The sequence below is a fragment of the Paenibacillus sp. JT22N1 genome, from assembly GCF_059692155.1.
In genome coordinates this window covers 230,687-288,357 of sequence record NZ_JCAUAW010000010.1, presented here as the reverse complement: position 1 = coordinate 288,357, position 57,671 = coordinate 230,687, and the positions used below count along the sequence as shown (strand labels likewise).

Here is a 57,671-nt window from a genome sequence, read left to right as displayed (position 1 = left end):
TTGGCGCAAGACCGTGACATCGTCGAAGAGGCATTCCCAGGCGATATCATTGGCTTGTTTGATCCCGGTATTTTCCGTATCGGCGATTCCCTAAGTGAAGGGGAAGAGGTCGTCTTCGACGAGCTGCCTACTTTCTCTCCTGAGCTGTTCAGCAAAGTTTCGATCAAGAATGCTTTGAAGCAAAAGCAGTTCCTCAAAGGGATTGATCAATTGACCGAAGAAGGTATGATTCAAGTATTCACTACGATTGGTTTCGAGGATATGATTCTTGGCGTGGTCGGTCAACTGCAATTCGAAGTGCTTGAACATCGGATGAAATCCGAATATGGCGTAGATATTTTATTACAGCGCCAGAACTATCAGTTCGCGCGTTGGATTGTAGACGAGAAGCTGGATCCAAGTAAATTCCGCATCAACTCACAGCTGGTAAAAGATAAAAAAGGGAATTATGTAGGCTTGTTCGAGAGCGAGTATGCGGTGCGATCTTCGATCGAGAAAAACCCGAATGCTAAATTTTTAACAAGCGCTCCATAAGTGTTGTAATTGAAGAAGAGGCTGGCTCCGGATCTTAATCTGGGAACAGCCTCTTCTTTCAATTTTGTCGCCAATGGATGGTTTGCTTCATACAATAGGTACGGGTTAAAAAGTAATCATTAAGCTAGCCCTAAGGAAGTGAATTAGAGACGCGCACCTCTTAATCATTGCTCCTGAACAAATTCCAGTACCGCCAATTCTAGGTGGTTCAGTCGAAATATGCATTCATTCCATTGCACGCGAGCTTGCCAAAAAGCATCAAGTTATCCGCCCTATGCATCTATTCGCAGATGCTCGTTGCGCGAAGTATTATGGCAGTGGGAAAGAATGGGCAGAGGGTTTAGCCAAACAGGCACGACGCGATGTCATAAAGCAATTCAGCTGGCAGGCCACAGCACAATCTTTGGCCGACTTCTATAGACTGAAGCTGGAGGCAAAACATGAAAAAGACGTCAAAGAAATTGATTCGTCTTAGTAGAGCTAGGTACGTCACTAGCAAAATTGGCAAAACGAAAGCAATTGAATCTAAGCAAGAGCTGCGTAAATATGTTCCGATCACTAAACGAATGAATCAAGGGACACTAAGGGAAATGCTCAACCATTATAAAATGGTGTATGTTAAACCGAATGTAGGCATGTTTGGAAACGGTGTTATGCGAGTGGAGCAGGCGGAGGCGGGGGCAGAAAAGCCTTATTCGTACCAGTCAGGTGTTCGATTAAGAAAGTTTAAAAAATTTGATGAGATGTATGCATCTATCAGTAAAAAAACGAAAAAACGGAATTATTTAGTACAGAAAGGGATTCATCTGCTCAAATATAAAGGAAACCGGTTCGATCTTCGTGTTATGGTTCAACAAACGCCTCTTCAGAAGTGGGAGACAACAGGTGTCATAGGCAGAGTGGCTCATCCGAAAAAAGTGGTTACTAATTTCCACAATGGGGGAACATTGAAGTCGGTGGACACGCTGCTCCACACGTATTTGCCTGCAAGTAAGCGGAAGAGGTATGTCAAAAAGCTGCATGTTCTGGGGTTACAGGTTGCGAAGGCGATCAATAAGCGTTATAGAGGAGTTAAGGAGATCGGAATCGATGTCGCCTTGGACGATAAGCTGCATCCATGGATTCTCGAGGTAAATACGAGTCCTGATCCTTATATTTTTCGAAGATTGAGCGATAAACGTATTTTTGCCAAAATAAGACGCTATGCAAAAGCTTACAGCCGGTTATGAAATCATAACCGGCCTGTTGTTATTTCTATGAAAGGTTTGCTCAATTTCGATAGCGGATACAGGAGGACTTAATAAATAGCCTTGAATCGTCGTACAAGTTGTTTCTTTCAATATTTCAAGTTGGCTCCATTCTTCTACGCCTTCTGCTACCACTTGTACCTCAAGAGCATGGCCGAGATGGATAATGGCATTCGTAATGGCCCAATCATCTTTATTGCTATGTATATTTTTCACGAAAGAACGGTCTATTTTCAGACAATGGATAGGGAATTGTTTCAAGTAATTAAGTGATGAGTAGCCAATGCCGAAGTCATCGATCGAGATCGAAATCCCTTTTTTACATAGCTTATCCAGCACCGCAATGGTTATATCCATATTTTGCATAATAGAGCTTTCGGTAATTTCAAACTCCAAAAAGGCAGGGTCGATACCGGTTTGCTCAATAATCTGAATGGCCTTATCGGAAAAGGACTCATCTTGAAATTGACAAGGGGAAATATTTACAGCAATTTGATAGTTTAAAATGCCGGCTTCCAGCCATCTTGCTTTTTGGAGACAAGCCTCGCGGAGCACCCATTCACCAAGAGACAAAATCAAACCGCTCTCTTCAGCAAGCGGAATAAACTCGTTAGGAGCAATTAAGCCGAGCTTCGGGTGATTCCAGCGCACCAACGCTTCCAGACAAATAATGTTTCCGGTGGAGAGTTCAAGACGTGGCTGATAGTATAGGATGAGTTGATTCTCAAGTATAGCCTTCCGCAGCTCAGTTTCCATCTGAATTTGATTTGTGAACCGCTGCACGTGTGAAGAATTATAGGTGACAAGCTTGTTCTTACCTGTACGCTTAGCGGCTAGGAGAGCTTGATCAGCTTGATGCAAGGCTTGTTCGATCGTCGCTAGCGAAATGTCGACAGCACTCATACCCATACTCGCAGTAATAAAACATTCTTGATCCCTTACAATGAATGATGTAACTAAGACGTGCTGGATACTTTGAATGGTTTGGGAAAGCTGATCATGGGTATTAGCATATATAAGGAGAACAAATTCATCATCTCCTGATTGAACAATAAGGTCACAGCCATTTATGGTCCGCAGACGATTGGCCACTTCTTCCAAAAGGAGATCGCCAGACATGTATCCGAGCGAGAAATTAACTTGGCGAAACCGGTCAATATCAAGGATGAGAAGGGAACGTAATAGGGCTGTGCGCTTATCATGATGTTGATTTCCAATAGCCTGCTTTAACAAAGATAAAAGCTGCTGTCGATGGTGAATGCGAGTGATTATTTTTTTACTCCTAAGAGTACCTAATTTTTTCGATGCGGCGAAGTGAAAAAGGCGCCAGACTGCTTTCATTGCTATCACTCATTCCCACATCATAGTTGTCCACTGTACCCCCTATCATAAGTCGAAAGGCGAACAGTAGACAAGATTATAAATTAGTTATTTTTACAAATAATAGCAATTTTTTTGTTTTACTTGATGTAAAATTGATGTAAATGTCGAATATTGTTGAATAAAATACTCAATAATTTTGTATTGACATGAATGGCTTTTGAATGAGAAAATGTACGCGTGTACATTGTTAGTTTAATGGATGAATTATTGGAGGCTTATGCATGGTGACGAGAAAAGAGGTTGCTGAACTAGCAGGGGTTTCAGAGGCGACCGTATCCCGTGTATTCAATGGGCTAGGCCCCATGAAGCCTGCTACGAAAGAGCGTGTACTAGAATCTGCTAAACAGCTCAACTATCATCCAAATGCTATTGCGCAAAGCTTCGCTCGGAGACGCAGTGGTAATCTTGGTGTTGTGCTGCCCTATATGCCCAAAGTGCATCTTTTCTCTGCCTTTTATTTCGCAGAAATATTAAGCGGCATAGGGGAACAAGTGAGGGAGCAGGGTTACGATATGCTGCTTTCGCTCTTAACACCGGATGAGAGTTTGGATTACACCCGACTTTATCGCTCTCAGAAGGTGGATGCTTGTGTCATCTTGGGTTCAAGGGATACTCCGCAGCAGCGGGAATCACTTATGCAGCTGCAGGCGCAAGGACTGCCTTTTTGCTTGGTCAATCAAAGCTTCGAGGGGTTATCCTTTCATGAGGTGGATGCGGATCATGTAGAGGGCAGTTATAGAGCTGTTCGGCATTTACAGGAAGAAGGCTATCGGAAGATTGCTTTTCTGAACGGTTCGCCGCAGTACTCGAACTCTGGTGATAGACTGCAGGGCTATATGAAAGCAATGAGCGAAGCAGGTTTAGAAGTTCCGCCTGAGCTGCTGCTTGAGGGCAATTACAGCCGTAAAAGCGGTTATGAAGCGGCATCAGGGCTATGGGAACATCGGGATCAGGTGGAAGCGGTATTTGCGGCCAATGATCGCATGGCGATCGGATTGATGCAAGGGCTCCGTGAGCGAGGTTGGATCGCCGGGCGTGATTTCGCTATTATTGGCTGCGATGATTCGGATGCTGCTAAGCTAAGCGATCCACCGCTAAGCAGCATCAATGTGCCTTTCTATGAAATGGGCAAAGAAGCAGCACGCAGTGTGCTGACGGGTTTGCTGCATGGGGAAGACACGAAGGAAACACGAATCAAACTGCCAACCCGATTGGTTGTGCGACAATCATCGAGAGCAGTCATCATAAGTGATTAATAGGTATATGGATGAAAGAACTCAAATGAATGCTAACAGGCTAGTTTTGCTAAGGCAAAACTCTAGGGAGGCGCACTATTATGAAATCTTTCAATATTGGTATGGTAGGCTATAAGTTTATGGGCAAAGCACATAGTCATGCTTATAAGGATTTGCATATGTTTTTCCCGCAGACAGCGGTACCGAAGATGAAGCTCATCTGCGGTCGAGATGAAAGCGGTGTCAGCAGCGCAGCCGAACAATTCGGCTGGGACGGGTATGTCACTGACTGGCGCGACTTGGTTACGCATCTCGATGTCGACATCGTCGATATCAATGCGCCCAGCGATGCGCACAAGGAAATAGCGCTTGCTGCGGCGAAAGCCGGCAAGCATCTGTTCTGTGAAAAGCCGCTGGCGCTGACCCTTGCCGATTCAAGGGAAATGCTGGAGGCGGCTGAAAAAGCCGGGGTGAAGCACATGGTGGGCTTCAACTACAGGTTTGCACCTGCGGTGCAGCTCGCGAAGAAGCTAGTCGAGAGCGGCCGCCTCGGAGACATCTATCACTTCCGCGCCTGGTTCCTGCAGGACTGGATCGTAGATCCAATGTTCCCGCTGGTCTGGCGCTTGCAGAAGGAGATTGCCGGCTCTGGGTCGCACGGCGACTTAGGCGCGCATCTGATCGATCTGGCGCACTTCTTAGTCGGTGACATGACGGAGGTTATCGGCATGAGTGAGACGTTCATTAAGGAGCGGCCACTGCCGTCTTCGATGACGGGGCTTAGCGCCAAAGGCAGCAAGGATGCACCGCGCGGACCGGTAACGGTCGATGATGCGACGCTGTTCATGGCACGCTTCGCAAATGGGGCGCTCGGCAGCTTCGAGGCCACTCGTTTTGCGCCAGGGCACCGGTGCACGAATTCTTTTGAAATTAACGGCAGTAAGGGCAGTGTGAAGTTCGATTTTGAGCGTTTGAATGAATTACAGGTTTATTTTACAAGCGATGATGAGGATGTACAGGGCTTCAGACGTGTTCTGGCGACAGATTCGTCACATGCTTACATGGATGCTTGGTGGCCTGCAGGACATACAATTGGTTATGAGCACACATTTGTACACGAAGTCGTTGAGCTGATGAACGCAATTTCGGAAGACCGTCAGCCGGTCCCGAATTTCGCAGATGGTGTGAAGTGTCAAGAAGTGCTGGAAGCGGTGGATCAATCCATTGCGCAGCGCCGTTGGGTGAGTATTAGCGAAGTCTAAGGATAGATAAGTATGGAGAGGGGCTTTGGCCGTGAGTAAACAAGCATTGATTGTATGGGGTGGCTGGGACGGTCATCAACCTGAAGAGGTGGCTGGCATTTTCGCAGGGTTATTGCGTGAGGAAGGCTTTGGCGTGGAAGTATCGGATACACTGGACAGCTTCAAAGATGCTGAGCGTTTGGCGGGCGTTGATCTTATCATTCCAGTATGGACCATGGGTAAAATCGAGAGTGAGCAGTTGCAATCGTTAATCGCAGCGGTAAAAGAAGGCGGAACTGGCATCGCAGGTTGTCATGGCGGCATGGGAGATTCCTTCCGCAATGAAGTGGAATATCAATACATGGTTGGCGGTCAATGGGTAGCGCATCCTGGGAATGACGGCGTGACGTATACGGTTCGAATCAAGGATCGGGGGCATCTATTGACCGAGGGCATGGATGATTTTGTCGTTGTCTCAGAAAAGTATTACATGCATGTGGATCCAGCCAATCACGTACATGCGGTTACAGACTTTGGCGATGTGGAGATGCCGGTTGTTTGGACCAAAACCTATGGAGCGGGTAAGGTGTATTATAACTCGCTTGGTCACCAAGCTAACATCGTTCGTATGCCAGAAACACTAGAATTAATGCGCCGCGGCTTGCTGTGGGCAACACGATAATGATTAGGGGGAAGTAAGAGATGAGTAAGAAGAAAGTTGGTATTATCGGTTGCGGGAATATTAGTGCAGCCTATATGAAAAATATTCCTAACTTTGAGCATTTGGAGCTGCTCGCGTGTGCCGATATCGATTTGGATAGAGCAAAGGCTCGTGCGGAGGAATTCAGCATTCCTCATGCGTACACGGTTCAAGAGCTATTGAATGATCCGAATATTGATATTGTGATTAATTTGACGATTCCGGCAGCACATGCCGATGTCTGTATTCAAGTGTTGGAAGCGGGAAAACACGTGTATGTGGAGAAGCCGCTAGCAGTAACCCGTGAAGAAGGTTTGCAGATCCTAGAAGTTGCGCGCCGCAAGGGATTACTGGTTGGTAGTGCACCGGATACGTTCCTTGGAGGAGGTATTCAAACGTGTTTGAAGCTGATAAATGACGGCTGGATTGGCACACCGATCGCGGCAACGGCATTCATGATGGGCAAAGGACATGAGCACTGGCATCCGGATCCTGAATTTTATTATGCAAAGGGCGGCGGCCCTATGTTCGATATGGGTCCATACTACTTAACAGCGCTTGTGGCTTTACTTGGCCCAATTCGCCGAGTAACCGGCTCCGCTGCCGCTAGTTTCCCGGAGCGTACTATTTCTAGTGAGAAGAAACGCGGCCAAAAAATTACAGTAGATACCCCAACTCATATTGCTGGTGTGCTGGATTTCCACAGTGGTGCGATTGCTACGCTTGTAACAAGCTTTGATATTATGGGAGGCACACAGCTGCCGAACATTGAAATCTACGGCAGTCAAGGTTCTTTACGTGTTCCGGATCCGAATACGTTCGGAGGTCAGGTGCTTATTCGTAAAGGCGGTTCAGATTGGGAGCCGATTCCACTGTCACATGGCTACAAAGAAAACCACCGTGGTTTAGGTGTTGCGGCCATGGCTGAGGCCCTGATAAGCGGCCAAAGTGATGCACACCGCGCGAATGGTGAGCTGGCGTACCACGTGCTCGAGGCGATGCATGGCTTCCACGATGCGTCCGACTCAGGGAAGCATTACGTGATGCAAAGCAGCTGTGAGAAACCAGCCCCGCTGTCACCTTACTCTGTGCTATAAAAAGTTTTAGATGCGGGGGCTGTTCCTATGTCATATTTGGAAAATTCAGTTCCTACTTTATAAATTTCGCAGTCTGCTGCTACTTTCATTGGAGTTACTCCAATAGAAGCACGAATTTCGAAGCCTGAAGATCAATTTCATTGGAAAAATCCAATGGAAGTATGAACTTCGTTTGCAACAAACTTAAGCGCCTCATCCGATTATCGGTGAGGCGCTTAAGTTTGTTCGGACACAAAAGCTAGCTTGCTGGTTTACATTTAGAACATCAACCCTTGACTGCACCTGCGGTAACACCTTTGGTAATTTGTTCATTAAAAATAGCGTAGATGATAATAGCTGGTATTGATGTTAATACCATAACGGCAAATTGTGAACCATAATCGGAAGAATATTGACCGGTGAAATTCATCACAGAGAAAGGCAATGTTTTAAGTGAATCTTTACTTAAGAATGTGGATGCCATAATAAATTCATTCCAGCATGTTAGAAACGTTGTTACCGCTATGGTGACTAATGCCGGCATTGTAAGCGGCATGATAATTTGAAAGACAATCCTGTAAATGCTGCAACCGTCCATAACAGCTGATTCTTCAATAGCTCCAGGAATGCTGCGCAAAAATCCGGATAGAATGAAGGTTCCAAGAGGTACCGAAACGGCCGTGTAGGGAAGAATCAAACCTAGGTAGGAATTCGTCAATCCAAGGCTTTTGAAAATAGCAAAGTTGGGAAGCAATGTTGCATGAATCGGAATCATAATGCCCAGCAAAATAATTGTGAAAAAAAAGGAACGCGTCTTCCACTGCATGCGGGTAAACGCATAGGCTAGCGACAAAGAAAGGAAGACAGTCAAGATAATAGTTACAGATGAAATCAGCACACTGTTTAACAAGTACTTTGGGAATTTGCCATCGACCCATGCATTTACATAGTTTTGCCATTGAGGTGGGCTTGGCCATTTCAAAATGCTGGAGGAGAAAAAATCGCTGCTGCTATTAAAAGAAAAGTCGACCAACCAAATTAACGGAAATAATTGCCCGAAGGAAACCAGCAGGAACAAAATCCAAAGCATTATTTTATGTTTTTTCTTCATGACATCACCGCCTAGTATTCTGCTGCATCGCTACGAATTAACTTGTTGCTTACATACGTGGCGATCAAGCAGATGAGAATAAAAAGAATTGAAATTGCGTTTGCATAACCGTATTGGCTCGCTGAGAACGCCTTGTTATATAAGTAAACGGCCAAGAATTGAGTGGAATCGCCAGGTCCGCCATTTGTAGTAAGAAAGACAGTTTCCATCTGCTTTAAAGCTGTAACAATGGCAAGGGTAACTTGAACGGAAATGACAGGTGAAAGCAAGGGAACGGTTATTTTCCAATGCAGCTTAAACCCAGAAGCTCCGTCTAAATGAGCGGCTTCGTACAGCTCTTCTGGAATTCCTTTTATACCGGCGTAATAGAACAGCAAACCCCAGCCGAAGCCCGACCAGATCAGAATAAATAATAAAGTTCCTAAAGCCGTATGCGTGTCGCCTAACCAAGCGTGCTTTAAAAATCCGAGCCCGGACAAGTCCAGAATTTTATTAAACATACCGAACTCAGGATCGAAAATCGTTAACCACATTCTAGATATAACGACAACGGATATGACACAGGGGATGAAAAAGATGGTACGGAATACCTTTTCCGCTTTTCCTCCGATACGGTCTAACATGATGGCAAAAAATATACAAATGGGATGCTGAAGGAAAATACAGCCAGCTGCAAGGAGAAGAGCATTCAGCAGTGATTTCCAAAAGCGCGGATCATCAGTAAGCAATTCTTTATAATTTTGTAGTCCGACCATGTTGAATTCAGTCCCAGGTGCAAGCGTATCGGTGAGTGAATAATAGGCGCTTAGAATAATCGGAGCCAGAAATGTAAGGATGAATAATAGAATACCTGGAAACACGAAAAGAAAAATAGCCAGTTTGTTGCCGAGCACTTTTTGCATGGTCCTTTCGGCTCCTTCCGTTTGGATACAGATAAGGACAGGAAACAAGACCTGCCCGTATCTTTTTCTTTATTTAACTATCTGTTACTTTTTTTGTTTTGTTGCTGCCGTTTGCAAATCATTTACCAGCTGTTCAGGTGTGGAAGCTCCAGCAAAGAATTTGCCGAATGCGTTTTGTACATCATCTTTGAATGCAGGTGTGCCATAGTCAATAAACGATACGCCTGCTGTAGATGAAGCATTGACCAAGATGTCTGTAAGCTGCTTTTGAATTTCGCTCTCTTTGCCGGTCAGTGTGTATTTTTGAGCAGGAACAGCAGCGCCAGTGTCCCAAGCATTTTTCGGCCATTGGTTAGCACTCATTAAATAATCAAAAAACTTTTTAGCTTCTTCCGGATTCTTGGATGCAGTCGTCAGGGCATAGCCACCGCCGTTCCAAGCGAGCAAGTCGTTTTCTTTACCTTTACCGCCTTCAACAATAGGGTATTTAATAACGCCAAGATTTTTACGGAACGATTCAGGAAGTTTTTCATTTGTTGCCATACCTGCTTCCCAAGAGCCCATATACCACATAGCTGCTTTCTCTTGCGCGAATAGGTTTTGCGATGCGCCGTAGTCTGAAGTCATAAATGCATCTTGGAACATTTTTACGTCGAGCATTTGTTTCAAGAGTTTTGCGGTTTGCAGGAAGCTTTCATCCTGAGCAAACGATTTCTTTTGATCCACGGCGTCAAGTATCGCATTCTGGTCACCGTTAATCCGTTGAGCTGTGTTCTGGAACATCTCACCGAAGCTCCATAGATCTTTACCATTCGTGGACATCGGTGTTACACCTTTTGCCCTGAATGCTTTAGCTGCATCGAGCAGCTCATTGTAGGTTGTAGGAACTTTGACTCCGTTATCAGCAAACAATTTCTTGTTGTAGTAAATGACTTCATAGTCGCTGTTTCTCGGCAGTCCATACACTTTGCTGTCAAAGGTGAAAGATCTAAATACGCCAGGGAGGAAGTTGTATTTATCTCCTTCATATGCTTTTGGATCTAATTCTTTTACATATTTGGCTTTTACAAGCGTACTTAATTCGGCTCCGCCATGTACCATTGTGATATCAATCGATTCATTTGAAGCCATATATGCTTTCAGTTTGTTTTTGAAAGGTTCTTCAGCTAGAGCTTCGACTTCAATTTTGACATTCGGATTTTCTTTCATATAACTATCAATGGACATCTGTTCAGCAAGTCCTTGCCCGGATTTGCGATCAGGCAGGTTGGAGAAGAAACGAAGAGTAACAGGCGTCCCCTCTTTTTTAGCGGTTGTCGTTGTAGGGCTAGGCGAGCTGGGGCTCTGGCCGCTGTTTGTTCCGCAAGCAGCCAGTGTACCAACCATGGCGATTGCAGCTGTCAAAATGGTTGCTCGAACGAGTTTATTTTTCTTTGTCATCTTATTTCCCCCTATATGCTAATTTGGAAACATCATTAATTTCGTACACTGATCTTAACAAAATGATCTTGATTAGGTCAGTAGAGAAAAAACGGGGAAAGTTTAAATTTGTCGAATATTTCACCAATTGCATTGTTAAATCAATGTCGTGAGGATACAATACTTACAATAAAAGGGCTCCTTTTAAAAAAAATAAGGATTGTGATCCTTGTGGGAAATTTCTATTTGAATTTAAGTATCAAATATAAAATATTCATTCTGTTTTACCTGCTAATCGTCGTGCTTTCACTAACACTTGGGTATTATTCTTACCAAACTTCAAAGAAGCAAATCGTTAGTAAGGTTAGTTCAACGAATCTTGGAGTCATTAAGGAAGTTGATAATAACCTTACGACACTCCAGAAAAACATTGCGGATTGGGTAACAGTGTTTAGCTTAGCGTCCGTAGTACAAGAAGGTCTCATAAACTATGTAGGCGAAACCAACGAATTGGAAAGTATGTTGTATTCGGGTCCGACAGCTTCGATCATGAATCAGATGCTGGTTACAAGAAATTTTGACTATTTAGCTCTATACGGAAAAGGCCTATTGCCTGTCTTTCAAGAAGCAAGTGATGATAGCAGTGGTCCTAATACTTTGTTAAATATACAAAAAAGTACTGTATATGAGCGAACGATCGCATTGAACGGCGCTTCTTTTTGGTTCCCGTTGAAAGATGAGAACAACGTTTTCTTGCAGAACAATAGGAATGAGAAAATTGGAATGAGCCGCATGATCCGTAGTGTAAAAGATGGTAGTATGCTTGGTTTCATATTCGTCGGAATCAACGTAGATACGATTCGTAATAAGTATCTCAAAAATTTATACGATCAGGACCACGGCATACTCATTCTAGATGAAAACGGCTCCTCGTTATTGAAGGCTGGAAAAACGTTTTTTCAAACCGATGACTCGGCTCCGTCACTCACAGAAATAAGAAAAAACACGAATCCTGGATCGCTGATTGTTCATGATAATGGGGAAGATTTGTTGATCTCATATAGTGGAATCAATGAAAACGGCTGGCAAACGTTCTATGCGGTTCCGCTTGTACTGCTTACAAAAGAGCTGAGTTCAATCAAGGTTTTTGTCCTCGTGCTGATTCTGGCCTGTCTGCTGCTGAGCATTCCCTTTATGATGATTCTGACGTTCCTGCTCACTGCTCCGATTCAGAAATTATTACTATCCATGAAACGTTTTCAGAATGGTCATTTTGATGAGCGGGTTGATATCAAGTACAAAGATGAGATCGGTGAATTAAGTCGCGGATACAATCATATGGTTACCAATATTAAGACCTTGGTTGACGATGTCTACTTGCTGCAACTCAAAGAAAAGGAAGCGGAGTTAAAAGCACTTCAATCGCAGATCAATCCTCACTTTTTGTACAATATGTTGGATACCATTTTTTGGGAGGCTGAAGCGTCCGGTCAAAGCCGAATCAGCGAGATGATCATCAATTTGTCACGATTGTTCCGTTTAAGTCTGAACCGTGGTAAGAGCTTTACCAACGTTAAAAAAGAGAAGGAATTGATTGAATTATATTTATCTTTGCAAAAAATGAGATTTAAAGATCTTTTAAGTTACCAGGTCGATATACCAGATGAAATGGAGAGTTATGTGATGCTTAAGCTGATCCTGCAGCCTTTTATCGAGAATGCATTGGTTCACGGCATTGAGAGGAAGCGCGGCGGTGGATATGTATCCGTTGTAGGCAGCTTAACGGGTGAGACACTACGTTTTACGATCGAAGATGACGGGCCTGGCATGGATGAGGCAATGATTCAAAGTATATTAGAAAGTCAACCTGTGAGTGATGTCTACACGGGTCAAGAAACAGGCGGCTACGCTATTCAGAATGTGAATGCAAGGCTAAAGCACTATTACAAAGATGCCTATCATTTGAACTATATTAGCGAACCGGGCAAAGGGACACGAGTGGAGATTGTGATCCCCGCTATACCTGATACTCAGGAGGCACAGTGAGCATGATCAACCTGATGATTGTCGATGATGAGGAAAGAGCACGTGTCGGTATCCGTACGCTCATTGATTGGGTGAACCATGGCATTACGATTGTTTCAGAAGCACGAGATGGGGCAGAGGCCCTTGAACGGATGAAGGAAAATCACGTCGACATCCTGCTCACTGATATCCGCATGCCGGAGATGGATGGCCTTGCACTCATCGAGAGAGTTACGAGCGAATATCCTCATATGAAATGCGTAATCATGAGCGGACACGACGAATTTGCCTATGCAAAGAAGGCACTTGCGATAGGCGCTAGCGATTATCTTTTGAAACCTAGCAGAAGACAAGAAATTTTGGATACAGTACTCAAGTTGAAAAGTGTTATTGAAGAGGAACGCAAGCAGGAGCGAACCTTAGAGCAGCTTGAAAGTGGATTTCGCGAGAGCTTTCCCTTATTGAAGGAGAAGACGCTTAGTCGACTCGTTATGACAGATAATCCGCCTTACGATCGTCTTCTGGCTAACTTACTTATCCATGGCTTCGAATTCCCGCATTTATTCTTTGGTATTATCGTTTTACAAATTGATAATTTTCATTTGATGCAGCGAAAGTACCGTAACGAGGATATCGAGCTGTTTAAGTTTGGTCTGAAAAATATAGCTGAAGAAACGATGACGGGTGTCTTTCTTTGTGCTGCTTTTGAACACCAAGATGACACGATCCTTATTTTTAATTCGGAGGAATGGACGGGAACGGAGGGATTGATTCCACACGTAGAGAAAGTTCAACACAATATTAAAAAATATCTTAGATTTTCGGTCTCAGTCGGCATCGGCAGCTTTGATAAGGATATCACTCATTTAAGAACCTCTTATCTGGAAGCGGTGAGAGCATTAGATATGAAATATTTTATCGGTACGGAACAAATTGTGGATTACAAAGAAACCGTAGACGACGATCCAGTATATACGTCATATCCCTTATCTCAAGAGAAAGCGATTCTTCAAGCCGTTTTGATTGGGGATTCGGAGACCATTTTGACAACATTAAAAGCATTTAACGAGGCATTAAAACCGGAAAGCACCTCAAAAGAGCATGTTCTGAAATCAACGCTTGCTTTGGTTTTTGCCTTGTATAGATTCTGCATTGAAAAAAACATTAACACAAATGAAGTTTTCGGGCAAAACTTGGCAGAACTAACGCATATCGTCGAGCATTCAAGTATGGATTTCATCATGCAGGCGCTCTCAGATATTTTATTACGAGTTAGTGAGCAGTTAAATATCAAGAAAAACAACAATAAATTGTTTGAATCTGTCCTCGAATACATCCGGCAAAACTATTACAAAGATATTAACCGTGAGACGGTGGCGCGTGAAGTCTTTATCACACCAGGGTATTTAAGCCTTTTGTTTAAACAGGAATTAAAAACAAATTTTTTGGAGTATTTGCATAAAATCCGCATTGATCATGCTTGTGAACGGCTGAATAATCGAAGTCAAAAATTAAGTGATATTGCACATGAGGTCGGTTACAACGACGAGAAGTACTTTTTTCAGGTTTTTAAAAAGTACATGGGCATGACTCCCAGCCAATACCGGAACAATCTTGACGGTTAATGTCATAGAGAAAGCTGCCTAATGATGGGCAGCTTTTTTTGATTGTCGGTACTGCAAGGGGCTCATCCCACTCCACCGTTTAAATTGTCTGCTGAAATGAGACAAATGAGAATAACCCAATAAGGAAGCGATTTTTTTGAGAGGTAGATCGGGCTGCGCAATGAGGACCTTCGCTTCATGCAATTTAAGATCGGACAAATACTGTCGTGGAGACATCCCAAACACTTTGCGGAATACCTCAAGTCCATAACCAGAGCTGATCCCAAGTGAAGAAACAATGTCCTCGATCCGAAATTTCTTTTCGAGCGTTTCTTCGTCCATTGGAGAATATGGATTGAAGGATGCTTTGATGGCTTCAGCAATTGCTTTGGCATACTGAACAGAAGTGGGGGGGATGCTTTCATTCTGATCCTGATCCTGTGCCGGACAGACGATTTGCGACAGAATTCCAAATAACTCAAATAAAGTAGCTTGTAAGCGAAATCGATCTGTTGTCGTATATTCGCGAGGTTGCCCAGCCAATTCAACCCAATAATCGAGTACCTTGCGCAGTTTACCATTTTCCTCGGTCTCAGACGGGAAGAGAGTCTTAGAGTTTTTGATCATTTCTTGGCGAAATAGGGGGTCGTCTACGTTGAAATGGGCAGTGAAATACGTCATGCCTTCCTCTGATATACATCGGTTAGCATGTTTGAAGCCTGGCGGGATGAGGATGATATCTCCTACTTGCAGCAAGTAACGATTCTTTTCCATGATCGTTTCCTGACATCCCTCTAGAATTAAGTTAACTTCAAAGCCAATATGAGATTCTATGGGCATCTCCCAATTGTTTTTCACACGCTGTAGATGAGCTCCGAAAAATTTGACATTCCAATCAAACATAGGGAGCCAACTCGCGTTGTTTTGCCAAATCAAATACTGTTTATCCTTAGCCATATCGTTTCACCTTGGTTTTGGGTAAATTTCACGTTGTTTGGACAATCGCGTACGGAACTACTCTCAATCTATAATAAAGAGAGAAAAGGATCAAGTCGTACGAATAACAGATGGAGGTCATAGATGATGGAAAACGCTAACATACAGTGGATATCAAGCACGAAAGAATCCGTGTGGCAAGAAAAGCTAGTGTCTAATAATGGCAGCGACGCTGCAAACCTTGCTTTCACTGATGAAACATTTCAAATGGTGGAAGGCTTCGGTGGATGTTTCAATGAGTTAGGTTTCGCCGCGCTTGCGCATTTGTCAGAAAAGGAACGCGGGCAGGTTCTACACTCCCTGTTTCATCCGGATGGAGACCATAAGTTCAGTATTTGCCGTCTTCCGATCGGCGCAAGTGATTACGCACTCGAGTGGTATAGTCTAAATGAGACAGATGGCGATTTTGAAATGAAGCATTTCTCCATCGAGAGGGATCTGAAATATTTGATTCCGTATATAAAAGAAGCTTTAAGCTATAATCCGGATTTGAAGTTTTTCGCCTCCCCTTGGAGCCCTCCAACTTGGATGAAGTTCCCAAAAGTCTATAACTATGGCACATTACGTTGGGAAAAAGAGATATTAGCGGCATATGCGCTTTATTTCGTCAAATATGTAGAAGCATACCGCAATGAAGGGATTACGATTCATCAAATTCACGTTCAAAACGAAGTTGTTGCTGATCAAAAATTCCCATCCTGTTTGTGGACAGGGGAACAGCTCCGCGATTTCATTCGAGATTACTTGGGCCCTGCATTCGAGAAGCATGGGATTGATGCTGAAATTTGGCTGGGAACGATTAACGCGCCAGAACCGTGGCAGGAATGGTTGAAAAAATCGTCGTCTGATTTCAATGCCTATGCTTTTACGGTGCTAAGTGATCCTGAAGCTTACAAGTATATTAAAGGTGTTGGCTACCAATGGGCTGGAAAATACGGAATCCAACGAACTGTACAAAGCTATCCGGAACTACGTTACATGCAGACAGAAAATGAATGTGGAGACGGTACGAATACTTGGGATTATGCCAAATACATCTTTAATTTGTATCAGCATTATTTCACGAACGGCGTGAACGCCTACATCTATTGGAACATGGTGCTTGAGCCGAAGGGACGCAGCACATGGGGCTGGGAGCAAAATTCGATGATCACGGTAGATCCAGCGACCAAGGCAGCGACTTTTAACCCAGAATATTATGTGATGAAGCACTTCTCCCACTTTGTTTCTCCAGAATCTGTACGCATAGGTTTAAAAGGCCCATGGACCGGAAATGCGCTTGCTTTTGAAAAGCCGAACGGAGATAAAGTGGTCGTGATCGCCAATTCGTTTGCAGAAACAAAGGCTGTTCGTTTATCAGAGGGAACAAAGGTTCATACATTTGAACTTGAACCAGATTCGTTCAATACGATTGTGTTTAATGGAGGAAATGGGCGATGAAGGAGCTGCTTTATGGTGTAGCGTATTACAGGGAATATATGCCGTATGAACGATTGGATCAAGATATCCAAATGATGAAGGATGCCGGTATTAATCTGGTGCGCATTGCCGAATCGACTTGGAGCACGCATGAACCGCAGAACGGGGTATTCGAGTTCTCACATGTCGATCGGGTGCTGGATGCGATGTATGAAGCCGGGATCAAGGTCATCGTGGGAACTCCTACGTATGCGATTCCCACTTGGATGGTCAAGGAACATCCTGACGTTCTGGCCGTTACTCCGAAGGGGCCTGGACGTTATGGGGCTCGTCAAATTATGGACATTACGAATCCAACGTATTTGTTTTATGCCGAAAGAATCATTCGTAAGCTAATCGGACATGTCCAAGATCACCCTGCGATTATCGGTTACCAGGTAGATAACGAGACCAAGCATTATCAAACTGCGGGTTCCAACGTCCAGTTCATGTTCGTGAAATATATGAAAGACAAGTTCGGGACCCTAGAACGTCTCAATGAGGAATTCGGGTTGGACTACTGGAGTAACCGAATAAACAGCTGGGAGGATTTCCCTTCTGTCGTCGGTACGATCAACGGCAGTCTAGGGGCGGAATTCGCCCGATTCCAAAGGAAGCTCGTCACTGATTTCCTAGCTTGGCAAGCATCTATCGTTAATGAATATAAACGGCAAGGTCAGTTTGTTACGCATAACTTTGATTTCGAGTGGAGAGGTTACTCCTTCGGTGTCCAACCGGATGTAGACCATTTTGCTGCGTCGGCGTCTTTGGATATAGCGGGAGTGGACATTTATCATCCTTCGCAAGATGAACTGACTGGAACCGAAATTTCTTTTGGCGGAGACGTTACCCGTTCTCTAAAAGGAACCAATTATTTCGTATTGGAAACGCAGGCACAAGCTTTTCCTAACTGGACTCCTTACCCAGGACAATTAAGGCTTCAAGCATTCAGTCATCTGGCCTCTGGTGCTAATATGGTCTCTTATTGGCATTGGCATTCGATACACAATTCAGCCGAAACCTACTGGAAGGGCTTGCTAAGTCACGACTTCGAGTCGAATCCTGTTTATGAAGAAGCCAAGACCATCGGCAGAGATTTTAATCGATTGTCGCCGCATCTTGTGAATCTGCAGAAATCGAATCGGGTCGCGATGTTGGTCAGCAATGAGGCTTTGACGGCGATGGAATGGTTCCCTCTGCCCGGTCGTCAAGTCAACTATAACGATATTGTTCGGCTTATGTACGACGCTTTATATAAAATGAATATCGGTTGTGATATCGTTCATCCGGACAGCGATAGGTTTGAGAACTATGACCTGATTCTAGTTCCAGCCTTATATGCAGCATCAGATGAACTGCTGGAGCGGTTGAACGCTTTCGTCAGAAATGGTGGGCATGTCGTATACACGTTTAAAAGCGGCTTCACCAATGAACATGTCAAAGTCCGCACCACACTTCAACCAGGCGCTATCGATGAAGCTTGCGGTGTCCGCTACAGCCTATTTGTGGAGCCGAAATCCGCTTCATTCAAGGGTGACCCTTTTGAAGTTGGACCGGAGGACAACACAGTGAACACATGGATGGAACTGCTTACTCCTACGACAGCGGAAGTATTGGCTTCTTATGACCATCCTCATTGGGGAGCGTATGCGGCTATTACAAAGAACCGCTATGGGAAAGGCACTACGACTTATGTTGGCTGTCTGCCGAGCGCTGCCGTGATGAGCAAGGTGCTGGAAACGACAGTCAAGGATGCCGGACTATGGGGGAAGGATCAAGATACTCAGTATCCTCTTATTGTGAAGTCGGGTGTAAATGACCAAGGGAAGACCGTTCGTTACTATTTCAATTACTCGGATCGTACCGAGACGTTGAAGTATCCGCATGCGGAGGGGAAAGAATTGTTGAGCGGACAGGCAGTGAAGCAAGGGGAGGTCAGGGAGCTGACTCGCTGGGGAATTGCGATTATCGAAGAAGCGTAACTGCTGAGGATATATAAAGAAGACTGCCCAGTGAGGCAGTCTTCTTTTGTGATTCTTGGCAACGCAGTCTGCTTTTGTTTTTTGCGCATACGGATCATTCCACGAGAATAAGAGCCCCTAGTAGCTTCTATTTCGAGAAAAAGTGGCTAATGGTAGACGATAAGAGTCTCCAGAGACTCTTATTTGATGCCGAGCACTTCACATACGGATCATTTCGCAGAAATAAGAGTCCCTAGTAGCTTATTTCGAGAGAAAGTAGCTAATGGTGATAGATAAGAGTCTCCAGAGACTCTTATTTGATGCCGAACACAGCGCATGTGGATCATTCCGCAGAAATAACCCACCCAGTAGCTTCTAATTCAACTAAAAGTGGTTAAAGGGTTTCGATTGAAAAGCCGTAATAGGCTATATCACTTTTTGACCTAGTCTATTGCTGCATTTGCATGATTCGCTCGCGAAGATAGTCTCTCGATGAAATGCGTATCGACCTTGATCTTAGTGCCAGCACTTTGCTCTAACTCAATCGATTCAATAAGCAGATCCACAGCGAGATAAGCCATTCTCTGTTTTTCCACATGGACGGTCGTTAACTCTGGCGAAACAATAACCGCTTCGGAGATATTGTCAAAACCGATAACGGACACATCATCTGGAATTCGGTATCCGAGTTCGTGAAGTGTCTTCATTGCGCTGATGGCGATATAATCGCATTCGCAAAATAGAGCGGTCGGCAAACGATGCCCTTCCTTCAGGAATGCGGTCAACTGAGCTTTGAGCGAATCTTGGGAGGAGAGGATGGTAGGCGCAACGGAAAATCTGTGGGTATTCAAAATCTCCCTGCCATGTTCTTGAATGGCTGAGGTAAAGCCACGCTTTCTCTCCTCGAAATTATGAATTCTCACATTCGATTCAATATAGCCAATATCGGTATGCCCTATCTCACAGAGATGAGTGCCGGCCTGATAAGCGCCCATAAAATTGTTAATCTCTACAAAATGAATCGGCAGCGTATCAAAGCAGGTGTCCAAAACAACGAGAGGCGATTGAAGTTTATTGGCAATATCTGCGATTTGCTCCCTATTTAAGTTCGTACCTAGAAGGACGACGCCATTGCTTTTCTTTTCCTCTGCAACCATCCGAATATCCCTCTCCAAAAACTCCATATCGATGGAAGAAAAAAGTAAGGAATAGCCTTTCGTACGGCATCGTTCCTCTATGAATTGGATAAGTTCCCTAAAGAATGGTTGTTGATAAAACTGCTCTAATACGATTCCAGAGTTTGAAATGACTAAAAAGGTAAGCGATTTAGCTGTATGGTCAATGGATGGGGATTTTGCTCTAGGGAGGTATCCGCTTTCCTGTGCGATTTGCAGGATGCGGTCACGTGTTTCTGGACTGATTCCAGGCTTTCCACTGAAAGCAAAGGATACGGCAGATTTTGAAACGCCTGCTAATTTTGCAATATCTTCCATCTTCATTATCGGATTCCTCATTTCATGTTAACTAATTCGTTAAGTAAGTTTAGTTTACAACGATTGATAAACATATACAAGATGAATCTAATTTGTTTAGTTAAGTTTAGTTGCTATAAGACTAAATTTTTATTTTAAATAGCTAAAATAAGTCGTTGACACCTGAAATTTAGGGTGATAGGATGATTTTATAAAGATTGTTAAGTAAATTGTTTATAAAATTAATAACTAAACTTTTATTATAGTTTAGTTCATTTATTTGTATTCATCCTTATTGTGTTTAGTTGTTTATGCATCTATTTATCATTTGAATTTTAGAGGAGAGCCGTGACATGAAGAAATTTAAACTGGGATACGCCCCTACCCGTCGTTTTGTATTTAGCGCTGAAGATGCTTTCAAGTATAAGGTTCAAATCCGGGAGAAAATCGAAAGCTTCGGTTTGGACATCGACATCGTTGACTTAGAAGGATTGAATTCTGAGGGGCTGCTTTATGATGACCACATCAATGCGGATGCAATTATTGAACGTTTTAAAGAAGAAAAGGTGGACGCTGTCTTTTTTCCGCATTGTAACTTTGGTACCGAGGACACCGTAGCTAGGGTCGGTAAAGCGCTTGGAAAGCCCGTGTTGTTATGGGGGCCTCGTGATGAATCGCCTCTTGAGGACGGTATGCGTTTAAGGGATACACAATGTGGGCTCTTCGCCACAGGTAAAGTGCTTCGCCGATTTAATGTGCCTTTTACTTATGTGACCAACAGTCGGGTGAATGACCCGGTATTTGAACGTGGATTTATCAATTTCATTGCCGCTGCAAACGTGGTTCGTCAAATGCGTAACCTGCGTATTTTGCAGATTGGACCCCGACCAGCTTCATTCTTAACGATGATGTGTAACGAAGGGGAGCTGCTGGAGAGGTTCGGCATCGAGATTCATCCGATTACGCTAATTGATATTCAACGGACATCGAAACAGATTGAAAAGGGAAACAGTGCTGAGCTGAATGAAGCCATTGCTTACATCAAAGAAAAGCTTGATTATAGCGAAGTTACTGAGGATGACGTGAAACGCATTGCAGCCCTGAAGGTAGCTATGAAACAATACGCAACCAAAACCGGCAGTACAGCTATCGCCATCCAATGTTGGTCTTCCCTTCAAGATGCTATGGGAATTATGCCTTGTTTGGCCAATGCGATTCTAACGGATGAGCAGATTCCAGTAACCTGCGAAACTGACATTCACGGAGCAATTACCTCTATCATGGTGCAGGCTGCTTCGATGAATCAAGCTCCGACGTTCTTCGCCGACTTGACGGTCCGTCATCCTGAGAATCCGAACGGAGAGCTGCTCTTTCACTGCGGTAATTTCCCTGTCTCTCTCTCGGTTGAGGATAAGCCGAAGCTGCGCAAGCACTTCTTGTTCGACGACCATGCGCCTGGTACACACGAAGGGGAAATCAAAGGTGGCGGAATAACGCTGGCCCGCTTTGACGGCGACCATGGGGAATATCAATTGTTTTTAGGGCGTGCACAAGGTATCAAGGGTCCTTATACACGCGGTTCCTATGTATGGGTGGAAGTCAATGACTGGCCGCTATGGGAAGAAAAGCTGGTGAAAGGGCCTTACGTTCATCATGCCGTTGGGATTCATGCTAACGTGATTCCTGCACTTTATGAAGCATGCCAATATATACCAGGTCTATCTCCGGATCCAGTTGATCCGACTGTACAAGAAATTCAGGCGTGGCTGCGCGGCTCTGATCTGTAAACCAAAGCGTATGCTTACGAAGTCAGTTTTGCTAAAGCAAAACTCAGTTAAAGCTTACGAAGCTAGTTTTCCTACGGAAAACTCAGTTAATGCTTACGAAGTCAGTTTTGCTAAAGCAAAACTCTAAGGAGGATATTATGAACCATATAGAACTGAAAGCAAAAGCCATCCAGATCCGAATGGATCTGCTGAAGATGATACACGGAGCCAAGACGGGACATACCGGCGGTTCTCTCAGCAATACGGATATTTTAACGGCCTTATATTATAAAATTATGAAAATCGATCAACAGAATCCGAAATGGGCCGAGCGGGACCGCTTCATCGCTAGCAAGGGCCACTCCGTGGAATCACTTTGGTGTATCCTTGCCGACCTAGGATTTTTCCCGAAAGAAGAACTTGGGACCTTCAGTCAGTTCGGTACACGTCTGATCGGCCATCCTAACAATAAGGTGCCTGGGATTGAAATGAACACCGGTGCTCTTGGGCATGGGCTTGCTATTTCGGTAGGCATGGCGCTTGCAGCTAAACGAGATGGTAAGAGCTATCGGGTATTCTGTCTCATGGGTGATGGTGAGCAGGCAGAAGGCTCTGTATGGGAAGCAGCTATGGCTGGTCCTCATTTCAAACTTGATAATCTCGTGGGTATTATTGACCGAAATCGCCTGCAAATCAGCGGCAGCACGGAAGAAGTCATGGGGCTTGAGCCACTTGAGGAGAAATGGACGGCATTTGGTTGGAATGTTGTATCTATTGACGGTAACGATATGGAATCTCTGGTAGAGGCTTTCGCGGAAGTGCCAACTGTACCTGGAAAACCTACCTTGGTTATGGCCAATACGGTGAAAGGCAAGGGTGTTTCTTTTGCCGAGAATAACCCTGCGTGGCATCATCATGTACCAAATGATACACAGCTTTCGGAAGCATTGGCAGAACTCTCCGCGGCGCTTGAGCTATTGAGTCAAGAAGGGCAGGTGCGCTAAACATGAATACGATCCCTAATCGTCAGGTTATTTGCGAGACACTAATGAATCTAGCTGAAACCGATCAAGATATTATGGTTCTCACCAGCGATTCCCGAGGTTCCGCGGCTATGGCGCCTTTTGCCAAGGCGTTCCCAAATCAATTCGTTGAAGTCGGCATCGCCGAGCAAAATATAGTCGGTATATCTGCTGGTCTAGCTCATAGCGGGAAGAAGCCCTTTGTCACTTCACCGGCTTGTTTCCTAAGTATGCGCAGCATCGAGCAAATCAAAGTGGATGTGGCCTATTCTGGAACCAACGTGAAGCTTGTAGGCATAAGTGGAGGAGTCAGCTATGGCGCCCTTGGTATGTCACACCATTCTGTTCAGGATATAGCTGTAGCGCGAGCAATCCCGGGACTTGCGGTCGTATTGCCTGCCGATCGTCACGAAACGAAGAGAATGACTGAGGCTTTAGTTAAGCACCAAGGCGGCGTTTATGTTCGTATTGGTAGAAATGCTGTTGAGGATGTCTACGAATCCGATGACTATGAATTCATCATTGGCAAAGCGGTGACGTTGCGTGATGGCAAGGATCTGACGATCATTGCTACAGGGGAAACCGTTCGGGTAGCCCTCGATACGGAGAAAGCACTACAAGAGGTCGGAGTATCCTGCCGTGTCATCAATATGCACACGATTAAGCCGTTAGACGAAGAAGCGATCATTCGGGCTGCTAGAGAAACTGGGCATATCATTACGGTGGAAGAGCACAGTATCTTCGGTGGACTCGGCGCAGCAGTTGCAGAAGTAGTCGTCCAACATCAACCCGTTCCAATGCGTATAATCGGTATTCCGGATGAACCGGCCATCGCAGGCAAAAGCTCGGAAGTATTCAAGCATTACGGGATCCACACAGATAATCTCAAGCGTGTAGCGCTTGAAATGCTTGGCAAGTAGGTGGGCAGCTCATGATTGAAACCTATATCCTAGCCATAGACCAAAGTACATCGGGTACGAAGGCCTTGATCGTAGATCGTTCCGGAAGTATCATCGCCCGCAGTACGGCGGAACATAAGCAGAGTTATCCGCAACCTGGCTGGGTGGAGCACGATCCTCTTGAGATCTATAACAATGTCAAAAAAACAGCTCAACATGCCATGGAATTAGCCGGTATTGAAGCCATTCAGTTAGCAGGCCTGACCATCACCAATCAGCGAGAAACGGCCGTGGTTTGGGATCGAACATCCGGTTTGCCTGTCTATCCCGCTATCGTTTGGCAGTGTCAGCGGACAGCGGACCGATGCGCGGAGCTTAAGGCTGCCAACATGGAAGAAATCGTTCGAGCCAAGACAGGTCTTGTCCTCGACCCTTACTTCTCTGCCACCAAGTGGGGATGGATATTGGAGCATGCAGAAGGTGCTAGGGAGAAACTCGAACAAGAAAAGCTTCTGGCCGGTACGATAGACAGCTGGCTCCTGTGGAAGCTCACAGGGGGCAGCGTTCATGCTACTGACTATACGAATGCTAGCCGAACGTCATTATTCAATATTCATACGCTGGAGTGGGACAAAGAATTATGCGAATGGTTCCAGGTTCCATCTACCTTACTGCCTGAGGTTAAATCGTCAGATGAGATTTTCGGCTATACACAGGATCCTGAGCTATTCTCAGTAAAGATTCCTATCTCTGGTATCATAGGCGACTCTCAAGCCGCTTTATTTGGCAATCAATGTTTTGATACCGGTATGGCCAAAGCAACATACGGAACCGGCACCTCTGTACTCATGAACATTGGCAAGAAACATGATCAGCTTGGAAATGGCTTGGTGACTACCATTGCATGGGGGATGAGCGGCAGGATCACTTATGCGCTTGAAGCTATCATCCGAACCTCCGGCGATACGATTAAATGGGTTCGTGACCAATTGGGCCTCTTTAGCAGTTTTGAGGAGATGGAGGAATTGATAGCTCAAGCTCCGAATAACGAAGGTGTATACCTAGTGCCGGCTTTCGTCGGACTAGGCGCTCCTTATTGGGACCCCTACGCCAGGGCGGCAATTATGGGGATGAGCAGAGGAAGTGGAAAGTCACACATCATACGTGCAGCGCTAGAGAGCATTGCCTACCAAGTAAATGATGCGGTAGAGCTGATGCAATCTGAATCCGGCATCCAGCTGAAAGAACTGCGCACAGATGGAGGCGCTTCCGATAACGCCACCCTCATGCAGTTTCAAGCAGATGTGCTGGAACGCAGCGTCATCAAATCGGAGGTTGCCGAGCTTTCTGCGATGGGTTCTGTATATTTGGGAGGGCTAGGGGTCGGTTATTGGTTATCGCTTGATGAGCTTAAAAACCGTGGCCAATCTTATTCCGTCTATGAGTCAAAGATGAAGAAAAACATACGTGAACAGCATATCACTGGATGGAATCATGCGGTAGCTTCGGTACTATGCACAAATAAAAAGGCGGAGGCGTAGACAATGACGTTAAATGAAGAGTCGAAGATCGGTCAAATTTGGGCGAGTCCAGCAGGTCGAGCCGTGCTTTTGAAATATTTACCTCATCTGAAGGATTCCCCATTTCTTTCGTTCATTAAGAAAAATACGTTGCTATCGTACAATGCGTTCAATCCAGCTTGGATAATAGCACCGGAATTGATGGAGACAATACTCACAGAGTTGTCCCTAATCGAAGTTGAAGCAGAAACGGAGGAAGATATCACTCCAGCGCTCGTTTATGAGAATGACACTGTAGCTCTGGGGTCGGCGATAACCAATGCGCCCGATCAAATCGAAAAATGGGGCGTCTACGAGCTAACGCTTCAAGGGCCGCAACATGGCAATCCGTTCGTAGAAGTAAGATTGGAAGCCGAATTCAGCTTCAAAGGCCGAATTGTCCGGACTCAAGGTTTTTATGACGGGCAAGGTATTTATCGGATTCGTTTTATGCCGGATGTGGAAGGAACATGGACATACAGAACCAATTGTAACGCACGTTCCCTTTGTGGACTGACCGGGCAGTTTATATGTACAGGCCCTACTGAGGGGAACCATGGACCAGTACGGGTGAAGCATACCTTCCATTTCGCTTACGAGGATGGGACGCCATATATTCCGGTCGGGACCACCAGTTACGTTTGGACCCATCAAGGCGATGAGTTGGAGGAGGAGACGTTAGCTACGCTTAAATCTGCCCCTTTCAATAAGATGCGTATGTGTGTCTTCCCGAAATCCTATCAGTTCAACGCGAATGAGCCTGTTTATTACCCTTACGAGGGTTCCGCCCCGGAAGATTGGGATTATACGCGATTCAATCCTGCCTTCTTTCAGCACTTGGAAAATAGAATCGCAGAACTCGGGAAGCTTGGAATCGAAGCAGACTTGATTTTATTCCATGGTTATGACCGTTGGGGTTTCTCCGAAATGTCCAAATCCGCAGATGACCGTTACTTGCGTTATCTGACAGCCCGTTTATCGGCTTATCGTCATGTTTGGTGGTCACTCGCCAATGAGTACGATTTGATGTGGAAAAAGGAGACGGAGGATTGGGAACGCTTCGCTGAGATCGTAACGGAGAATGATCCATATCATCACTTGATCTCCATTCACAATTGTTTCGGTTTCTACGATTATAGTCGGCCTTGGATAACTCACTGCAGCATCCAGCGGGTTGATGTTTACCGGACTGCAGAAAATACCAACGATTGGCGGGAGCAGTGGCAGAAGCCTATTGTCATTGACGAATGCGCGTATGAAGGGAACATTGATCAGGGCTGGGGGAACATTTCCGGACAGGAAATGGTGCGCCGCTTCTGGGAAGGCGCCATTCGAGGCGGTTATGTCGGCCATGGTGAAACCTATTTGCATGACGAGGACATCCTTTGGTGGTCCAAAGGGGGGAAACTGTACGGAAGCAGCCCTGAACGGATCGGTTTCCTACGCAAAATCATGGAAGAGGGACCTACAGAAGGCCTGAATCCGTTAAAGTCCGAGTGGGATGTTCCGTCAGCAGGCGTTCCCGATGAATATTACTTGTACTATTACGGCTTTAACCAACCCAGTTTCAGAAAGATCAGCATGAAGCCAGGCATCCGTTATAAAGTGGATGTTATCGATACATGGAATATGACCGTTCATGAACAGGATGGAACTTATGAGGGAGCCTTCCGGATTGAGCTGCCTGGGACACCCTATATAGCCGTTAGATTAAGGAAGATATAGAGTTTAGGAGACAACAATAAATGACATGCAAGCTGACAACAGTTTGGCATGTCATTTTTTCTCAGTAGATAAGAAAGTATAAGTTTTATACTTTTGCTTCGCATCTACCTTGACAAACGCACTCGTCCCAGTGGGACGACGGAGTCGTTTATCCTTGATGAAAGAGGTTACATCGCAGGGTGATTTTATTCCTGTCTTCGTTGTACAATAGGGAGACCTTACACCTATAGAGGAGAGCGTCTTCATGCGAAAATTGAAATTATGGCTGAACTCCTTACGTTTCAAGCTTTTCTCTGGACTATTATTCACGATTGTTCCTCTTATCATCGTTCTGCTTATAATCAACCATTACTCGGCTCAAGTCGTTCGCAACCAAGTGGCCCAGTCCAATAAAAACATGCTGAGCTTATACATGGGGCAGATTGACCGCAATTTGCAGGAAGTGGACAACTTTTTGATTAACTTATCACAAACGAATTTGGATTTACTTGATTTGGATACGGACAGGATTGCAAATGAAAATAATTATATGAAAGCCAAACTTCGTCTGTTTCAAACAATCAATACCAGTGTCAGCTATTACAAGGGAATCGATTCGTTCTTTATATATTCCAGCCGAAACAAAGATCTGCTCATGACTCAAGGTTTCGGAAGCAGCTTTGAGGAGCGTAATCAGGTGGCAAAAGAAATTGAAACGATGCTGCAGGATAGCTCGGTGACTCCAAATGTTTATCGCTGGTATACTTGGCAATCGGAAGGCAACCATTATGTCTACCATGTGATTAAAACCGGTGATGTCTATGTTGGGGCATGGGTAGATGCAAATAAGCTGATGATCCCTCTTCAACTCATTAACCTGGGATCTAACGGTGCGGCGCTTTTAACCTCAGATCAACTAGAACCCATGAGTCACGGAGAATTAATTGAACAGAAAGGCATTCAATTAGCTCTAACTAATCAGGCATACACACTTTCGGGAACGAATGCGGATTATTTAGTTATGGGGGAACCGTCGAAGAAAGGTAACTTTTATTTATTCGCCTTAATCCCCGAGGAAACCGCTTTGGAGAATTTACCTTATCTTCAACGTATTTCTTCCATCATATCGATGGGAGCCATCGCATTTCTGCTGATGTTTGTCTTTTACATGAGAAAGGTGTTCTTGCTGCCGATCAGCCGAATCATTTTAGCAATGAGAAAATTAGGAGATGGCCGTTGGAATTCGCAAATCGAGCATTACCCGACATCTACTGAGTTTAGTATGATGAACGAAACCTATAACCGTATGATCACTGAAATTCAACATCTGAAAATTAACGTCTATGAAGAAAAATTAATGCATCAGCACGCGGAACTTAAGCATTTGCAGCTTCAGATCAACCCTCACTTCTTTTTGAATTCGCTGAACATCGTCTACAACTTGGCAACGGTAAAGGATTTCAAATTAATCCAGGAGATGACGAAGTGTCTTGTTGCTTACTTCCGGTTTATGTTCCGAAGTAATTCTTATTTGGTAACACTTAAGGATGAACTGCTTCATACCCAGAACTACTTGCGTATTCAAGAGCTTCGATTTCCGGGGATTTTATCGTATCAGATCGAAGCGCCAGAAGCTGTTCTTTCGCTGCAGATTCCTCCTCTTGTCATTCAGACGATGGTGGAAAATGCCATTAAGCATGCTGTTAATATGGATGAGCAGATTCGAATTGATATCCGGGTAAATACGGAGGAAGACGAAGAAAACCAATGGGTGGTTATTTATATCGAGGATACGGGAGCGGGCTTTCCGGATCAGATCCTGGAATTACTGAAGGGAAACATGGATTTGACTAGTGAGGAAGGGGAGCACATCGGGATCTGGAATGTCAAACGTAGACTACACTTGTTGTATTCCGATAAAGCCGCTATTGATTTCTATAATGAAGTCGGCAAAGGCGCTTGCGTGCGAATCCGCATACCCGCAGATGTTCCACCTACAGGAGGTGAGTAAAATGGTTCATGTGTTAATCGTCGACGACGAAGTGCACGCAGTGAGGGGATTACAGGCTGGCGTTGACTGGGACAAGCTCCATATTTCTACGGTTCACACGGCTCATAGTATGAAGCAGGCACAGGAGATCTTTGCCACATCTCCGATCGATTTGATGATCTGCGATATCGAAATGCCTCAGGGCTCCGGCATGGATTTATTGAGCTGGGTCAGAGAACATTATTCCCGAACAGAGACGATATTTTTAACGTGTCATTCCGATTTCTCGTATGCAAAGCGTGCGATCCAATTGGACAGCTTCGAGTACTTACTCAAGCCTGTGGATTACGAGGAGCTTGAAGATGTGATCCTGAAGGTTTTGGCCAAAATTAAAAAAGATCAGGAGCTTCTTTCTTTTGAGGAAACGTATAAGCATTATTACCAGCTATGGGAGTCCCATCAGCCACTGATGAAAGAACGTTTTTGGCAGGATCTGATCCAACAATCGATTCCCTCCACCAAGGACAAAATAACGGAGCATTTACAAAAGTATAATTTATTATCTTTGGATGCCATGCGGTTTGTGCTGATTATGATTCGCGTTAGGCGTTGGCATAAGAACCTGAATCAGCGGGATGAACGAATTATGGAATATGCGTTGAAGAATGCTGCGGAAGAGAAGATTACGCGAAACAACCAGCATACAGCGATCATTTCTCCGGATAATGGATGTCTGCTGATCATGGTTCCTTACGAACGACAACATCAAATGAGGGAGCTTCGAGAGGTCTGCGAGGAATACGTGCAATCTTGCAATCAATACTTTTACTGTGATCTATGCTGTTACATCAGCGAACCTGCCTCTCTTCATGAAGTCGTACCTATGGTGTGTAGGATGGACGATTTGGATCGAGACAATGTCTCTATGGTTAATGAAACCATTGTGCTTTGGGATGTGCGAAAAGGGGAGAGCAGGGTAGAGCTCCCATCTTTGAATGACTGGGCAGAGTGGATGAAGCAGGGGTCAAAGGAAAAGCTGCTAACTGAGGTTAAGTTATTGTTCAAATCGTTAAGGGAGACCAGAGAAGGAATTGGCGCTCCGCTCTTGCACAGCTTCTATCAGGATTTTCTCCAAATGCTTTTCTTTGTCCTTCAGATGAAGGGATTACATGCGAATAAAGTATTTGCAGCTAATCTATTCACTGAAAAGCCAGAATTGGTACTGAGATCAATAACCGCTTTGGAAGAATGGGTGCAATACGTCATCGAGGTGGCTATGAATCAGATCCATTCGACGGAAGGCGGCATGTCTGTTGTTGAAAAGGTGAAACAATACGTTGCGGCTCATATTTCCGTATCGGAATTATCCAGGGATGTGATCGCGGCACACGTATTTTTAAACCCAGATTATTTGACACGGGTGTTCAAAAAGGAAACGGGCTTATCGATTTCCGACTATTTACAGCAGCAGCGGATCCAATATGCCAAGGATTTACTTGCGGGCTCGGATAAATCCATTATCGATGTAGCGCTATTAGCGGGTTATTCGAATGTTTCTTACTTCTCGACGCTTTTCAAGAAAGCTGTAAGTATGAATCCCAATGAATATAGAAAGCAGTTTGAGAGAAGATAGAAAGACTCCGCCCTAAAACATAGGCGTGGAGTCTTTTTTTTTTCGAAAATGTCGGAAAACCTAAAGTATAAAGTCGTATTCGTGGTGAGCAGCCTAGTTTAACTTCTTCTATACTAAAGCTATAAAGAGAAGGAGTTGACACCGGATGAACACCAAAGCAGAAGTTTTATATGAAAACGCTAAGGTTGTAAGGAAGACGGGTACGCTGCAGAAGACGTTGAAAACGTTTAAACGCTACCGTGCGCTATTTCTAATGGTCTTGCCTGGCATGATTTATTTGATTATTAATAATTATCTCCCTATGTTTGGGATTGTGATTGCTTTTAAAAATATCAACTACCGCAAGGGGATATTCGGAAGTGATTGGGCTGGTCTCAAAAATTTCGAATATTTGTTTAAAACCGCTGACGCCTGGGTCATTACCCGAAATACGATACTGTACAATGGGCTCTTCATTATCATCAATTTGGCTCTGGCTGTCGCTGTAGCTATTTTACTGAATGAAGTGAAAAATCGGTTTATGTCCCGTTTTTACCAGAGTATCATTCTATTGCCGTATCTGATCTCCATGGTTATCGTCGGATATTTGGCACTTGCCATGTTGAATGGAGAGAACGGATTCCTCAATCATCATATTTTACCGCTATTCGGAATTGATCCTATCTCCTGGTATTCAGAACCTAAATATTGGCCATACATCTTAACACTGGTTAACATTTGGAAGAATGTAGGTTACTTATGTATCATCTTCTTGGCAGCCATTGTTGGGATCGATAACGAATATTATGAGGCAGCGACGCTAGACGGCGCGAACAAATGGCAGCAAATCCGCACGATAACGCTACCGCTTCTATCACCGGCAATTATTATCATGGCATTGTTAAGCATTGGACGCATCTTCTACTCTGATTTCGGTTTGTTCTATCAGGTGCCTTTAAATTCAGGCCCATTACAGCCAACGACGGATGTTATCGACACGTATGTATACCGGGGGTTAATGACGCTTGGCGACATCGGAATGTCTTCAGCGGCAGGATTTTACCAGTCAGTCGTGGGATTCGTGCTGGTGCTAGTATCCAACTTTATCATTCGCCGCAAAAGCCCGGAACAAGCTTTATTCTAAAGAAAGGAGCGTGCTATCATGAAATCGAATCACATGAATCAATACGCGGTTAACTTGATCTTTATTCTCATGGCCTGTGCCAGCATCTTCCCATTTGTCCTGCTTGTTATGGCCTCCTTTACCGATCAGAAAGCAATTATCAACGAAGGTTATTCACTCTTGCCAAGTGTGTTTAGTCTAGAAGCGTACAAGTATATGATGAAGAGCTCGGCTTCGTTGTTTCGGGCTTATGGCATCACGGTTTTCATTACGATCTTCGGGACGGCTGTGGGCTTGGCTATCTCGACGATGCTCGCCTATCCTTTGTCACGCAGTGATATGCCGCTTCGCAAAGTGATGTCGTTTCTCGTATTTTTCACGCTGCTCTTTAACGGCGGACTTGTGTCGACCTATCTGATTTACACCGAATTTTTCCATATTAAAAATACGATTTGGGCGCTTATCATCCCTGGATTGCTGACGAACGGCTTTTACATTTTACTAATCCGAACGTTCTTCAGCACTTCGATTCCGGCAGCAATTATTGAATCGGCGTATATTGACGGCGCTTCCGAATTCAAGATTTTTTACCGTATCGTGCTCCCGTTATCGCTTCCGATTCTGGCTACCATTGGACTGATGCTGGGTATATCATATTGGAACGATTGGTTTAACGGATTGATCTTTGTAACCGACAGCAAGCTCTTCAGTATTCAAAATATGCTGAATCGGATGCTGAGCGATATTCAGTTCCTTCAGAAGAGCAGCATGACCAATGCTTCACAAGCATCTTCGAACATACCGACAGATTCGGTTCGCATGGCTATAGCTGTTATCGGAATCGTTCCGATCTTCTGCGCCTATCCATTCTTCCAGAAATTTTTTGTCAAAGGTCTTACGCTTGGTGCTGTAAAAGGTTAACGACCGAGGCTACTCTTGAATCCCTTCGGATTCGATTAGTATAGATCAACCATTATTCATATACATTAGGGGGATTATGAACCATGGAAAAGAAATGGAAAAGAGCTAGCGGATTATTAAGTGTTGTTCTTGCAACGTCGACCTTGCTTTCAGCTTGCGGCAGCAGCACTAGCGATGATGGGAATAAAGCAGCGACAGATAGCGCTAAGCCTGCGAATTCCAAGCCATATGAAATCACAATGGCGTATATACAGCTGAATGATATGCCGGACACGAATCTCGTGGCTGAGGCAATCAGCAAAATTACCAAAGAAAAAATCAATGCAACCGTTAAATTGGTGCCTATCAGTATTTCCGCTTGGACACAACAAATGAATCTGATGCTGGCAGGAAGCGAGAAGCTTGATCTAATGGTCTCTTCCTCTATCATTGGCAACTTTGGCAGCCAAGTCGCTAAAGGTCAATTAGAGCCATTAGACGATTTGCTTAAGAAGCATGGAAAAGGTCTTGTAGACACGGTGGGAATGGATTTGATTAATGGATCCAAGATCGACGGAAAAGTATACGGGGTTCCAAGCTTGAGGGATATTGGCTCCGACAATGGCATCATTATGAGAAAAGATTTGGTGGACAAGTATAAGATTGATTTGAGCAAAGTCAAAACTTGGGCGGATCTGGACCCTGTGTTCCAAACGATCAAAGATAACGAGCCAGGATTAGCGCCATTGGTTCAGCAAACGAACAATAATATGCCGGGAACCAATATGTACAACTCTATCGTGGATACATTAGGGGACAACCTGGGTGTACTTGCCGATCCGGGGAACAGCACCAAAATCGTGAATCTGTTCGAAACGAAGGAATTTACAGATGCTGTTGCATTAGCTCGTAAGTGGTATCAAGCCGGTTATATTTTGAAGGATATCGCTACTTCGCAAGAAACAGGAGTTAACTTGGTCAAAGCGGGCAAGGCGTTCTCTTATACATCGAATATGAAGCCTGGCTTTGAACAGCAGGAAAAGAATTTGTCCGGAAAAGACATGGTTGCTGTTCGTTTGACGAAACCTTTGCAAACTTCCGTATCGATCACAGGTTTCATGATGTCAATCACGAAGAACAGTCAAGACCCTGAGAGAGCTATGCAATTCTTGAACATGATGTACACCGACAAGGACATTGCCAACTTGGTCTCCCTGGGTATTGAAGGTAAACACTATGTGAAAAAAGCGGATAACATCATTACGCTACCAGATGGCGTCAAGCAAAGCGGTTACCAATTCAACCAATGGGAAGTCGGCAATAACTTCCTGACTTACGTTTGGGAAGGTACAGATCCGAAAATTTGGGATTTGACAAAAGCGCACAACGACAAGGCCATTAAGTCGAAAGCAGTCGGCTTCACATTTAACGTGGATCCGGTTAAAACAGAACTTGCTGCTGCGACTAATGTGATCAATCAATATAAAGTAGGCCTGGAAAGCGGTACGTTAGATCCGGCATTGACTGCCGAATTCAATGCGAAGCTCAAAACGGCCGGTCTTGACAAGATCATCGCTGAGAAACAAAAGCAAATTGATGCTTGGGCTAAAACCGCAGGTAAATAAGGATGAACTTGAACCGTACTCTACAACAGGTGGGGTACGGTTTTTCTTAAATTGATCGTGCATTCAGAGCAGGAGGTTTAAACGTCATGTTTAAAGTAATGGATCTTCGTTGTGAATATCAAGTGAATCCGATTGGGTTAGATCTCAAGACTCCAAGGATTAGCTGGCGGTTGCAATCCTCTGAACGAGCAGCGGTGCAATCGGCTTACCGCATTGAAGTGGCAGAAGACGCAGATTTTAAGCGGTCGGTTTGGGACACTGGGAAAGTGGATTCAGATCAATCCGTTCATGTGGAATTAAAAGGGCTTCAAACAGCTTCGCGCAAAAGGTATCACTACCGCGTTCAAGCTTGGAACCAGCAGGGACTAAGTTCTGGCTGGTCTGATCAGGCTATCTTTGAAACCGGATTCATAGATTCTTCGGAGTGGTCGGCTGAATGGATCAGTGCTCCCGCAGCAGCGCTCCCAGCGGGCGCCGATCAAGTTCCAATGTTTCGACGGGATTTTCTCATTGATGGAGAAGTAAGTGCGGCCCGTGTCTACGCCTCAGCACTTGGCATTTATGAATTAGAGTTGAATGGGAAACGAGTAGGGGACCACTATTTTGCCCCGGGATGGACCAGCTATAAGCATCGCCTTCAATACCAAACATATGATGTTACGGAACTGCTGAGCAGCGGAAAGAACGGAATTGGCGCCTTATTAGGCAGCGGTTGGTATAGAGGTGTTCTTGGCTGGGACGGGAAAAACGAGCATTACGGAAACCGAACTGCACTTTTGGTACAAATCCACATTGATTATGCGGATGGAAGGCAAGAGGTTATTGTTTCTGATAACCGTTGGAAAGTGTCAGGAAGTCCGATCTTGATGTCGGAAATCTATGACGGTGAAACGTACGATGCGCGGCTCAAGCGGTCTAATTGGAGCTGTGGAGATTATGATGACGGCGGATGGCAACCTGTCGATGTGATCGAACAAAGCAAAGATGTTTTGGTGGCACAGGAGAACGTACCCGTACGTAAAATCGAGAGCATCCAACCTATCAATCTCATCACGACCCCCAAGGGCGAAACTGTCATCGACATGGGTCAAAACATGGTCGGATGGATCCAGTTTACCGTGCAGGGAGACGCTGGTCAGGAGGTCAGCATCCATCATGCCGAAATATTGGATTATGAAGGCAACTTCTACTTGGACAACATCCGTAAAGCGAAGCAAACGATCCGCTATGTGCTCAAAGGAGGAGAGAGAGAAACTTTCGAACCTCATTTTACTTTCCAAGGTTTCCGGTATATCAGACTTGTCGGGTTTCCAGAACCGATCCGTCTTGAAGATTTTACAGGTATCGTGCTGCATTCAGATATGGAAACAACGGGAGAGTTTATATGCTCCGATCCGCTTGTCAACCAGCTTCAGCATAATATACGGTGGGGGCTGAAAGGGAATTTCCTGGATGTTCCTACAGACTGCCCGCAAAGAGACGAGAGGTTGGGTTGGACAGGGGATGCTCAGGTATTTGCCCGTACGTCCGCCTATTTATCGAACGTAGTGCCTTTCTTCCGGAAATGGCTGCATGATTTGAAGGCCGAGCAAGCGGAGCTTGATGGAGGCGTGCCGTTTGTGGTTCCCAATGTTTTGAGTGAGAAAGCGCAGTCTGCTTCTGCTTGGGGGGACGCGGCGGTCATCATTCCATGGACACTCTATTTATGCTATGGAGATAAGCGCGTGTTGGAAGAACAATACGACAGTATGAAAGCCTGGGTAGAATTCATTAGGCGTCAAGGCAACAACGAATATTTGTGGAATTCCGGCTTTCACTTCGGGGATTGGCTTGCTTTGGATTCTCGGCCAGACAGCTATATAGGGGCTACGGCGCGGGATTTTGTCGCAACGGCCTACTATGCTTATTCCGTGTCGTTGGTGCAGAAAGCGGCCGCGGTGCTAGGTAGATCAGAGGAAGCGGGACGTTATGCAGACCTGCATACGCGCATTATCGATGCTTTTACACAGGAGTTCGTCACGCCAACTGGTCGTTTATCTGTGCCTACTCAAACGGGGCAGGTGTTGTCTCTTATGTTTGGACTTGTCGAGGGCGAAGCCAAGGAACGTGCCGTCCACAAGCTGCTAGAATTGCTCGAAGAGGAGAAGTTTCATCTTACTACCGGATTTGTCGGCACTCCTTATTTGAACCACGTGCTGAGCGATAACGGCAAATCGGAATTCGCGTATAAGCTGTTACTTCAGCAGGATTATCCGTCCTGGCTGTATCAAGTGACCAAAGGCGCCACGACCATCTGGGAGCACTGGGATGGGATTAAGCCGGACGGCAGTTTTTGGAGTCCGGATATGAATTCCTTTAACCATTATGCTTACGGCGCCATTGGAGACTGGCTGTACCGTGTTGTTGCCGGAATTGATACGGATGAACAGCAGCCGGGTTATAAACGGGTGATCATCCGTCCTCAGCCTGGCGATGGCATGACATGGGCAGAGGGGCGTATCGACACGTTGTACGGAGAGGTTAGCTGCCGCTGGACGAAATTGGATGGTGAACGATTAGACATTCAGGTGGTGATTCCGCCGAACGCAACGGCTGAAATTCGCCTCCCTTACGCTCCAGCGGATGGTGTGACAGAAAGCGGAACAGCTCTCATGCAGACACCAGGCATTTCCAATGTTGAGGTTACGGATATGGGTGTGAGCTTGGAAGCAGGCTCCGGTCAATACAGCTTCAGTTATGTGTTGACGCAGTCTATTCCGCCACTTCCGGAAGTAAAGCCGTTTGTATTTGGCTAAGAGCTGCATGGATTTGTTTGAAAAAAACTAAACTTAATCTTTTGGAGGAGAATCCGATGAATTCGAAAATTCAAGAACTAATTTCCAAATTGACGCTGGAAGAGAAGGCGGGCTTATGCTCGGGTTTGGATTTCTGGCATACGAAGGGCATAGAGCGTCTCGGGATCCCATCACTCATGGTGACGGATGGTCCTCACGGCTTACGGAAACAAAAAAAAGACGCGGATCACCTGGGTCTTCATAACAGTGTACCTGCTACTTGCTTCCCATCGGCCGCAGGCATGGCCGCTTCGTGGAATCGGGAGCTGATCGGCAAAGTAGGCGAGGCATTAGGGAAGGAATGCCAGGCGGAAGACGTTGCGGTACTTCTTGGCCCGGGAGCCAATATCAAAAGGTCGCCTCTGTGCGGCAGAAATTTCGAATACTTTTCGGAGGATCCGTACCTTTCTTCAGAAATGGCGGCCAATCACATCAAAGGCGTACAAAGTCAGGGTGTAGGTACTTCGCTCAAGCACTTTGCCGCGAATAACCAGGAGCATCGGAGAATGTCCGTTGATGCCGTCATTGACGAGCGGACGCTGCGAGAAATTTATTTGGCCAGCTTTGAAGGCGCTGTTAAGCAGTCACAACCGTGGAGTGTGATGTGTTCTTACAATCAAGTCAACGGTGAATACGCTTCGGAGAACGCATTTTTGCTAACTCAGGTTTTACGGGATGAATGGGGTTTTGAAGGCTTTGTTGTTTCAGACTGGGGTGCGGTTAACGAACGTGTAAAATCTCTTCAGGCTGGATTGGAACTGGAAATGCCTTCAAGCGCTGGCATCGGAGATGCAAAGATTGTTGCAGCAGTAAAAAGCGGCGAGCTTTCGGAGGAAACGCTGAACCTTGCAGTCGAACGGATGTTAACCTTCATCTTTAGGGCTGTTGATAGCAGTAAGACAGATGCTGTTTACGATACTGCAGCCCATCATATATTGGCTCGAGAAGCTGCACATGAAAGCATGGTGCTTCTCAAGAATGAAGGGGATATCTTACCGCTTCGCAAGCAAGGGGAAATTGCTGTAATCGGTGAATTTGCCAAGAATCCGCGTTACCAGGGCGGCGGAAGCTCCCATGTCAATCCGACCAAGCTGGACGATGCACTTGAAGAAATGATGAATGTCGCAGGTGATGCAGCGCAAATCATTTATTCACAAGGCTATAAGTTGGATAGCGATGAAATCGATGAAGATTTGGTAAGGGAGGCCAAGGAAATAGCGGCGAAGGCGGATGTGGCTGTCCTATTTGTCGGACTGCCAGATCGCTACGAATCGGAAGGATACGACCGTACACATATGGCCATTCCAGTCAATCATCGTGCACTGATCGAAGCGGTGGGGGAAGTTCAAAGCAACCTCATCATTATTTTAAGTAATGGCTCGCCGGTTGAAATGCCTTGGATCGGCAAAGCAAAAGCCGTGTTGGAAGGATACTTGGGGGGGCAAGCTTTTGGCGGTGCGGTAACAGACTTGTTGTTTGGCCTTGCGAACCCGAGCGGCAAGCTTGCAGAAACGTTCCCTGTGAAACTAAGTGATAACCCGTCCTTCTTGAATTTCCCAGGTGAGGGCGACAAAGTAGAATATAAAGAAGGCGTATTTGTCGGTTACCGTTATTACGACACCAAAGAGATTGAGCCTTTATTCCCATTCGGGTTCGGCCTTAGTTATACCAATTTCGAATACAGCGACCTGCGTGTAGACAAATCAGCGATCAAAGATAATGAGAAGGTTACCGTTCAAGCGACTGTGAAAAATACAGGGGACTATGCCGGAAAAGAAATCGTTCAACTCTACGTCAAGGATGTTCAGAGCAGTGTCAATCGTCCGCAAAAAGAACTGAAAGGCTTCCAAAAAATCGAACTGCAGCCAGGAGAACAACAAACAGTTACCTTTGTTTTGGATCAAAGGGCTTTCGCTTACTACAACGTTCAAATCGGCGATTGGCATGTGGAAACCGGGGAATTTGACATCTTACTTGGAAAATCTTCGCGAGATATCGAACTTCGTACAACGATCGAGGTCGAATCTACGGTCACCCTCCCAGGGGCGTATAATCGCAACTCACTAATCGGCGACTTGATGGCTAATCCGCTTACGGTGGATAAAGCAAAAGAATTTATTGGGAAATTCGGCTTTGACGCTCTCTTGGGCGACAACCCAGACATGCTGATGGCTATGATGAGATATATGCCGCTACGAGCAATGATTGGCTTTGGGCAAGGGCAATATTCCGAAGAGATGTTGGCTGACGATTTAAAAAACTTGAACGCCATTTTGGAAAGAAAAGTAAGCGTTAGTACGCGTTAAAAGGGGGAGACAGGCATGGTTAATCTGAAAGCAAAACCGTTTCATTTGGACGATGAAGCGGTTCAGTGGGTTAACGAAACGTTACATGGATTATCTTTGGAAGAAAAAGTGGGCCAACTGTTCATCACCGTAGATCTACCGTTTGATACTGGAGCCAAAAAGGATTTGCTTAGTATTCGCCCAGGGGGAGTCCATGTATTTGGATTTTCCCCAAATGCAACGAAGCAGCATCAGGCATCTATAATCCGTGACTTGCAAAAGCGCAGTAAAGTACCGCTGCTGGTTTCCGGCGATCTTGAAAATGGCGGACAAGGCGGGGCAGCCGATGGAACGAATTTGGCTTCAAACATGCAGTTGGCTGCCGCAAACAATCCAGACCTAGCAACCGCGTTTGGAGCTGCCATAGAAGTTGAGGGTCACGCTATGGGGTTCAATTGGGTGTACGGACCAGTCATTGATATCAATTACAACTTTCAGAATCCCATCGTCAACATCCGCGCATTCGGCGATACGCCAGGTATCGTGGAACAAACTGCTCTTCCCGTTATGAATGCTATTCAGAAGAACAACCGGATGGCTGCTTGCGTGAAACACTGGCCTGGTGACGGCATGGATGACCGAGATCAGCATAAAGTGCTGACGAATAATACGTTAACGATGAAAGAGTGGCGCGAGACCTACGGCCGAGTCTATCAATCAGCGATCGAGAACGGGGTCAAAACGGTCATGAGCGCTCACATCACGCTGCCAAGCTATTATGAAGAATTGGGAATCACGGACGTAAGAACTAAACATACACCGGGATCCTTATCGCATGAATTGAACACGAAGCTTCTGCGGGAAGAGCTCGGATTTAACGGACTTATCGTTTCCGATGCTACATCGATGATTGGTATGGCGAGCTTTGGCCGACGTAAAGATATCATTCCGCAATGCATTGCGTCTGGCGTTGATATGTTCCTGTTTACGAATGATATGCAGGAAGATTTCCAGGCTATGCTTCAGGGCGTTCATGACCGCGTGCTCACGGAGGAGCGGCTGAATGAGGCGGTCACAAGAATACTGGCTCTGAAAGCGTCACTTGGTCTTCATTTGACTTCCGCAGATGAAAGGGATCTTGACGTAGTAGGTTCTGCCGACCATCTGCAGCTGGCAGCGGAAATTGCGAGCAAATCGGTAACGCTGGTTAAGGACACTCAGGCCCTTCTACCTCTAACGCCTCAAAAGCACAACCGGATTTTACTATTAGCTGCATCGGATGAGGCCTCCTTTTTTGCCGATAAGGCCGCAACGGGAGACGAGTTTGCCCGGATGTTGAGTGACGAAGGCTTCACGGTAGTTCGGGAATATGAAGTGAAAGAAGAGGACAACGAAATAGACGCTGTTATTTTTCTTGTTCAGAAATCGCCCGGATTCATGCAAAATTCCATGCGTCTTTCTCCGCAAGAGACAGGAGGTCTCTTCAAATGGTACCCTACACAGGTGCCGACCGTTTTTATCTCGCTGGGAAATCCGTACACGCTATATGAACTACCGTCTATGCCTACAATGATAAACGCATATAACGCTACTTTGTCGGTACAGAAGGAAATAATTTCATGTATAGTTGGTAAGCAGCCATTTCGAGGAGAGTCTCCAATTGATGCTTTCTGCGGTTTAGAGTGGGCTAAATTATAAAGTGAAGTGTGTGAAAGTAGAATAGTAGAGTAGAATAGCTAGAGTAGAACCTGTCCCTTTGGGCAGGTTTTTTTGTTGTTATATAGAAACTATGAATATCGGATTCTAAGTTTATAAGGGGGGAGAATTAGCCATGCAAAAAATTGCTGTTGTGACAGACTTTGACGGAACATTGATGGAGCAAGATGTAGGAGATGTGTTGATGGAAGGCTTAGGTGTGTTGAATGACCCGCAGGTGGTAGAGGCTTCGCGCCAGTTTCAAGAGAAAAAGGTCGGTTCTTTGGCTTGGATTGAAGCGGCATACCCTAATCTTGCAGGTCGGCAGGAGCAGGTTGATAAGTTGATTGAGAGTGTACATTTGCGGGATGGTGCGCGGGATTTTATTGATTTTTGCCAGCAGAAAGATGTGCCCGTTACGGTTTTAAGTGATGGGATGCTTTATTATATTGAGCAAATTTTAAGTCGTGAGCAGGTGAAAGTAGACCGAGTTATCGGGAATCCGATAACCTATTTGGAGGATGGTCAATTTCAGTTCGGGGTCCAGAATACGAATCAAGCATGCAAATGGTGCGGGTGCTGCAAGGCAAGTGTTGTTAAGCAGCTAAAAGAGGAAGGATGTCTTGTCATTTACATCGGTGATGGCAGCAGTGACTATTATGGTTCCGGCTTTGCCGATTGGATTTTTGCGCGAGCGAGTCTTGCTAGGTATTTGAATGAGGAAGGAACAGCGTATTATCCATTTGAGACGTTTCATGATATTTTAAACATACTTAGACCAGCTTGGGATTCGTATCTGAGTGGCACAGCGACTCGCCGTCTTCAAGGGAGATTTCCTGCTGCCTGTAAGTTCCCAAATTAGGATAAACCAGCTAAGGGAATGCCACAGGCAACCCCTTAGCCAGCTAGATGTGGTAAAGTCATTCGAGATGGTCTTTGAGTGTTTCTACAAGTTGGTTTTGAATATCTGCTTCACTATGCTGCCATATGATTTCGAAAAGCACACCAAGTCCGGGCAAAACCCGTTCTTCTCCGCCGATGGAGTCCTCAATAACTTCCTGAAGCTCATTATTCGATTTATTCTGGACTCGCTGGACGATGGCCTGTCTTAAGGTGATGTTCATTCGTGGACCTCGCTTCCATTTCGTTATCGATATTAATATGCGCAAGTTTCAAGCCGTTCATCCTTCCACACTTCGCCACCTTTCCGTGCATAGTGAGATGCTGTCCATGAGTATGTTATACTATAATAATCTTAGGAATTTGGAGGACACGCCAACAGTGAGAAAGCAATTTGCGATTATTGGGATGGGAAGATTCGGGTCTAGCGTCGCTAAAACATTGTCACAATTAGGGTTTGAGGTCCTTGCTATTGATCATCGTGAAGAGACAGTCCAAGAGGTTTCAGCTTTCGTCACACATGCTGTTCAGGCAGATTCTACGGATGAAGAAGCGCTGCGAGCTCTAGGTATTCGAAATTTTGACGTTGTGGTTGTGGCTATTGGTGAGGATATTCAAGCGAGTATTCTGACTACATTAATCCTCAAAGAAATGGGCATACCTACGACAGTAGTGAAAGCTGTAAATGATCTGCATGGAAAAGTGTTAAAAAAAATTGGCGCAGACAAAGTCGTTTATCCAGAAAGAGATATGGGACAGCGTGTGGCGCATCATCTGATCTCATCTAATATTATCGATTACATAGAGCTTTCTGCTGATTACAGCATCGTTGAGATTAAGGTGTCTACACAAATGATTGGTAAAAGCCTCAAACAGTTGGATATCCGGGCTAAATATGGCTGTAATGTGATTGCGATCAAACAAAATGAGCAGCTGATCATTCCGCCAAGTGCGGAAGAGCCGCTTAGAATAGACGATATTTTGGTTCTTGTAGGTAAAAATTCAAGTCTTCAAACTTTTGAAGTGACTTTCGCAGAGTAGGTAGGAATAAATGACAAGCGTACATACGGAAATTATGTCTGTTCAGAATGCTAGAGTCAAAGAATGGGCGCAGCTTTTAGAACGCCGAGGCAGGGACAAACAAGGGAAATATATCATTGAGGGTTACCATCTCGTCGAGGAAGCATTACGTGCAGAAGCTTCGGTGGAGACGATTGTTTATAGCCTGGAAAAAGGGGTTCCTGCTGGGTTAGCTGAGCAGGTTACTCCATCTGTGGAATGGGTCGGCGTCAGCCAGGCTGTGCTGGAAAAATGCACAGATACGCAGACGCCGCAGGGAGTTTTGGCTGTTATAGCTCGGCCGCAGCTTGGCATGGACGAGCTGCTCGCTGGCGAGCATGATCTTGTAGTGGTCCTGGACGGCGTTCAGGATCCGGGCAACCTTGGCACGATCATCCGCAGCGCAGATGCCGTCGGGGCCAAGGCTGTTGTGCTCGGCCGCGGCACGGTCGATCTGTACAATCCCAAGACGATCCGCTCAACGATGGGATCGATGTATCATCTGCCGATTGTGGAGGCAGATCTGCTTGAGCTGCTGCCGCGTGCGCGTGAGCGCGGCGTTCGGCTTGTGACCACGAGCCTGCAGGCGCAGCGCTCGTGCTACGACACGGACCTGCGGCAGCCGACGTGGCTAATCCTCGGCAACGAAGCCAAGGGCGTGTCGCCGGAAGTCGCTGCACAGTCGGATGTGCAGGTGATTATTCCGATGCAGGGCAAAGCGGAATCGCTGAACGTCGCGATGGCCGCGACGGTGCTGCTATTTGAGGCTTCGCGGCAGCGGTTGGTGTAACCGCATGGCTTCTAACTGATGAAAAAAGAAAGCCCTCAACTTGGCCGTTTGGCTCGGTTGAGGGTGTTTTTTTGTTTAATCGAAATGAGTGTCTCCAGATGCCCCTACACATTTTAGATAAGGTCTCGTCCGCTGTCGCTTTCTGTATAGATGGATATAAGCACGATTGCCGTGTCTTCCCCTATATTTCTCACCACATGGGGCGTGCATGCGTTCCAACTGAACGAATCGCCATCTCCGAATTCAGCCGCATCTTCTCCCTGCTCTGCGTATATTCTTCCTTTAATGACAACATGGACCTCCTCGCCTTCATGAGCATGAGGTACGTCCCCCGTCGAAGCCCCAGGAGGGAACTCTACAAGCATCATCCTAACGTTCTTTGTGGAGCTCAGATGCTCTACCTTTAGATTTTCGGAACCGCTTGTTGTGATTCTTCGTTCAGCCTTCCGAACAATACTCATTCGATCCTCTTTCTTTAGGAGCAAATAAGCCAAAGGCACCTTTAAAGCCTGCGCTATGTTTTCCAACGTCGATATGGAGGGGGAGGTTTTATTGGTTTCAAGCTGACTCATGAAGCCTTGAGACAAGCCAGTTTCTTCACAAATTTGGGCAATAGTGATATTCTTTCGCTTCCGAATCGCCCGTATAGTTGAGCCGATGTCCATCCCGATTGCACCTCTTATAAAATATTAGTAATACAAAACTTAATTACATATTAGCAAAATTCCTGTTGACATGCTAGCATGTCTTATATTAAATTACTTATATAAACATTATTTTAATATTACTAATATTTTATGAAGGAGAGAATAAGAATGACAAAGACAGCAGTTGTTTCGGTTATTATGCGTGTGGTGATGGGAATCATATTTTTTTCTCACGGAGTCGCCAAGCTTCAAATGGGACTCAGCAATGTAGATGCATGGTTCAGTTCAATAGGTATTCCTGGATTTTTGGCTTATGCCGTGGCGGTGCTTGAGCTTGTGGGCGGGATTATGCTAATTGTGGGATTGTTTACTCGTTATGTATCGGGATTGTTCGTAGTCATGCTAATCGGCGCTATTTTTACCGCGAAGCTTTCCGCCGGACTTCTTGGCAACGCTCAGACACCCGGCTACGAGCTTGATCTTGGATTTATATTGGTTTCGTTGTATCTTGTTGTTGCCGAACAATCGATTCTCTCGGTCGACCGTCTTATTATGAACAAACGCAGCGCATAACTTACTACTAAGGGGGATTATGATGAACCCGTTTTATCAATATGACATTCATTTACCGGCCAATATGGACCCGGACAAGAGATATCCGGCGGTCTTTACCCTGCATGGCAAAGGCTCCAATGAAAGAAATATGTTCGGTTTGGTCGCTACGTTGGCTGATGATTTCATCATTATCGGTATTCACGGCAATTTACCGCTTGGAGCCGGTTACCAGTATTATGATTTGAAAAGTCTGGGCAATCCTATCCGCGAGATGTTTGACGAAACGGTTAAACAACTCGAAGCATTCATACATTATGCGACGGAAAAGTATCCGATCGATTCAGGCAAACGCTATTTGCTTGGCTTTAGCCAAGGCGCAATTCTGTCGATGACACTTGCACTTACGATAGGAGATCAGCTGAATGGAATCGTTGCGCTGAACGGGTACGTTCCTGACTTTGTGAAGACGGAGTATCCACTGCGAAGCGTGAAGGACGTTTCGATATTTGTTTCACATGGAGAGTACGATTCCGTATTCCCGGTTCAGATAGGCCACGAGACGGCGTCGTATTTTAAGGATCAGACGCAGCGAATGACATTTAAACTATATCCAACCGACCATGGCGTATCGGAAGAGAACCAACTTGATATATTGAATTGGCTTAAGCATGATGCTGGTTTGATTACAAAAAAGGAGTGAGAAGCCTCATGATGCCTTCCTATTTTTTCGCGCACGGCGCCCCATCGATCGTGCTTGAGGATAACGAATATACACAACTGCTTAAGAACTTTAAGGATCATACACCTAGACCGAAAGCAATCGTGCTCTTTAGCGCTCACTGGGAAGAGTCGGTACAGACGGTCAGCGCTGCTGAAACATATGAAACCATTTATGATTTTGGCGGGTTTCAGGATGAGCTTTACGAGATGACCTATCCGGCCAAAAGCGATCATTTACTAGGCGAGCAGGTTCATTCGTTGTTTCAGAAGCACGGCATTCAGAGTGTTCTTAATGAGAGCAGAGGACTAGACCACGGGGCTTGGGCTGTTTTGAAGCTGCTGTATCCTGAGGCGGATATCCCGGTTGTCGCTCTATCCGTGAACCGTCATCTGAGCAACGAGAAGCAGTATCAAATTGGCAAAGCGTTGTCGGAACTTAGGGAACAGGATGTTCTCATTATCGGAAGCGGAGGAACAGTCCATAATTTAAGAAAATTGAACTGGCAGCCCAAAGGCATAGATGAGTGGGCGGAGCAGTTCGACAATTGGCTACAGAGAAAGCTTGAGTCATGGGATACGGAGGCGCTATTTCAATATCATGAACTAGCTCCTAATGCCCAAGAGGCCGTGCCAACGAGTGAACACTTCATTCCACTTCTTCTTGCGATGGGAACCGGTGACTCTAACCGTAAGGCGAAGCTGCTTCATCGCAGCTATCAATACGGCAATCTAAGCTTAAGCTGCTGGCAATTTAAATAATAATTAAGTGAATGAAAGAGGGCGGATCGGATGAAATCCGCAGTTAAAGCGGCAATGGAGAGGACGATCATATTCTCCATTGCCGCGGTTTATATTGTGCAGCAGCTGACGCAGCTGGAGATGCTTACTCCTCTGCTGGGATGCCTTGTCTTTATTGCAATCGCCATATTGTTGCCGAAGCTTAAGGGCTTGACCTTCTGGCTTACAGTATCCTTTATGATTGCCGGGACAGTCCTCATGTTGCTTCAGAAAGTGGAGTCGGCAGTTTGGTTCGAGTCGGCGGGAATAAACGTGACAATCGTTACGCTGTTCCTATTCGCGCCGTTATTTGGGATTCCAGTCCGGCTTCCCGAATATGTTGAAGCCCTGAAGCGTTTCTACGAAGAAAAATTTCGCAGCAAAGCAGCATTATTCATAGGAACGCAGTTTCTTACACAAATCATGGGCGTGTTTATCAACGTCGGTTCGATCCCTGTCGTGTATCAGATGGTCTTTGTAAAACCACAACCCGGTATGTCCCGGCTGCTTGCAAATGCGCTAAACCGGGGATTTGCGGGGGCGATTCTTTGGTCGCCGTATTTCGCCGCGATGACGCTCGTGACATCGGCCCTTGAGTTGCCTTGGTCGTCCGTTCTGCCTTTTTTGCTCGGATTGGCTGTCCTTAGCCTCGTCGTAAGCTGGGCGGTCGACTTCCGGGAGCTGCGGCAGGCTGAAACGGAGCCACCTCAACATGAGCTGACTAAGAAACAGGGGAGTGCAGCTTTTCCGATAGGGCTTGGGATGTATTTAATAACTGCTATAATCGACATATTGCTATTGGAGCGGTTGGTTGAGCTGCCGATGGTGATATTAATTTGTATGGCGGCTGTATTATTTCCGCTGATCTGGTGCATGGCTAAGGGATCTATGGCCGTATACAGACAAGGGTTGAAGAATCATGTTACAGTCACGCTACCCGCATTGCAGAAGGAAATCACGCTGTTTTTGGCCGCCGGCTTCTTCAGCGGTTCAATCGGCGTAACGAAGTTCGGAACCACGGTTCCGGCACTACTGGAGCAAATACCGCTGTCGGTATCCTTAACATTCTCGGTATTCACGGTGGCTCTCATTGCGGGAACCTCGTTAATCGGTCTTCATCCGATCGTGCCGGTCACCATTCTTGCGGGCGGCATTGATCCGGTGAGCGTGCAAATCAGTCCGATGTATTTCGCAGTACTGCTGCTGGGAAGCTGGAGCTTGTCCAATCCCATATCACCAGCCTCGGCCGTGAACAATTTGCTGGCGGGTCTGTTTAAGAAGCCAGTGTTTGAGGTAGCCGTGCCGAATTATAAATTCGCCGGCTGTATGGCGATAGTGCTGATCATTTATTTGAAGGTTGTTGTTGCCCCCACATAGTTGCGCATTTATTTACGCAAAATAAGACATAGACTATGTGTCGGAAACCCCAATCTGGATTGAAAAGGAGAAGTATCCATGCCTGTTGTACAAAGCTTTGATCCTAAAGTGATTTCTCTTTTACAGGAGAAAATAAAACTGATTAAAACGGACGAAGGAGCCGTATATCTTGTTGGTCCCATTAAGCTGCCGGTTAACTTACTTGAGGAGACAGTCCAGTTTAAATGGTACTGCTGGCTCAATTGCAACGAAGTGACTGAAGATTTTGAGCGTATTGTCGCCAAATTATCTTCTGCTAATTTAGCGGAATATCAACAATCGAGTGTACTTGTCCATGGGGATTTTCAAAATGCAGATCATGCCTTGATTCGGTTTCACTCCATCTGTCATACCGGAGATATTTTCGGCAGCAAGCGATGTGACTGCGGATATCAGCTCAATCAGTCGTTGAAACATATTGCCGAGCATGGAAGCGGCGCTTTATTTTATCTGGCCAATCATGAAGGAAGAGGCATCGGGCTCTTCAGTAAAGCACTCGCCTATATTCTACAGGAAAACGGATATGATACCGTGGATGCCAATCTTCAGCTTGGTTTTGTTGATGATTCACGTGATTACAGCGATGCGATAAAGGTTTTAAAAGCACTTCGGACAAAGCCGGTCACACTGATCACAAACAATCCCAAAAAATTAGATGCGCTTAGTAAGGCAGGTCTGGATGTAGAGGATCGGGTGCAGCTTTGGGGGGATGTCTCCGAGTATAATGAGAAATATTTGAAAACGAAAATCGAGCGGTCCGGACACTTGAACGAAGGCGAAGGCTGTTGCAATAATGACTAACCACGAATTTTACATGAGGCTGGCATTACAGAATGCGATGGCTATGAAAGGGCAGACAGATCCGAACCCACTTGTTGGCTCTGTCATTGTGAATGATAACCGGATCGTAGGCATTGGGGTTCATATGAAAGCGGGAGAGCCTCATGCTGAAATTCATGCTATTCGTATGGCTGGCGAACACACGCGAGGGGCGACCATTTATGTAACGCTTGAGCCATGCTCCCATTATGGTAGAACCGGGCCTTGCGCTGTGGCCATCAGGGAAGCCGGTATAAAACGGGTGGTTATTGCTTCAATGGATCCTAATCCATTGGTATCGGGTAAAGGAGTAAGTATACTTCAGGAAGTAGGCATCGAAGTCATCGTCGGTGTATGTGAAGATGAATCCCGAAGAATGAATGAAGTTTTTAATAAATTTATCGTTCATCAGACGCCATTTGTAACCCTAAAATCCGCTATCACGATGGATGGAAAGATTGCAAGTTATACATCGGATAGCAAATGGATTACCTCCGATTTAGCGCGCGAGGACGTCCATATGCTTCGAAATGAGAACGCTGCGATACTTGTTGGCGTCAATACAGTGATAAAAGACGATCCCCAGCTTACAACAAGGATGCCTAATGGCAGGAATCCTGTTCGCGTGATCCTAGATTCTACTTTACGTTTGCCCACGGGAGCAAAGGTGGTAACGGATGTGCAAGCCCCCACATGGGTATTTACGACAAAGTCTCATGAGCCTGAAAAGCGAAAAGCATTGGAATCAGCCGGTGTCAAAATTTTTGTAACCGAGCAGTCCGGCAAGGTCGATCCATTCGAAGTTCTTCAGATATTAGGTAAGGAATTGATCTCTTCTCTTTTGATTGAAGGCGGCAGCGAAATCAATGCTTCATTTTTTGAAAATAAGCTCGCAGATAAAATGATCATTTACATGGCTCCCAAGTTAATTGGCGGGCGGAATGCGCCGACGTTTCTAGAAGGAACCGGATTCGAGAAAATGAGTGACGCTGTAGAGCTATCCGATGTAAGTGTTCAAACACTGGGCAAAGATTTTAAATTTACTGGATATCCGGTATATAAAGAGTGATAACATGAAATTTGGATGTATGCTGTAGAGAAAACTCTATATAAAAAAGTTAGAGCTCAATTGGTCGATAAAATGACCATTTGAGCTCTATTTTCTATTCTTCCCCATCAAGACTATGTAAATATCGGATATAGATTAATGAGAGAGCGGTCGGTGAAGCGCCTGATGACATGTATGGAGCCTATGGATTATTGCTTGGATTAAATAGTCATGATATTTCGTCCATGCAGGAATTGATTGGAACGCCCATTCGTGTGAAGGCGGCTTCATCCTAGTTGGGGGGCAGATTCAAGAATGCGATTTTCGAATTTGATGGCTTCAACGCCACATTTGAAACAGGGATGGACCAACAGGGACGATTTGACGCTCATATCGAGGTTTATGGTGAGAATAAATCAGTTCTTATTCAGTATGACACACCTTATATCCGACAATTGCCAACGACGCTGCATATTAGCGAAACAAGAGGTGACAGCTTTGAGGAATCGGTTGTTCGCCCGACATATAAGGATGCCTATGTGTGTGAGATTGAGTATTTCTATGAGGTAGTCACGAAAGGGATGCCGCCAAAGACGACACCGGAAGATTACCTGCAGGATCTCGCGATCTAAGATGATGATTGAAGCAATGAAGCAATAGAAACGGCAGGGGATTACCTTCCCCTGTCGTTTTGTTGTTTTACGCCAATTCCTTAGGAGCTACTAGCAAAGAGAATATCTTATGTTAAAGTAAAATCAAAGAGTTCCGTTTTTCCAAATAATGACTATATAAAAGTGTTAATTAAGAAATGAGGGTTGTCGATGTATAAAGTTTTGATTGTAGAAGATGAGATGTTGGTGCGGATTGGTCTGAAAAGCTCCATTGATTGGGGCGAATTGGGTATGGAAGTGATTGCGGATGTTTCGAATGGACAAGCAGCCTGGGAAGTTTATCATGACCAAAAACCAGATTTGATTTTAACGGATATTAAAATGCCAATCATGGATGGTTTGCAGCTTATTTCTCAAATTAGAGAAAAAGATTCAAAAACGAAAATTATTATTTTGACAGCCTATGACGAGTACAATTTGTTGCGAAAAGCCGTTCAATTGGGAATTTCTGATTATATTCTCAAACTAAAAATGTCCATCGTTGAAATGGAATCTGTTTTGAAAAAAGTACAAGCTGAATTACTGGAAGAAAATATCCCTATTACTCCCGTGCAAGAGGATTTGAAAGCGAACATCATTCATCTCAAAGAAAATGCAGTGAAGGATTATTTGTTTTACGGAAGATATTCGGAAACGGAATTTGCTGAAGTGACGAATAAATTACATTTTCGCATAAGTCCGGAGCGGCTGGTCCTATGTGTACTTGCGATCGATAAATTTGAGCAAATGGAAAGTAAATTAAAAGACAATCAAGGAAATCTGATCCGATTCAGTATTCTGAACATCATCAATGAATTGTTGGGTGGATACCTTCGAGGGGAAGTTCTACATGAGAAAGATGAGAAATATCTGCTCCTTTTCAGCTTTCCAGATATGATTAGCGAGCAAATGATTTACCAGAATGTCCAAGAAATACTCTCACATATTAACAATATTATTAAAAAATACCTGAATACATCCGTTTCCTCCGGAATAAGCACGATTAATAACGGATACGCTTCGCTTAAACAAATGTATCGTGAATGTGTATCCGCGCTGGAGCAACGATTTATTTTGGGGAATGAGAGATTCATCCAATGGCAAGATATGGGGAGAGACAACTTACTGAAAGATATTAGCATGAAGCTAGAAAAAATGTGGCAAGATTCAGATCAATTTAATGAGAGGTACTCGAAAGAAATAGAAGCGGGAATAAAGACCCTTACCCAGTCAACGAGTATCTCCAAAGCAGAAATCCAAATCATGGTGATCCGATGGATCCATTGGCCAACCGTTTATTTAAATGTATACATGGATGATATCTCCAATATGGCGCTTGATTTTGCGGGCCAAATTCATAAATGCACGACATTAGATGAAACGATAGATATTTTCAAACAATTCCTCTACGAGCTTAAAAGCAGTCATGCGAAGAAGAAATTCATCGATAAAGAAATCGCAGAAGCGGCGAAGTTTATTCAACTACATTACCATCAAGATATCTCATTGCAGCAAGTAGCGGATCAGGTGAAATTGAGCCCTAATCATTTCAGCAGTTTATTCAAAAAAAATTTAGATTTGAGCTTTATTGAGTATTTGAACCGTTTCCGAATAGACATGGCCAAGGATATGTTGGTAAACACACATCTTAAATCCTATGAAATCGCCGAAAGGGTAGGGTATATGGATTACAGCTATTTTAGCCGCGTTTTCAAAAAGGTCACAGGTATGAGGCCGAATGAGTTTCAGAAGCAATGGTTTGTGGAGAATCGGGCAGAAAGGATGGATGGGGACGATGAGAACGTTCTTTAAAAGGAGATATCGAAATTCCTTGTCCAATCTCTTGTTTGTTTCTTTCTTGGTCATGTTCCTGCTTATCTTCACCATAAGCTCGATTTTTTCATATTCAGGAATATTAAATATATTAAAAAATAATGCGAAAGAGAATAGTCTGCAGCAGTTAAAACAATATGATTACAATTTATCTATTTTTGCGGGTGAGGTGGATCAGGTTTCCAGGCAGCTTGTTTTGGACAGCGAATTGCAAAATTTGATTGATTACAAGAACATGACAGAGATTGATCGTATTCTTCAAATGGAGATAGCTTTCAAAGATTTTGCACAAATGCTTTCTAATTACAAGTTTATCGATTCCATTAGCTTTTATGGGGAAGACGGATTCATCATTAGGGCTAGTTCGAATAGTAATGATATTCTTTATGATTCATCGAGTAAACAGAACAAATTTTATAGGTCGGAAATTTATCCTGAGGCAAAATCGAAAGCGCTAACACTGACTTGGTTTGGTGGCTTTACGGCTCAGGATTTCAACATAGCAACAAGCAATACGCTCTCTAAAGAAGCAGCAGATTCAAAGCCGACTTCTTACATATCTGCAGCCAGAAGCATATTTTCGAATAGTCAGACGGGTACCATCGTGATTAATGTGGATATGACGTATTTTACTGATATTTATAATCATGCAAGTGATAACAGGAACAGAGAAATGTACCTCATGGATGGTTCGGGTAAAATAGTTTCTCACAGCGACGTAGCCAAGATAGGCAATCAAGGTACGATACCGCTGCAATTCCTATCTGCTGCTAACGGCGGCGATAAGTTTTCTAGCTATGAACACGATAAGAAACAAATCATGTCTTACAAAAGCAGCAGCTTTGATTGGATTTTAATTTATGAAATTCCCTTGAGTGAATTTACCAAGGATATTTTTACATTAAGACAGATCGTGACCATAATGTTTATATTTAGCTTGGTTTTTGCAGCTATCTTATCCAAGTACTGGATCCGTAAGGTTACGATGCCGCTGAACCGATTAACCACGGTCATGAAGAAAATGGAACTAGGAAATCTAGGTCTTACACTTGATCTGGATGTGAGAAATGAGTTTGGGATTCTGATTGCGCAATTTAATAAAATGTCGAAAAGTATCGTGGAACTTCTTAAGCAAAAGGAAACGATCGAGGAAGAGAAGAGAAGGATAGAAATTGGCGCTTTGCAGTCGCAGATTAATCCCCATTTCTTCTACAATACGTTAAATACCATCAAATGGATGGCCATAATGGTCAAAGCGGACAATATTGTGGAAAGTCTCACAACGTTAGGTGACATTCTGCATCCCATGTTCAAAAAGAATGATCTATTATGTTCTATCCGTGAAGAAATCGAATATCTCGAGAATTATATCAAAATTATGAATTATCGGTACGCTGGGGAGATTAAAGTCAAAATTAGCATACCCAATGATGTGATGGAATGCCAAATCCTTCGTTTTCTCCTCCAACCATTGGTAGAAAATGCGATTTATCATGGTCTTAACAGTCGCAATGGAGGCGAAATTACTATCGCAGCCGAAGAACAAAACCATGAAATCGTATTGTTTGTTTACGATAATGGCGAAGGCATGTCCAACATGAAGGTTCAAGAAATCAAACAATTTTTGAAGAGCAAGGGCAGTGAAGATAACCAACAAGATACAGGAATCGGCCTAATGAATGTAAACCGAAGAATTCTGCTTCATTTTGGCGATCCTTATGGGATTGAAATTGAAAGTGAACAGCATATAGGGACTAAATTGAAAGTAACAATCCCGAAAGTCCAAAAATCGTAAAAAAGTACCACCTAATTGTAAACGCTTTTTTTATTGGGGAAAAGTGCTCATATTTGTTGTGTATTTCGTAAAATTGTTCATTTTTATTTCCCATTTTTACCATTACTATTATGGATATACACAAGTATTGAATAGCACCTAATGAAAAAAACGCTTCGTGGAGGGAACTATGCAATCAGAAATATCCATGACTGTAGTAAAGCCGTTACATAGAACCAGAAAGAAGAATAGAGCAGGATTGAAATATTTTCTCATCGCGATTCCGTTTAGTATTTTTGTATTTGCCTTCAGTTATGTGCCGCTATTCGGCTGGATCTTTTCTTTCTATGATTACAATCCGGCGTTGAAATTTTCGCAGCTGCATTTTTTAGGCTTCGATAATTTTGTGAAAATATATGCGGAACGAAGTGAGGTTTTCCGGATCTTAAGAAACACCCTAGCGATGAGCTTTCTGAATCTCATTTTCGCACCTTTGCCGTTAATCGTGGCCGTTATGCTCAATGAAATAAAAAACAGCAAATTTAGAAAATGGATTCAAACGAGCACTACACTTCCTCATTTTATTAGCTGGATTGTCGTATTCTCGCTCTCTTTTTCGATTTTTTCAACGAGTGGCCTCTACTATACACTGTTAAAAAACTTGCATTTAAGTGTTCCAGTGATCGGGCTTTTAGGCAATAATGATGCCGCATGGTTCTTTCATTTAGGGTTAGGCATATGGAAAAACTTGGGTTGGGGCGTGATTATTTATATTGCTACGATAGCAGGCATAGATGCGGGGCTTTATGAGGCCGCACGAATAGACGGCGCTAACAAATTTGGATTGATGCGGCATATTACATTGCCTGGACTCGCCCCAACATTCTTTGTTCTTCTCTTGTTATCGGTCAGCAATCTCTTGAATAATGGGTTTGATCAATATTTTGTTTTCTATAATTCACTTGTAGCGGATAAAGTGGAAGTTTTGGATTATTACGTGTATAAAACAGGATGGATCATCAACGATTATTCTTACGCTACGGTTCTTGGCATGCTGAAATCCCTCATCAGTATTATTCTCTTGTTCTCTGTCAACTATCTTTCCAAGAAAACAAGGGGCGAATCGTTAGTGTAAACAATCTATTGAAGATAAGGAGGTCCAGGACATGATGGTACGCAAGCAATACAGTTCAATTTGGGAACGATTATTTGACCAATTTAATTATGTATTTATGACGCTATTTACACTTGTTTGCATGTATCCATTCTACTATGTCTTTATCTATTCAATCAGTGACCCAAGAACTGCGGCGAGGGGAATTTATTTCTTCCCGACTAAAATCAGTTTCGACAGCTATATCAACATACTTGCTCTAGGAACAGTACCTCTGGCATTCGTAGTGTCCGTCGTAAAAACAGTATTGTTCACCATGATATGCGTTTATTTCTCTTCTATGTTCGCTTATCTATTAACCAAGCGGGAGATGCTTTACCGTAAGGTCGTGTATCGATTTGTGATTTCGTCGATGTATCTGAGTGCCGGGTTGATCCCATGGTTCATTACAATGAAAACGTACGGATTACAAGACAATTTCCTTCTATATATCATCCCCGGAGCCATCAATGCTTTTTATATTATTCTCGTCAAAACGTATATCGAGCAAATCCCAGATTCACTCGAAGAATCGGCTCAAATAGATGGTGCTGGATTTATGGCTTTATTCAATAAAATTATTTTCCCTTTATCCAAACCCATTGTTGCAACCGTTGCCGTCTATGCGGCGGTCGGCTGCTGGAACACATGGATGGATAACTACTTTCTGGTTCACAAACCAGGTTTGCAAACGATTCAGATCATTTTATTCAACTATCTCAATGACTCAAAAGCCATAGCTGAGAACGCTGCGCGACAGACTGCAGGATCTGGTTTGGAAGTTCAAGTTTCAGAAGAGACGATTAAAATGGCCATTACCATGATTTCGGTTCTTCCGATTATGATGGTGTACCCATTCTTGCAGAAGCATTTCATCAAAGGCATTATGCTGGGTGCCGTCAAAGGCTAATTTTAGAATGCAAGCTTTTCGCAGAGGATATATTGGTTTTTCTAGAAAACCATTTATATTATAGATTTTACCTATAATAAGGGGGTATAGAATGAAACATCTAAAAGGTAGATCAAGTCTGGTTCCGCTCACGCTTATCACGGTGCTTCTTGTACTATCCGCATGTTCCGGCAAAAGCGGTACACCAGCTACAACGCCTGCTAATTCAGCTTCACCGAATGCAGTAGCTTCGAGTTCAACACCGGGCTCAGATCCGAAGCTTTCCATGGAACCTATCACTTTAAAAGTATTTGTCGCTCCGTCTTCTAAAGCTATACGTGAAGGCATTCAGAACAATGCTTTTGGGGAGGCCATCAAGCAGAAATTCGGAATTACGCTGGATATCATAACTGGTGACGATGTGAAACAAAAAACCATGATTGCAGGCGGAGATTTGCCGGATATCCTTGTTTTTGTAGGATCTACTTACACATTGGCTAATTCGATGATTAAAAGCGGCCAGGTCATCCCTCTGGATGATTTGATTGCTAAATATGGACCTAATATTACCAAATACAGTAAAACATCTTTAGATGTATTCAGAAAATCGTTTAGCAATAACACGAATAAGGTTTATTTCTTATCAGCGTCACAAGTGAAAGCTAATAATGATCTCATAAGCCAAACTGCTTTTGTCAATTTCAATACAAGATGGGACTTGTACAAAGAAGCCGGTTATCCGGAGATGAAAAATGAAGATGATTTCTTGAAGGTCATGAAGCAGATTCAAGATAAGAATCCGACAACGAAAGACGGGAAAAAGGTGTACTCGTTCTCCGCATGGACAGATTGGGGAACATGGCCTTACATTATTACCTATCCTTTCGTAAATGGCTATAATAATTTGGCAAACGGTCAAGAATTGAATCTGAAAACCGGAGAAGTGGAAGACCAATACACGAAGGAAGACGGCATATTTTGGAAAGGTATTTATTTTTACAACAAAGCTCATCGGATGGGTCTCTTTGATCCGGAAGGCTTCACACAGAAGAGTCCGCAATATCAAGAAAAGCTTGTCACGGGGCAATTGCTGAATTCACATCTCTCTGTATGGTCAGGCGGCGCTGATTTAGTGAAATATACAGGTAAAGATGATGCGCAAATGCTCACAATTCCGGGTCCATTTCGCGTAATTTCCGGTTTGTACAATATCGAGACCCCTTTGGGCTGGGGTATAGGGATCGCTAAAGCAATCACCTCGCA

47 protein-coding genes (2 of these 47 running past the window's edge) are annotated in these 57,671 nt (G+C 44.5%); 39 read left to right on the top strand and 8 right to left on the bottom strand.

Features of this window, described 5'->3' with window-relative positions; genetic code table 11:
• The 3 genes from AC58UU_RS20505 to AC58UU_RS20495 all read left to right on the top strand — a co-directional run.
• A protein-coding gene (locus tag AC58UU_RS20505; protein ID WP_497318569.1) for a peptide chain release factor 3 crosses the window boundary here: on the top strand, nt 1-534 show its final stretch. Its footprint begins 1,050 nt before the window's first position; only the last 534 of its 1,584 coding nucleotides appear in the window; its start codon lies off the left edge, out of view; it ends in the stop codon at nt 532-534.
• A gap of 274 nt (nt 535-808) precedes the next feature.
• Nucleotides 809-1,009 (top strand): hypothetical protein, encoded by a 201-nt coding sequence (locus AC58UU_RS20500; protein ID WP_497318568.1) that lies wholly within the window; start codon nt 809-811, stop codon nt 1,007-1,009.
• Nucleotides 975-1,763 carry a YheC/YheD family protein gene (locus AC58UU_RS20495; protein WP_497318567.1) on the top strand — a complete coding sequence of 263 codons (789 nt, stop codon included), beginning with the start codon at nt 975-977 and terminating at the stop codon, nt 1,761-1,763. Before AC58UU_RS20500 ends, AC58UU_RS20495 begins: the two co-directional genes overlap by 35 nt.
• Here the strand turns inward: AC58UU_RS20495 and AC58UU_RS20490 are convergent.
• A complete protein-coding gene (locus tag AC58UU_RS20490) occupies nt 1,758-3,122 on the bottom strand; it encodes a putative bifunctional diguanylate cyclase/phosphodiesterase (RefSeq protein ID WP_497318566.1) in 1,365 nt (454 codons plus the stop codon). The genes AC58UU_RS20495 and AC58UU_RS20490 overlap by 6 nt on opposite strands.
• 263 nt (nt 3,123-3,385) lie before the next feature.
• On the opposite strand from AC58UU_RS20490, the gene AC58UU_RS20485 reads away from it, so the two are divergent.
• The 4 genes from AC58UU_RS20485 to AC58UU_RS20470 all read left to right on the top strand — a co-directional run bounded on the left by AC58UU_RS20485 (nt 3,386) and on the right by AC58UU_RS20470 (nt 7,437).
• Entirely contained in the window at nt 3,386-4,420 is a 1,035-nt protein-coding gene (locus AC58UU_RS20485) for a LacI family DNA-binding transcriptional regulator (RefSeq protein WP_497318565.1), read from the top strand.
• 80 nt (nt 4,421-4,500) lie between these two features.
• Nucleotides 4,501-5,661 carry a Gfo/Idh/MocA family protein gene (locus AC58UU_RS20480; protein ID WP_497318564.1) on the top strand — a complete coding sequence of 387 codons (1,161 nt, stop codon included), beginning with the start codon at nt 4,501-4,503 and terminating at the stop codon, nt 5,659-5,661.
• A gap of 31 nt (nt 5,662-5,692) precedes the next feature.
• A complete protein-coding gene (locus tag AC58UU_RS20475; protein ID WP_497318563.1) occupies nt 5,693-6,322 on the top strand; it encodes a ThuA domain-containing protein in 630 nt (209 codons plus the stop codon).
• Nucleotides 6,323-6,342: 20 nt separating this feature from the next.
• Nucleotides 6,343-7,437, top strand: coding sequence for a Gfo/Idh/MocA family protein (locus AC58UU_RS20470; RefSeq protein ID WP_497318562.1), 1,095 nt, complete (start codon nt 6,343-6,345; stop codon nt 7,435-7,437).
• Between the two features lie 265 nt (nt 7,438-7,702).
• Here the strand turns inward: AC58UU_RS20470 and AC58UU_RS20465 are convergent, their stop codons facing one another.
• The 3 genes from AC58UU_RS20465 to AC58UU_RS20455 all read right to left on the bottom strand — a co-directional run bounded on the left by AC58UU_RS20465 (nt 7,703) and on the right by AC58UU_RS20455 (nt 10,869).
• Entirely contained in the window at nt 7,703-8,527 is an 825-nt protein-coding gene (locus AC58UU_RS20465) for a carbohydrate ABC transporter permease (RefSeq protein WP_497318561.1), read from the bottom strand.
• A gap of 11 nt (nt 8,528-8,538) precedes the next feature.
• On the bottom strand, nt 8,539-9,429 hold the full coding sequence (locus tag AC58UU_RS20460) for a carbohydrate ABC transporter permease (protein WP_497318560.1): 891 nt from the start codon (nt 9,427-9,429) through the stop codon (nt 8,539-8,541).
• A gap of 84 nt (nt 9,430-9,513) precedes the next feature.
• The gene (locus AC58UU_RS20455; RefSeq protein WP_497318559.1) at nt 9,514-10,869 is read right to left on the bottom strand and encodes an extracellular solute-binding protein; all 1,356 of its coding nucleotides are present in this window, start codon (nt 10,867-10,869) and stop codon (nt 9,514-9,516) included.
• A 225-nt stretch (nt 10,870-11,094) separates the two neighbouring features.
• On the opposite strand from AC58UU_RS20455, the gene AC58UU_RS20450 reads away from it, so the two are divergent.
• Nucleotides 11,095-12,894, top strand: a complete 1,800-nt coding sequence (locus AC58UU_RS20450; RefSeq protein WP_497318558.1) for a sensor histidine kinase — start codon at nt 11,095-11,097, stop codon at nt 12,892-12,894.
• Between the two features lie 2 nt (nt 12,895-12,896).
• Complete coding sequence (locus tag AC58UU_RS20445) at nt 12,897-14,498, top strand: response regulator (protein WP_497318557.1); 1,602 nt, start codon at nt 12,897-12,899, stop codon at nt 14,496-14,498.
• Between the two features lie 18 nt (nt 14,499-14,516).
• Here the strand turns inward: AC58UU_RS20445 and AC58UU_RS20440 are convergent, their stop codons facing one another.
• Nucleotides 14,517-15,434 carry a helix-turn-helix domain-containing protein gene (locus AC58UU_RS20440; RefSeq protein WP_497318556.1) on the bottom strand — a complete coding sequence of 306 codons (918 nt, stop codon included), beginning with the start codon at nt 15,432-15,434 and terminating at the stop codon, nt 14,517-14,519.
• A gap of 126 nt (nt 15,435-15,560) precedes the next feature.
• On the opposite strand from AC58UU_RS20440, the gene AC58UU_RS20435 reads away from it, so the two are divergent.
• The gene (locus AC58UU_RS20435; RefSeq protein ID WP_497318607.1) at nt 15,561-16,913 is read left to right on the top strand and encodes a glycoside hydrolase family 30 protein; all 1,353 of its coding nucleotides are present in this window, start codon (nt 15,561-15,563) and stop codon (nt 16,911-16,913) included.
• Entirely contained in the window at nt 16,910-18,913 is a 2,004-nt protein-coding gene (locus AC58UU_RS20430) for a beta-galactosidase (protein WP_497318555.1), read from the top strand. Before AC58UU_RS20435 ends, AC58UU_RS20430 begins: the two co-directional genes overlap by 4 nt.
• Nucleotides 18,914-19,335: 422 nt before the next feature.
• On the opposite strand, the gene AC58UU_RS20425 is transcribed toward AC58UU_RS20430, so the two are convergent.
• Complete coding sequence (locus AC58UU_RS20425) at nt 19,336-20,391, bottom strand: LacI family DNA-binding transcriptional regulator (protein ID WP_497318554.1); 1,056 nt, start codon at nt 20,389-20,391, stop codon at nt 19,336-19,338.
• A gap of 326 nt (nt 20,392-20,717) precedes the next feature.
• On the opposite strand from AC58UU_RS20425, the gene AC58UU_RS20420 reads away from it, so the two are divergent.
• The 14 genes from AC58UU_RS20420 (at nt 20,718) to AC58UU_RS20355 (ending at nt 42,240) form a co-directional block, all read left to right on the top strand.
• Entirely contained in the window at nt 20,718-22,151 is a 1,434-nt protein-coding gene (locus AC58UU_RS20420; RefSeq protein WP_497318553.1) for an L-fucose/L-arabinose isomerase family protein, read from the top strand.
• Between the two features lie 137 nt (nt 22,152-22,288).
• Complete coding sequence (locus AC58UU_RS20415; protein WP_497318552.1) at nt 22,289-23,134, top strand: transketolase; 846 nt, start codon at nt 22,289-22,291, stop codon at nt 23,132-23,134.
• A 2-nt stretch (nt 23,135-23,136) separates the two neighbouring features.
• The gene (locus AC58UU_RS20410; protein ID WP_497318551.1) at nt 23,137-24,072 is read left to right on the top strand and encodes a transketolase family protein; all 936 of its coding nucleotides are present in this window, start codon (nt 23,137-23,139) and stop codon (nt 24,070-24,072) included.
• 11 nt (nt 24,073-24,083) lie between these two features.
• Nucleotides 24,084-25,592, top strand: a complete 1,509-nt coding sequence (glpK, locus tag AC58UU_RS20405; RefSeq protein WP_497318550.1) for a glycerol kinase GlpK — start codon at nt 24,084-24,086, stop codon at nt 25,590-25,592.
• 3 nt (nt 25,593-25,595) lie between these two features.
• Complete coding sequence (locus AC58UU_RS20400) at nt 25,596-27,335, top strand: DUF5605 domain-containing protein (protein WP_497318549.1); 1,740 nt, start codon at nt 25,596-25,598, stop codon at nt 27,333-27,335.
• Between the two features lie 244 nt (nt 27,336-27,579).
• Nucleotides 27,580-29,325, top strand: a complete 1,746-nt coding sequence (locus AC58UU_RS20395; RefSeq protein ID WP_497318548.1) for a sensor histidine kinase — start codon at nt 27,580-27,582, stop codon at nt 29,323-29,325.
• Nucleotide 29,326: 1 nt separating this feature from the next.
• Nucleotides 29,327-30,937 carry a response regulator transcription factor gene (locus tag AC58UU_RS20390; RefSeq protein ID WP_497318547.1) on the top strand — a complete coding sequence of 537 codons (1,611 nt, stop codon included), beginning with the start codon at nt 29,327-29,329 and terminating at the stop codon, nt 30,935-30,937.
• A 145-nt stretch (nt 30,938-31,082) separates the two neighbouring features.
• A complete protein-coding gene (locus tag AC58UU_RS20385) occupies nt 31,083-32,060 on the top strand; it encodes an ABC transporter permease (RefSeq protein WP_497318546.1) in 978 nt (325 codons plus the stop codon).
• Nucleotides 32,061-32,075: 15 nt separating this feature from the next.
• Nucleotides 32,076-32,960: a carbohydrate ABC transporter permease gene (locus tag AC58UU_RS20380; protein ID WP_409372011.1), complete on the top strand. Its 885-nt coding sequence runs from the start codon at nt 32,076-32,078 to the stop codon at nt 32,958-32,960.
• An 83-nt stretch (nt 32,961-33,043) separates the two neighbouring features.
• Nucleotides 33,044-34,564: an ABC transporter substrate-binding protein gene (locus tag AC58UU_RS20375; protein ID WP_497318545.1), complete on the top strand. Its 1,521-nt coding sequence runs from the start codon at nt 33,044-33,046 to the stop codon at nt 34,562-34,564.
• Between the two features lie 86 nt (nt 34,565-34,650).
• Nucleotides 34,651-37,359 (top strand): family 78 glycoside hydrolase catalytic domain, encoded by a 2,709-nt coding sequence (locus AC58UU_RS20370; protein WP_497318544.1) that lies wholly within the window; start codon nt 34,651-34,653, stop codon nt 37,357-37,359.
• A gap of 56 nt (nt 37,360-37,415) precedes the next feature.
• Complete coding sequence (locus AC58UU_RS20365; protein ID WP_497318543.1) at nt 37,416-39,704, top strand: glycoside hydrolase family 3 C-terminal domain-containing protein; 2,289 nt, start codon at nt 37,416-37,418, stop codon at nt 39,702-39,704.
• 15 nt (nt 39,705-39,719) lie between these two features.
• Nucleotides 39,720-41,381, top strand: a complete 1,662-nt coding sequence (locus tag AC58UU_RS20360; RefSeq protein ID WP_497318542.1) for a glycoside hydrolase family 3 protein — start codon at nt 39,720-39,722, stop codon at nt 41,379-41,381.
• A 133-nt stretch (nt 41,382-41,514) separates the two neighbouring features.
• Nucleotides 41,515-42,240, top strand: a complete 726-nt coding sequence (locus AC58UU_RS20355) for an MtnX-like HAD-IB family phosphatase (RefSeq protein WP_497318541.1) — start codon at nt 41,515-41,517, stop codon at nt 42,238-42,240.
• Nucleotides 42,241-42,298: 58 nt separating this feature from the next.
• Here the strand turns inward: AC58UU_RS20355 and sspI are convergent, their stop codons facing one another.
• Nucleotides 42,299-42,502 (bottom strand): small acid-soluble spore protein SspI, encoded by a 204-nt coding sequence (gene sspI, locus AC58UU_RS20350; protein WP_171642708.1) that lies wholly within the window; start codon nt 42,500-42,502, stop codon nt 42,299-42,301.
• Nucleotides 42,503-42,614: 112 nt separating this feature from the next.
• Here sspI and AC58UU_RS20345 point away from each other — a divergent pair, with 112 nt between their 5' ends.
• Complete coding sequence (locus AC58UU_RS20345) at nt 42,615-43,319, top strand: potassium channel family protein (protein WP_497318606.1); 705 nt, start codon at nt 42,615-42,617, stop codon at nt 43,317-43,319.
• Nucleotides 43,320-43,353: 34 nt separating this feature from the next.
• The gene (locus AC58UU_RS20340; RefSeq protein WP_497318540.1) at nt 43,354-44,127 is read left to right on the top strand and encodes a TrmH family RNA methyltransferase; all 774 of its coding nucleotides are present in this window, start codon (nt 43,354-43,356) and stop codon (nt 44,125-44,127) included.
• A 113-nt stretch (nt 44,128-44,240) separates the two neighbouring features.
• Here AC58UU_RS20340 and AC58UU_RS20335 read toward each other — a convergent pair whose 3' ends face one another.
• A complete protein-coding gene (locus AC58UU_RS20335) occupies nt 44,241-44,792 on the bottom strand; it encodes a helix-turn-helix domain-containing protein (RefSeq protein WP_497318539.1) in 552 nt (183 codons plus the stop codon).
• A gap of 150 nt (nt 44,793-44,942) precedes the next feature.
• Between AC58UU_RS20335 and AC58UU_RS20330 the strand changes: the two genes are divergently transcribed.
• From AC58UU_RS20330 to AC58UU_RS20275, 12 genes are all read left to right on the top strand, one after another.
• The gene (locus AC58UU_RS20330) at nt 44,943-45,347 is read left to right on the top strand and encodes a DoxX family protein (RefSeq protein ID WP_497318538.1); all 405 of its coding nucleotides are present in this window, start codon (nt 44,943-44,945) and stop codon (nt 45,345-45,347) included.
• A 22-nt stretch (nt 45,348-45,369) separates the two neighbouring features.
• Nucleotides 45,370-46,029, top strand: coding sequence for an alpha/beta hydrolase (locus tag AC58UU_RS20325; RefSeq protein ID WP_497318605.1), 660 nt, complete (start codon nt 45,370-45,372; stop codon nt 46,027-46,029).
• Between the two features lie 8 nt (nt 46,030-46,037).
• Nucleotides 46,038-46,808 (top strand): DODA-type extradiol aromatic ring-opening family dioxygenase, encoded by a 771-nt coding sequence (locus AC58UU_RS20320; protein WP_497318537.1) that lies wholly within the window; start codon nt 46,038-46,040, stop codon nt 46,806-46,808.
• A gap of 30 nt (nt 46,809-46,838) precedes the next feature.
• Nucleotides 46,839-48,203, top strand: a complete 1,365-nt coding sequence (locus AC58UU_RS20315) for a hypothetical protein (protein WP_497318536.1) — start codon at nt 46,839-46,841, stop codon at nt 48,201-48,203.
• A 78-nt stretch (nt 48,204-48,281) separates the two neighbouring features.
• Nucleotides 48,282-49,043: a GTP cyclohydrolase II gene (locus AC58UU_RS20310; RefSeq protein ID WP_497318535.1), complete on the top strand. Its 762-nt coding sequence runs from the start codon at nt 48,282-48,284 to the stop codon at nt 49,041-49,043.
• Complete coding sequence (gene ribD / locus AC58UU_RS20305; RefSeq protein ID WP_497318534.1) at nt 49,036-50,130, top strand: bifunctional diaminohydroxyphosphoribosylaminopyrimidine deaminase/5-amino-6-(5-phosphoribosylamino)uracil reductase RibD; 1,095 nt, start codon at nt 49,036-49,038, stop codon at nt 50,128-50,130. Before AC58UU_RS20310 ends, ribD begins: the two co-directional genes overlap by 8 nt.
• Nucleotides 50,131-50,405: 275 nt before the next feature.
• A complete protein-coding gene (locus AC58UU_RS20300; RefSeq protein WP_497318533.1) occupies nt 50,406-50,741 on the top strand; it encodes a hypothetical protein in 336 nt (111 codons plus the stop codon).
• A 189-nt stretch (nt 50,742-50,930) separates the two neighbouring features.
• On the top strand, nt 50,931-52,571 hold the full coding sequence (locus tag AC58UU_RS20295) for a response regulator transcription factor (RefSeq protein ID WP_497318532.1): 1,641 nt from the start codon (nt 50,931-50,933) through the stop codon (nt 52,569-52,571).
• Entirely contained in the window at nt 52,498-54,387 is a 1,890-nt protein-coding gene (locus AC58UU_RS20290; RefSeq protein ID WP_497318531.1) for a cache domain-containing sensor histidine kinase, read from the top strand. Before AC58UU_RS20295 ends, AC58UU_RS20290 begins: the two co-directional genes overlap by 74 nt.
• 169 nt (nt 54,388-54,556) lie before the next feature.
• The gene (locus AC58UU_RS20285; protein ID WP_497318530.1) at nt 54,557-55,501 is read left to right on the top strand and encodes an ABC transporter permease subunit; all 945 of its coding nucleotides are present in this window, start codon (nt 54,557-54,559) and stop codon (nt 55,499-55,501) included.
• 31 nt (nt 55,502-55,532) lie between these two features.
• The gene (locus tag AC58UU_RS20280; protein ID WP_497318529.1) at nt 55,533-56,429 is read left to right on the top strand and encodes a carbohydrate ABC transporter permease; all 897 of its coding nucleotides are present in this window, start codon (nt 55,533-55,535) and stop codon (nt 56,427-56,429) included.
• A 91-nt stretch (nt 56,430-56,520) separates the two neighbouring features.
• Nucleotides 56,521-57,671 carry the 5' portion of a type 2 periplasmic-binding domain-containing protein gene (locus tag AC58UU_RS20275; protein WP_497318528.1) on the top strand. The gene runs 634 nt beyond the window's last position, so 1,151 of the gene's 1,785 nt are visible here — the first part of the coding sequence; it begins with the start codon at nt 56,521-56,523; its stop codon lies beyond the right edge, outside the window.

Coding starts and splice junctions, on each gene's coding strand:
- AC58UU_RS20460 (WP_497318560.1), bottom strand. CDS start 9,429: ATGCAAAAAGTGCTCGGCAACAAACTGGCTATTTTTCTTTTCGTGTTT.
- glpK (WP_497318550.1), top strand. CDS start 24,084: ATGATTGAAACCTATATCCTAGCCATAGACCAAAGTACATCGGGTACG.
- AC58UU_RS20315 (WP_497318536.1), top strand. CDS start 46,839: ATGAAATCCGCAGTTAAAGCGGCAATGGAGAGGACGATCATATTCTCC.
- AC58UU_RS20465 (WP_497318561.1), bottom strand. CDS start 8,527: ATGAAGAAAAAACATAAAATAATGCTTTGGATTTTGTTCCTGCTGGTT.
- AC58UU_RS20365 (WP_497318543.1), top strand. CDS start 37,416: ATGAATTCGAAAATTCAAGAACTAATTTCCAAATTGACGCTGGAAGAG.
- ribD (WP_497318534.1), top strand. CDS start 49,036: ATGACTAACCACGAATTTTACATGAGGCTGGCATTACAGAATGCGATG.
- AC58UU_RS20310 (WP_497318535.1), top strand. CDS start 48,282: ATGCCTGTTGTACAAAGCTTTGATCCTAAAGTGATTTCTCTTTTACAG.
- AC58UU_RS20425 (WP_497318554.1), bottom strand. CDS start 20,391: ATGAAGATGGAAGATATTGCAAAATTAGCAGGCGTTTCAAAATCTGCC.
- AC58UU_RS20320 (WP_497318537.1), top strand. CDS start 46,038: ATGATGCCTTCCTATTTTTTCGCGCACGGCGCCCCATCGATCGTGCTT.
- AC58UU_RS20495 (WP_497318567.1), top strand. CDS start 975: ATGAAAAAGACGTCAAAGAAATTGATTCGTCTTAGTAGAGCTAGGTAC.
- AC58UU_RS20330 (WP_497318538.1), top strand. CDS start 44,943: ATGACAAAGACAGCAGTTGTTTCGGTTATTATGCGTGTGGTGATGGGA.
- AC58UU_RS20415 (WP_497318552.1), top strand. CDS start 22,289: ATGAACCATATAGAACTGAAAGCAAAAGCCATCCAGATCCGAATGGAT.
- AC58UU_RS20420 (WP_497318553.1), top strand. CDS start 20,718: ATGAAGAAATTTAAACTGGGATACGCCCCTACCCGTCGTTTTGTATTT.
- AC58UU_RS20390 (WP_497318547.1), top strand. CDS start 29,327: ATGGTTCATGTGTTAATCGTCGACGACGAAGTGCACGCAGTGAGGGGA.
- AC58UU_RS20360 (WP_497318542.1), top strand. CDS start 39,720: ATGGTTAATCTGAAAGCAAAACCGTTTCATTTGGACGATGAAGCGGTT.
- AC58UU_RS20430 (WP_497318555.1), top strand. CDS start 16,910: ATGAAGGAGCTGCTTTATGGTGTAGCGTATTACAGGGAATATATGCCG.
- AC58UU_RS20295 (WP_497318532.1), top strand. CDS start 50,931: ATGTATAAAGTTTTGATTGTAGAAGATGAGATGTTGGTGCGGATTGGT.
- AC58UU_RS20410 (WP_497318551.1), top strand. CDS start 23,137: ATGAATACGATCCCTAATCGTCAGGTTATTTGCGAGACACTAATGAAT.
- AC58UU_RS20400 (WP_497318549.1), top strand. CDS start 25,596: ATGACGTTAAATGAAGAGTCGAAGATCGGTCAAATTTGGGCGAGTCCA.
- AC58UU_RS20290 (WP_497318531.1), top strand. CDS start 52,498: ATGAGTTTCAGAAGCAATGGTTTGTGGAGAATCGGGCAGAAAGGATGG.
- AC58UU_RS20490 (WP_497318566.1), bottom strand. CDS start 3,122: ATGAAAGCAGTCTGGCGCCTTTTTCACTTCGCCGCATCGAAAAAATTA.
- AC58UU_RS20355 (WP_497318541.1), top strand. CDS start 41,515: ATGCAAAAAATTGCTGTTGTGACAGACTTTGACGGAACATTGATGGAG.
- AC58UU_RS20480 (WP_497318564.1), top strand. CDS start 4,501: ATGAAATCTTTCAATATTGGTATGGTAGGCTATAAGTTTATGGGCAAA.
- AC58UU_RS20455 (WP_497318559.1), bottom strand. CDS start 10,869: ATGACAAAGAAAAATAAACTCGTTCGAGCAACCATTTTGACAGCTGCA.
- AC58UU_RS20385 (WP_497318546.1), top strand. CDS start 31,083: ATGAACACCAAAGCAGAAGTTTTATATGAAAACGCTAAGGTTGTAAGG.
- AC58UU_RS20345 (WP_497318606.1), top strand. CDS start 42,615: ATGTTATACTATAATAATCTTAGGAATTTGGAGGACACGCCAACAGTG.
- AC58UU_RS20285 (WP_497318530.1), top strand. CDS start 54,557: ATGCAATCAGAAATATCCATGACTGTAGTAAAGCCGTTACATAGAACC.
- AC58UU_RS20470 (WP_497318562.1), top strand. CDS start 6,343: ATGAGTAAGAAGAAAGTTGGTATTATCGGTTGCGGGAATATTAGTGCA.
- AC58UU_RS20445 (WP_497318557.1), top strand. CDS start 12,897: ATGATCAACCTGATGATTGTCGATGATGAGGAAAGAGCACGTGTCGGT.
- AC58UU_RS20325 (WP_497318605.1), top strand. CDS start 45,370: ATGAACCCGTTTTATCAATATGACATTCATTTACCGGCCAATATGGAC.
- AC58UU_RS20500 (WP_497318568.1), top strand. CDS start 809: ATGCATCTATTCGCAGATGCTCGTTGCGCGAAGTATTATGGCAGTGGG.
- AC58UU_RS20335 (WP_497318539.1), bottom strand. CDS start 44,792: ATGGACATCGGCTCAACTATACGGGCGATTCGGAAGCGAAAGAATATC.
- AC58UU_RS20485 (WP_497318565.1), top strand. CDS start 3,386: ATGGTGACGAGAAAAGAGGTTGCTGAACTAGCAGGGGTTTCAGAGGCG.
- AC58UU_RS20395 (WP_497318548.1), top strand. CDS start 27,580: ATGCGAAAATTGAAATTATGGCTGAACTCCTTACGTTTCAAGCTTTTC.
- AC58UU_RS20440 (WP_497318556.1), bottom strand. CDS start 15,434: ATGGCTAAGGATAAACAGTATTTGATTTGGCAAAACAACGCGAGTTGG.
- AC58UU_RS20435 (WP_497318607.1), top strand. CDS start 15,561: ATGGAAAACGCTAACATACAGTGGATATCAAGCACGAAAGAATCCGTG.
- AC58UU_RS20375 (WP_497318545.1), top strand. CDS start 33,044: ATGGAAAAGAAATGGAAAAGAGCTAGCGGATTATTAAGTGTTGTTCTT.
- AC58UU_RS20370 (WP_497318544.1), top strand. CDS start 34,651: ATGTTTAAAGTAATGGATCTTCGTTGTGAATATCAAGTGAATCCGATT.
- sspI (WP_171642708.1), bottom strand. CDS start 42,502: ATGAACATCACCTTAAGACAGGCCATCGTCCAGCGAGTCCAGAATAAA.
- AC58UU_RS20280 (WP_497318529.1), top strand. CDS start 55,533: ATGATGGTACGCAAGCAATACAGTTCAATTTGGGAACGATTATTTGAC.
- AC58UU_RS20340 (WP_497318540.1), top strand. CDS start 43,354: ATGTCTGTTCAGAATGCTAGAGTCAAAGAATGGGCGCAGCTTTTAGAA.